Source organism: Marilutibacter chinensis (assembly GCF_021725675.1).
GTDB classification, from domain to species: domain Bacteria; phylum Pseudomonadota; class Gammaproteobacteria; order Xanthomonadales; family Xanthomonadaceae; genus Marilutibacter; species Marilutibacter chinensis.
On record NZ_JAKJPO010000003.1, the window covers coordinates 454,339 to 510,170 of the forward strand.

A 55,832-nucleotide genomic window follows, 5' to 3' on the forward strand; every position below is an offset into this window, starting at 1 on the left:
CCACGATCGGCCGGTAGAGCATGGTCAGGTACAGCTCGTTGACCATGATCTTCTGCGACGACAGCGCGCCGTAGTAGTCGTCGGAGAGCTTCTGGTTGAAGGCCTGGTTGAACTTGCTGTCGGACCGGATCCGGCGCCGGCGCCGGATGTCGTGCACCCAGAACGCCACGTTGACGAAGTCGGGCGCACGCAGTGTCTGCAGCATGCGGTTGAACACGTTGTGACGGTGTTCGATCTCCCACTCGTCGCGGCCCACGAACGGCAGGCCGCCGAGGCTCCAGCTCAGCAGGAAGTCGCCCCCGGTGGTCTTGACCACCGAAGGCGAGACGTGGCTGGAGAGCGGGACGAATTCGCTGACGGGCGTGTCGGGATTAAACATGCGGCGTTTCCTGTCTGCACCCACGGATATCCAGAGTCGGGCGGTCGCGGTACGGATTCGGTGTGCAGACCCACATGCCGTCGTGCTCGCGGATGTTGCGGATGCGGGTCCGCACCTGCAGGCGCAGCCCCAGAAGGCGGAAGATCATCTCGTCGCGCCGGGTCAGCTGGCGCATGATGAAGACGATCACCGGAATCAGGAACAGGACCAGCAGGTTGGTGTACATGGCCAACAGCAGGCACCCGCCCGCTCCGATGAAGAACGGGACGTAGGGCACGCCCAGGAACATGGGCGGACGGGTGCAGCCGCGGAACAGTACGTTCTTCTGCATCAGGCGACGAAGTTCAGGGCCTGCTGCACGATCATCGTCGTGCCGCCGCTGGTGCACTCGCCGTACTCGTCACCGAGGATCCAGCCGGCCAGCTGGCCCGCGCCACCGATCAGCAGGCCGCCGATCAGGATCGGCGCGACTTCGCTGATGCGCTTGTGGGCGAAGGCGATCTGGTAGCCGGCGAAGATGATGGCAATGGTCACCACCGCGATCGAGGCGATGCCGAGCAAGCCGACGATCTGGTCGAGGAAGCCGCAGGTCTGGCCTTCGAAGTCGCGGTCCTGGGCGAACGCCAGATCCGGCACGGCCAGGCAGGCGACGAATGCCACGGCCATGAGTGCGGCCTGTGCCGCCTGCTTGCTCTGATGGGTCATGAGATCCAGTTTCATTTCCTTGCTCCTTACTTTTGTGATGATCAACAGGGGGTGGTGCTCGACGGGCCCGGACAGCGACCCGCTAGAAAACAAACGCCTCGTCCCTGCCTCCTTCCTTGGACGCGGTGGAACCCGAGACAGCGGAACCGGCGGGGGTGGAACTCGCGACAACGGCATCGGCACTTGCAGACCCGGCGGCAGGCGAGGGCGGCAGCGCAGATGCGGAAATGGGTGTGGGAGGGGGCGAGGGCGGTGCACCGACCAGCTGCACCTTGACCGGAGCGGGCTCCGGCATCTGCCCGACCACGGGGCCGGGGCCGGGCGCCTGCGCCGCCAACGTCTGGACCGGCTGCCAGGAGGACGACGGCGTGCCGGCCGTGTCAGGATCGGCAGGGGATGCAGGCGGCGTGGGCGCGGTGACGGGGGGCGGCGCGGCGGCCTCCGGCTGCATGCGCCGCGTCAGCAGCGATGCAGTGGTCGCGACCGCCCGCGATGGACGCGCTCCGCCCGCGGCGCGGGGCGACGCGGCCGCCAGCGAGATCGCCTGGACGCCGGCATTGGTGTCGGTTCCCATCGAGGCCATCACCTTCTGCACGTAGCCGTGCCGGAAGCCGGTGACGAAGTTCCCCGAGTAGTAGCAGCTGAAGGCCTTGCCCCAGTCGCCATCGGCCCGCTGGTGGCACTCGGCGAGGATGCGGGCGCCCGCCTGCAGGTTCGGGCAGGTCTGGAACGCACGTTCGTAGCTGGACAGGCCGTACTTGGCCAGGTTGTAGCGGTTGACCTGGGCCAGACCGACCGAGAAGTTGTAGCCCTTCTCCTCGAGCATGCGCGCGGTCGCGAGCGCCTCGGCCAGGCTCCGCGGCTGACGCACCAGGCGGCCGCCGACGACACCGATCGCATAGGGATTGAACGACGACTCGACCTGGACGACGTGCCGCATGATCTCGCCGGGGACCGCAAGGTCCCAGCATCCCATCATTTCCATGCCTGGCAACACGCCATCACCTCCTTGTTTCCTCGTGCCCACGGCAATGCGCGGGCACCCCCCTGACTCTGGCTGACGTGTCCGGGGCCCGGGTATGGGCAGCGCCTCCATGCGCGCGGACTGGGCGCCAAGGTACCATACGTCGACGTCTTGAAGAATCCCCGTTCGTCGCTCACGGCCCGCCTCCCGTCTCCCCCATCGCCCGGCGGGGGTCGAAATCGATGCCCGTGATATAGCGGCGGCCGGCATGCGCCTTGATGTGGACGACGATGTCGATCGTCATCATCAGCAGCCGCTTGATCACCGCGAACTCCAGCCCCGAGCCCTCGCTGGAAGCCTTGACCATCAGCGCGAGCTGGTCCCAGGCCTGGGTGGTGCTGCCGGCGTGGCAGCTGGTGATCGAGCCGGGGTGGCCGGAGGCGCAATTGCGGATGAAGTAGAACGATTCGTCGCCGCGCAGCTCGGCCAGGATGATCCTGTCCGGCTTCATGCGCAGGCAGGCCTCCATGCAGGTCTTGGCGCTCACGTTGCTGGCGCTCTGCCCGCCCTTGGAATACAGCAGGTGGACGATGTTCGGCTGGCGGATGAACAGCTCGCGCGCGTCCTCGATCGTGACCAGACGCTCGTTGTCAGGAATGTGGTTGACCAGCGACTTCATGAACGTGGTCTTGCCGCTGCCGGTCGCACCGGCGACCACGACGTTCTTGTGATAGACCACGGCCTTGCGGAAGAACTCGGCGTAGTTCTTCGCCTCGCGCAGTTCCAGCAGCTCGCGGTCGTGATCGCTGATCTCCCCGGTGTCCTCGAGGATCTCGCCGAAAAAGCCGTCCCGTTCGTACTGCTCCAGCGACTTGCTGAACTTCGCCGGCAGGCGGATGGTGATCGAGACCTTGCCGGGATCGCAGGCCGGCGGGATCACGAACTGGGCGCGCTGGCCGGTCGGAAAGGTCAACGACACCATCGGGTCGGCATCGGTGATGCGCTGACCCGTATTGCTCTCGTTGACGACCGCGGTGCAGAACTGGCGCGCGCGCTCGAAGGTCAGCGACGGAACTTCGACCCGCTGCCAGCCGGCGCTGACGGTTTCCAGGTACAGCTCACCTGGCTTGTTGATGCATATTTCGGTGACGTCCGCCGAACGCAGGTACTCCCCGATCCCGAGCACCTGGTACTGGTACTCGAGAAAGTCGTTGGAGACCTGGGCCGGAGCGGATCCGCTGTCCATCGGGCATCACTGTTCAGGGCCGCGCGTCAGCGCAGCACGGCCGAGAAGTCGACGTCCTGGGCGACATAGACATTGACGACCTCGCCCTGGTTGATGGTGACCGTCGGAGGACGGGCCATGCTCTTGTCCAGCGCCGCGTTCGCCAGCCGTTCCATCGTCCGCGCGGTGTTGCTCTCGTAAGGGCTCTGCACGACGGTTCCGTTGCTGATGTCGACCTGCTGCGGTCCATGCTTGGCGCCGGCGTACTTGAACGCATCGCTGAGCATGCTGATCAGCAGGGCCGACGTGATCCGCTGCGGCCAATGGGCGTCGTAATGACCCGGATGCCCGGAACTGCCCAGGTTGTCGACGCCCGGACTGCTCATGTTGATGTCGAGGCCGGTCGGCGTGGTGATGCGGTCCCACACGACCGCGACCCGTTCTCCGCCCACCGCGCTGGAACCGTAGGTGCCCAGCACCTTCGACCCCTTGGGCAGGAGCAGACGGCGGCCGTTGATGGAATACACCGGCTCGGTGACGATGCAGGAGGTGAACCCCGGCACGTCGGTGACCACCCGCGTTTCCAGGACGCAGCGGATGTAGGTGCCGCGCACCAGCAGGGTGTCGGGCTTGTACAGCGGCTGCGCGCTGGCCCTGCCCCTGCGCATCTGGCTGGTGGCATCGCCATCTGCGCTCAGGCCATCGGGCATCTGCGGCGGCGTGGTGGTCGCCTCGCTGACTCCGCCACGGTCGGCTCCCTGGATCCGACGCTCCAGGAGGGTGGGCCCTCGCGGTCCGGCCGGCTGCGCGACTGGCTGCGGCGACGGCTCCGGCGGCATCGGAATCTCGGCCAGCGGCACCGGTGCCGGCGCGCTCTCGGGCGGGAGCTGCGGCAGTGTCACGTCCTGCGGTGCGTCGGGGATCACCACGCGCTCTTCCTTCGGCGCCGGCGCACGCTCGGAGTCGCCGCCGCCGAACATGCCGCGTGCAAGCCAGACCGCCGTCAGCACCAGCAAACCGACGATACCGGCCAGGTACATCAGCGCCTTGCGGTTCAGGCGCTGGGCGTCGTCGGCCCGGAGCTGGGGGGCTTCCGCATCGAGGTTGGGCGCGCCTTGCTGCCAGTTGGCCGAGTAGGGATTCGCCTGCGGCTCATGCGCATCGCCGGGAGGATTGTTGGGCGTGTTCTGGCTCACTTTTGCTGCCTCCTGCGCAGGCCGACGACGTTCTTGCCGTGACGGATCACCAGGTAGGGATAGGTGCCGTGGACGACGATGGTGTTGCCCTCGACGGTCGTGTTGATGATGAAGTCGTCGCTATGCTCGCGTTCGCGGCCGAAGACCGCCGGAAAATTGCCGGTCGGGAACTCGGTCAGGTCGCTCATGCGCACATAGGTGAAACGGCCATCGTCGTAGACGGTCGTCGGCACCAGCCATTTCGGCGCCCGCCTGGGCGCCGAGAACTCGTAGTCGAAGTTGTAGCCGCGGTCGGGGTCGATTGCGGTCTCGATCTCGCTCTCCGGCTCCTCGACCGCCGCCGTCGCGGCGGCGAACTCGGTTCCGCTCGGATATACGAACTTGATCTTGTACTGGACGCCGGCGGACTTGGCCTGCTCCAGCGCGCGCCAGTCGGTCGCGACCACCTTGAGTTCGAATATGTACGAGTTGGTCGCCGTGCGCACCATCATGTTGGTGTCGACGTCGACGTTGTTCGGGCGCAGATAGAACACGTTGCCGCGGCGGGTCAGGTCCCAGCCGCTGCTGAAGCCGGTGCTGTAGTCCAGGACTTCCTCGTGCGGACTCAGTTCGATCTGGGTGGTGATGCCCAACCCTGTCCGCACCGGATAGATGCGGTCGGGCCCGTATTCGTATTCCTGGACGGCCTGCGCGGCCGCGGGCGCGGCAGTGCAGGCGAGGGCCAGGAACAGGCCGATACGCAGAAGCAGCTGGCTCGGGTGACTCATCGGGCATTGACTCCATCGGCAGGACCGGCCGCAGCGGATGCATCCGCCGGCAGCGCCCCATCGGGGTTGACGGGCGGCTGACCATCGGGCCCATAGGCCGGCGGCACGTCCGCTCCAGGCATCGTTTCCATTCCGGGCATCATGCCGGCGCCATCCCCGGCGCCCGACGGCGTGCCCTGCAGCTCGCGCTGCTGCTCCGGCGTCGGCGCGGTGAATGCGGGCGGCGGCGGCGCCACCTCGGCGAAGTCGTTCTCGACGCGATAGTTGGACACGCGGAATCCGAGCGGATTCAGCAGGCGGTCCCGCTCGCTGAGCTTCAGGTTGGGCTTGTAGCTGAATTCGAGCGTGGCGATCTTGCCGCTGCTGTCGAGCGGCGTGAAACGGCCGGTGGACTTGTCGTACAGGTTGCGCTGGAAGCGCACCGTCGCGCCGGTGTAAGGCTGGCCGCCCCCGCCACCGAGCAGGTGGATGCTCACGATCCGGACATGCACCGCCTTGGTTGCGCCGTACAGGGCGGAAGGCCTGTTGGGGTTCTTGTTCGAATGGATCTCGGTGTACCCCGGCGCGACCTGCTCACCGGCCATCGAGAGCACGGTGTACCAGTTCTGCTGGCCGATCAGGCCGGAGTCGTAGGACTCGCGCGCCTGCACGAACTGGGCGACGTTGCTCTTGTTGATCGCTTCCTGGGTGGTGACGCTGTTGTTGCCGAAGTTGCCCTGCAGACGCGCGACGGTGGCCGTACCTGTGTAGGGATCGGCCATGACCAGATACGGCACTTTCTCCTTGAGCGGCAGGAACACGAAGTAACCGCCCGCCAGGATCAGCGACATGATGATCGCGCACCAGGCCACCGCCCAGGCACGGCGCTGGCTGCGGCGGGCGATGTCGGCCACGGTCACTTCATAGTTGACCGCCTTGGCCACCGCCTGGTCGATCTGGGGCGATGAGGTCTTCTTTCCGAACATGGCGCGCCCCGGTCAGTTTCCGACTTCGATCGGAGCCGCTGCGGCAGCGGCACGGACGACGATCTGGTTGCTTTCCACCGCGACCACGACGCCCTGCGCCGCATAGGCATCGCTCAGCGCGCTGACCGCCGCCTGCAGGTCGGTGGTGTGGATGTCCGCCACCGGCTCGTACAGGGTGTAGTCGTTGGCATGCAGGTACGACAGGCTCATCTTCCTGTCTCGCGCCCAACGGCTGAGCATGTTCTTGAGGGTGCCGTCGGCCGGCGACGCCTGGAACAGGTAGGTCGGCTGCAGGGGGATCGCTTCGGGCGCTTCTGCAAAACCGTTCACGGGCTTCCAGCGACCGCGGACGCCGGGCGCCTCGGGAGTCGTGCACCCGGCGATGACGGCCACGAGTGCGAATACGGCAAGAATGCGGCGGGGAACAGAGGGATTCACGGCTTCACTCTTCGGCTGAAATGCGGGCAGACAGCATCGGCGCGCGCCCTTCGGCGCACGCAGGCATGTGGAGCAAACGCAGGGTCAGGGCACCGGTGGGCCCTGGAGAAAAACCGGGTGTGTGTACGTCGTGCGAAGAAGACCGCGTCGTCGCGGTGTCAGTTCGATAACGAGGGGCAAAACGCCACGCCATGCGGCGCGTCGCCCGTTCCGTGGCCGCCATGTCCTTCCGTTCCCCCTGTCATCCAACTCCTTCAAACACGCTTCCCGATGGTGGCTTGGAACCAATCACGTCCGGGCACCCCCCGATACGTTCCATCAACGAGCCGATCCATCGAACCTTCGCGGCCTGTTTGCATACTCGTGCGTACAGGCTCTGTGTAAACGGTACCGGCGTTGTCGACGACTCGTCAAGTCCGTCGCATGTCCGTATGCTTGCGCGATCGGTGTCTCGTCACTCAGGAACATTCGATCGACACCATTTAGTGACGAACGTCACATTTGCGACGCTCCAGAACCGAATCAATGATGATGCACGGATGCGTTAGATGCGTTACAGGACATTGCTGCTGTCGGGTCTGATGCTGGCGTCGCCGGCTCAGGCACTGGACATAGAACCGATCACGATCCGCTCCGCGCTGGGCCAGCCGCTGCTGGCCGAGATCCCGATCGAGGCCACCGAGGACGAGTTGCGCGATCTGCGCGCCGGTCTCGCGCCGGCGGTGGTGTTCGCCCGCGTCGGCCTGACCCGGCCGCAAGGAACGGTGGCCGGCCTGCGCTTCGCGGTCGTCGACGCACGCAACGGGCCGTTGATCCGCATCACCACCGACGCACCGGTGAGCGAGACGTTCTTCACCTTCCTGGTCCAGCTCGAATGGAGCTCGGGCAAGATGATCCGCGAGTTCTCGGTGGCCCTGCAGGAACCCGCATCGATGCCGGTGGCACAGCTGCCGGCGATCACGCCACCGCAACAGGCGCCGACCATGCCGGCGTCGACGGGAGCAGGCGCAGCGGAAACCGCCGCAACGCCCCCGCCGGTGGCTGCCGTCGCGCCGATCGCGCCGATCGCGCTGGCGGTGCCGGCGGCCGAGGCCGCGCCGGTCGAACTGAACGTGCCGGTAGCCGAGGTCGCACCGATCGCGCTCGCCGGCCCCGCCGGGGAACCCGCGCCGATCCCGCTGGCTGCGCGGCCGACCGCGCCGTCGCCTGCACCGTCGCGATCCCTGCCCGAGACCACCGCCGCTCCGGTGGCCGCGATTCCGCTGCGGCAATCCCCGCCGGCCGCGCCATCGCCACCGTCATCGCGGCCCATGTCTCGCGCGACATCGAACGCATCGCCTGCCCTGGCATCGGCAGGCGATGGAAAGGCGGCGCCCCGGGCCGAACCGCCCCCGACGACCTCCTCCGCATCGTCGCCGGTTGCCTCGATTCCGGCCGGCGGCCGCCGCTATGGACCGGTGAGGCCGGGCGAGGCGCTGTCCCGGATCGCGGCGCAGGTGGACGAAGCCGGCACCCGGCACGAGCAGGCATTGGCGGCGTTGCTGCTGGCCAATCCCGATGCCTTCATCGGCGGCAACATCAATCGCCTCAAGCGCGGCGCGGTGCTGCGGCTGCCGTCGGCGTCGGAACTCGCGTCCATCCAGGCCGCCCACGCGCAGCGGCTGGTGCACCTGCAGATCCGCGCATGGCACGAAGGCCCGGACGCGGTCGCGGACGCCGAGATGGCGGCGGCACGGGCCGCGGTCGAGGCCGACATGGCCGCCGCCGCGGCGGCGGCAAGGGTCGTGCCGGATTCCGGTCGCCTGGAAATCACTCCGCCGGGGCCAGAAGCCTCGGACGAGTCCACGGCGCAGCCCCGCCCCCCCGACATCGCCATGTCCGCCGCGGCGGCGGACGATGAGGCGATCGCCAGCCGCGAGGCCGAAATCGAGCATCTGCGCCAGCGTGTGGCCGAGCTGGAGGGCTCGAGCGAAGAGATGCAGCGCGTGATCGCGATCCAGGACGAGGCGCTGGCGAAGGCACAGCAACGGCTTGCGCAGCGAGGCGGCGACGGCGGCGGTCTCGTCATCGCACGGTCTTCGTGGCCGTGGGCCGCGGCAGTCGCCCTGCTGCTGGCGGGCGTGGCGGGCGCGTTGAAATATCGGCGTGCAAGACTGGCGGACGGTGGGTCACCCAGCACGGGCAGCCGCTGGCCGCGGTGGCATCGTCCTTGACGCCCGTCGAAGGGGAGTGCTAGACGGTGCTGTTCGTCGCGTCGATAACGGGTGCGGTTGCACCGAACGCTCCACGCAGCCGTCGGGGGACAGGACACCGTGGAGCGGCGGCTGCCCGCAAGCCGTCCTGCCAGGCCGCACCCTCATCGTCATGACGGAAACATCCGGAACCGCACGAGCAACGGAGGCTCCATGATCGACACCCCCCCGCCCGCGACCGTACCTCACGACGTCGCCACGCCTCCCTGGCAGCCATCCCGCGTCCACGCAATGGCGTCATCGCCCGGGTCGCGCCGATCCTCCGAAGGAGCTGCCAACCCCACCGGCGGACCGGCACACTCCAGGAATCGATAGAGACACGCCATGCAAGACGCGAAGTACAACGAGATGATCGACTTCCTGGAAAAGGCGAGCCTGCTCGCCGCGGACCTGGAACGTCGCTGCATCGGCGCTGCCGAGCAGCAGCAGAGCAGCGCCCGCGATCTGCTGCAGACGCTGCAACGGGTCGAAACCAATCTCGACCAGGTCGTCTCTGCGGGCAAGACCGAGCTGGTGCAGCATGCGCAGTCCGCGGTGCGGCAGGCACTGGCGCAGGAGGTCGGGGCGGCGACCAAGGCGATCGGCGAAAGCGCGAGCCAGTTGCGGCAGATGAGCGAACAGCTCAAGCGCGAACAGTCCGCGGTCGGCATGCGGATGCGGGTGATGGGATGGAAGACGATGATCGCGGTCGGCGCGGCGGCGTTCCTGGCCCTGGCCGGTACCGGCTTCGCGCTGTGGCACAACGTCAAGCGCATCCAGCGCACCCAGGTCCAGGCCGAGGTGCTCGACGCGCTCCAGCACGTGACCGTGACCTCGTGCGATGGACGCCCCTGTATGAAGCTGGTCGACGGCCAGCCGCGCTGGAGCAAGAACCCCGACTACGTGCTGGTCGACACCGCCCCGCCCGGCGCCGGGCAGCCGGCCCGCAGCGGTACCGCGCGCTGAGCGGCGCGCCGTTCCGCGGGCACTCCGGCCCATGTTTATCGACAGACCGAACGACAGGTTGAAGCCGTGACCAAACCCAAACTGATCATCGTCCTGATCCTCACCGCGCTTACGCTTCTGGCCGGGCTGTACGCATCCGGCTGGCTTGCGCTGACGTTCATGAAGCTGGACACCGGCTCGTTGAAGTTCAGCACGTGGTGGAGCTACATGCAGCTGCTCGAGCATCCGCGGATGCAGCCGTTCGCCGGCCGGGTCAAGTTCGCGGGCCTGATCGGCTTCGGGCTGCCCCTGCTGTTCTGGATCGGCGCGATCGTGCTGGTCCTGCGCGGCGGCCAGCACAAGGACCTGCATGGCAAGGCGCGATTCGCCCGCCTCGGCGACCTCGCCGGCAAGGGCTTCCTGAAGTCCGCCAGCAACGGCATCGTCGTCGGCAAGATGGGCGGCAAGCTGCTGCGCCTGGCTGGCCAGCAGTTCGTGATCCTCGCCGCCCCCACCCGCTCCGGCAAGGGCGTCGGCGTGGTGATCCCCAACCTGCTCGAGTACGGCGAGTCGGTCGTGGTCCTCGACATCAAGCAGGAGAACTTCGACCTGACGTCGGGCTGGCGCGCCCAGCAGGGCCAGGAGATCTACCTGTTCAACCCGTTCGCCGACGACCGCCGCACCCATCGCTGGAATCCGCTCACCTACGTGTCCAACGATCCCGCCTTCCGGGTCTCGGACCTGATGAGCATCGCCGCGATGCTCTACCCGGATGGCGACGACAAGGACAAGTTCTGGACCAGCCAGTCCCGCAACGCATTCATGGCCTTCACCCTGTACCTGTTCGAGAAGGCCGACCACGAGGGCACGGACACACCCACGCTGGGCGGCGTCTACCGGCTGTCGTCCGACACCGGCGGCCAGGAGCTCAAGCCGTATCTGGAAGGCCTTTCCAAGGCATCCTTCCTCAGTTCGAACGCGCGCACCGCATTCGCCGGGCTGCTGTCGCAGGCCGACGTCACCTTCGCGTCGATCATCGGAAGCTTCAAGGAGCCGCTCAACGCCTGGATCAATCCGGTGCTCGACGCGGCGACCAGCGCCGACGACTTCCGCCTGGACGACGTGCGCAAGCGCAAGATGACGATCTACATCGGCATCCAGCCCAACAAACTGGCCGAAAGCCGGCTGATCGTGAACCTGTTCTTCAGCCAGCTGATCAACGTCAACACCAAGGAACTGCCGCAGAACAATCCCGAACTCAAGCACCAGTGCCTGCTGCTGATGGACGAGTTCACCGCGCTGGGCCGCGTCGACATCATCGCCAAGGCGGTCGCCTACATGGCCGGCTACAACCTGCGCCTGCTGCCGATCATCCAGTCGATGGCGCAGTTGGACGCGGTCTACGGCAAGGAACTGTCGCGGACGATCATCACCAACCACGCGCTGCAGATCCTCTACGCACCGCGCGAGCAGCAGGACGCGAACGACTACTCGGACATGCTCGGCTACACCACCGTGCACCGCAGGAACCGCACCCGCTCGCGCGGCCAGGGCCGCAGCACCTCCTACAGCGAGACGCAGGAGAAGCGCGCGCTGATGCTGCCGCAGGAGCTCAAGGCGATGGGGCCGGACAAGGAGATCTTCCTGTACGAGGGGCTGGCGCATCCGGTGATGTGCGAGAAGATCCGCTACTACCAGGACCGCCACTTCACCCGGCGCCTGCTGCCGAAGGTCGAGGTGCCTTTCATCGCGATGCACGAGGCCGCCAGCCCGGAAGTCCGGATGAACACCGCCTCCGGCGGGAGCGTCGCGCCGGCGTTGCGGACCCCGTGACGAACCGCCGCCCGGCCGTGCGCCTCGGCCGGGCTCAGGCCGTCCGCCGCAGTCGCAGCAGCACGGGCGGCAAGCGCAGCAGGCAGGCGACGACGATCAGCAGGTCGGAGAACATCAGCAGAGCGCGCAACGGAACGCTGGACACCGCCTTGCCGAGCACGGCAAGACGTTCGCCCCGCAGTGCGGTGGCCACCACCAGCGCGATCCATACGGCGGCATCGGCCAGCAGCAGACCTGCCGCCGCGCCGGCCTGGCCGAGCGCGACAAGCGCCAACGCCAGCGCCGGAACCAGCACCTTCTCCAGCGCAGTCGCCGCCTGCGCCCACCCGATCGGCCGGCCCTGTTCGCGGGTCAGGCGCTCGCCGAACGGCTGCCGATAGGCTTCCACCGCGCGGCGCGACTCCACACCGGAACGTGGCCCGTGGCGCTGCCGCGCATGCCAGCGCCGCCACGCGCGCCGCGGCCACTTCAATGGACTGCGGATCAGGGCATCGAACTCGGCGCAGCTTTGCAGGTAGGCCGAGGTCGCTCGGCACTGGCTGGCCGGCAGATCGCCGAGCGACACCGCGGGCGCGTGCGCATGCACGTCGGGCAGCCGTGCGTTGCGATAGCCCTCGTTGTTCAGCGCCATCGCCACGAACAGGTCGGGCTGGCCGGTAATGCCGTCGCCGTAGACCGGCTCGAAGCGGTCGAACACATCCTTCAGATAGCCGCGGCGATAGGCGGTCGCTCGGCCGCAGGCGACCGCAACGCCACCGAACAGCGCCATCTGCCCGCGCTCGAGGAAGTTCTGCTGGAAACGGCCGGCACAGTCGCGGAATGCGGCGCCCAGCCATGCAGCCAGGCGGCGCAGGCGGTCCCCGCACAGGCGCGGATCGATGTACGGGTCGCCGGCGACCCACTGCAGGAACGTGTCGCTCCCGGCCCAGCGGCGGCGATCGCCGGCCGTGCCTGGCCTGCAGATGCCCGCCGCGCTGGCGACGCCGACGCCTTCGTACAGCGCCTGCACGCAGCGACGGATGTAGTCGCGCGACTCGAGCACCACATCGGCGTCGAGCACGAACAGCACGTCGCCGTCCAGCTCCCGCGCCTGGCGCTTCAGGGTCGGCGCCTTGCCGAGCGACCACTTGCGCTCGATGACCTCCAGCTCCAGCGCGTTGGCGAGCGCGAACTCCGAAGCGATCCGTGCGGCATGGTCGCCCTGGACACCGCCGTCATCGATCAGGATCACGCGCCGGAACGGGTGGTCCTGGGTCAGCAGGGAGGCCAGGCAATAGGCGATGTCCGGCTGGTGTCCGTCGGCGTGGATGACGACGTCGACGGTCGCACGCCGCCAGTCTTCGGTCGGGGTCGGGACCGTCCGCTCCGGCCCGCGCAGCAGCCCGAACGCACTGATCAGTGCATTCGGTCCGAGCGCGCACAGGCAGTGGGCGGTCGCAGGCACGACTCAGCCGCCCTGCGCCGCGACGCGACGGGGTAGCGCCGTTCCGGATGCGCGAAGCCTTGGGACCGGTCGCATCGGAGCCTCCTTCGGGACGTTGGGGATCGGGTTTGTTGAGATACCCGTCACAGGAGTGACGCAAAAAACATGCCATTCCGGGCACCTCGGCGCCCGCGGCCGCGCAGCCGGCGACGAACGGCGGGCACGGCGTTGGCGGAAAGGACCGCGGAGCGGTTACACCGTGCCCCGGTTGCGGCCGATCCACGGGCGGTACCAGGTGCGGATGCGGGCCATGTCCGCGGCCGGATCATCGCTGGTCTCGAACACTTCGCCGATCCCGATCACCCGCTCGGGATAGTGGAAATAGGCCGCCAGCACCGGAACGCCGGCTGCGCGGGCGATCTTCAGGAAGCCCGACTTCCATTCCCTGACCGGTTTGCGGGTGCCTTCCGGAGCGATCACGAACCAGATCCGCTCGGCCGCACGGATCATCTCCGCCGCCTGCTCGACCATCCCGCGCGGCGCCCGGCGATCGATCGGAATCGCGCCCAGCCGCCGCAGCAATGGTCCGAGCGGCCACCAGAACAGCTGATGCTTGCCCAGCACCCGCACGTCCAGCCCCAGCGCGATCTTCGCGGCGAAACCCCAGATGCCATCCCAGTTCGACGAGTGCGGCGCCGCGATCACCACCAGCTTGGGAATATCAGGGATGTTGCCGACCACCCGCCAGCCGCCCAGCCGCAGCACCGTGCGGCCGAGCCAGCGGGTGAAACGGTTGGGACGAACCCTCGGCATCGAAGGCGGAATGTGCGGCAACAGCGCGGCTTCGTCGACCAAGCCTCTACTCCCAGTCCTGCGGCGAACGGCCGCGCTTGATGGTACTGCGCTGGCGCTTCTCGCCCAGCCGGCGCTCCCGCGCGGCCCGGCTCGGGCGGGTCGCGATGCGCGGCCTGGGCGCGTGCAGGCCGGCTTCGATGAAGGCGGCCAGACGCTCGCGGGCGTCTTCGCGATTGCGCTCCTGGGTGCGGAAGCGCTGCGCGCTGATCACCAGCACGCCCTCGCCGGTCATGCGTCGATCGCGACGGGCCAGCAGGCGCGCGCGCACCGGCTCGGGCAGTGCGGCCGAACCGGCCACGTCGAAGCGCAGCTCCACCGCGGTCGCGACCTTGTTGACGTTCTGCCCGCCCGGCCCGGCGGCGCGCACGAAGCGCTCGACCAGCTCGGCTTCGGGGATCGAGATGTGGGCGACGTTGATGGTCATCGACGTGGTGCCACGGCAAGGCCGCGGCGACTGGAAAGCGGACGGAAACGGTATCGGATCGGAGCGGATTCTTGGTGAAAGCGCGTGGGCGATTGTAGGGCCTGCCGCAGGATTCACGGCACTTCGCGCGGCCAGCGCATGGCTTGACGGCGATCACACTTGCGCCGAGGATGCCGCTTCGCTCATTGCAATGGAACCGCACGATGACACTTCGCACGACCCTGCGCACCGCCCTGCTGGCCCTGTTGCTGGCCGCCCCGGGCGCCTTCGCCGCGCCGCCCAGCGACGCCCAGGTCGACCGGCTGATGGAGCTGACCCGGGCCCGCGACACCCTGGAGGCGATGTGGCCGCAGCTGGAAGCGATGCAACGGCAGATCGCCGAACAGGCGCTGGCCGGCTCCGGCAAGACCCTGGACAAGGGGCAGCGCGCCGAACTCGACGCAATGCTGGAGCGGCAGCTGCGCACGATGCAGTCGGCGATGAGCTGGGAGCACCTGGAGCCGATCTACCGCGAGATCTACCAGCAGACCTTCGAGTCCGAGGACGTGGACGCGATGATCGCGTTCTACGAGAGCGAGGCCGGCCAGAAGCTGATCGCCAAGACCCCGCAACTGATGCAGAACACGATGCGGGCGACACAGCGCATGATCGCGCCGATGCTGGAGGAGATGCAACGCGACATCCAGGCCGCGGCCGACGCCGCTGGCGGCAAGGACAGCGCCGCCGACTGAGCATTGCCGGAACGACGGCGGGACGATGTGGGCGGCGGTCGCCGCCGCCGTCCGCGCCTCGGTCCCGGGTTACTTCGGCGGCATCTCGGGCGAACGCACGGCCAGATCCGGATCGGCAGGCTGGCCGAACAGGGCCAGTGCCTTCGCCAGGCCTGCGTCCGGCGGCGCGATCGCTTCGATCCGCGCCCCGGTCAGCGGATGCGCGAAGGCCAGCCGCCGCGCGTGAAGCAGCATCCGGTGGATGCCCATCATCCGGAATGCGCGGTTGTGGCGGCCGTCGCCATGGCTGGTGTCACCGATCAGGTGATGGGAGGCGTGCTTGAGGTGGCGGCGGATCTGGCGGAAGCGGCCCGTTTCGAGGGTGGCTTCGAGCAGCGAGTAGCGCGAGGTCGGAAAGCCTGCCGACGGCAGATCCAGTTCCGCCGTCGCCAGACGCCGGAAGCGGGTCAATGCCGGCTTCTTCAGCGGCTTGCCGGGGCCGCCGTCGAGCGGGTGGTCGATCTCGAAGACTTCTTCGGTCCAGCCGCGGCAGATCGCCCAATAGACCTTCTCGACCTCGCGCGACATCAACACCTTGCCCAGCGCGGAAGCGGTGTCGCGGTCGAACGCGAGCAGCAGGCAGCCACTGGTTGCGCGGTCGAGCCGGTGCACGAGGAAGATCGGCCGCGCGAACTGTTCGCGCAGGCGGTCGGCGGCGAAGTCGCTCTCGCCGCGCGCCAGCGCGCTGTCGTGGACCATCAGCCCGGCGGGCTTGTCGACGACGGCGAGGGCCTGGTCCTGGTGGAGGACCGGCAACTCCAGTTCCATCACGTCCCCATCCCGCCGTCGGAGCGGCCGCCGAAGCATCGAAAGCCGCGATGGAGCCCGCACGGGACGGCCCGATCGCGGCTCACGCCGCTCGTACGGTCGATGCCATCGACGTTGCTACGGTCTGCCTCATGAAGACCGTCAGAATGGCGACTCATCACCGCCGTGGCCACGCGGCCAGCAGCGCCCAGACGCCGCCGAGCGCGGCGATCCACGCCGGCGCCGGCACCGACAACCAGCTCGGCCCGCCCGCCTCCAGCGCATACAGCACCGCCGCGACGATCAGCAGGCCGGTGCCGAGCAGGGCGGCGACGGTGCGCCGCTGCAGGTCCTTGACTGCTCGGGTCAGCTCGGCGAGGTCGCGCGAGCGCATCTGCAGACTGTGTTCGCCGTCGACCTGCTGGCGCAGCCACGCATGCAGCAGGCGCGGCATCTCCGGCGCACGGGTGACCAGCTCCGGCAGGCGCTTGCGGAACTCGCCGAGCAGCCTTTGCGGGCTGTAGCGCTCGACCAGGATCTTCGACAGCACCGGCCGCGCCACCGCCCAGATGTCGAGCTTCGGATCGAGCAGGCGGCCGACGCCCTCGATGTTGAGCAGGGTCTTCTGCAGCAGGATCAGCTGCGGCTGCAGGGTCAGCTCGTAGCGCCGGGCGACCCGGAACAGCTTCATCAGCACCTCGGCCAGCGAGATCTCGCTCAGCGGGCGGGTGAAGTACGGCTCGCAGACCGAGCGCGCGGCCGCTTCCAACTCGTCGATGCGGATGTGCGCGGGCATCCAGCCGGCCTGCACGTGCAGCTCGGCGATGCGGCGATAGTCGCGGTTGAAGATCGCCATGAAGTTCTCGGCGAGGTAGTACTGGTCCTCGTCCGAAAGCTGGCCCATGATCCCGAAATCCAGCGCGATGAAGCGCGGGTTGCCGCGCCGGGCCGGATCGGCATCGACCCAGATGTTGCCGGCATGCGCGTCGGCATGGAAGAAGTTGTCGCGGAACACCTGGGTGTAGAACACGCGCACGCCCTTCGCCGCCAGCGCACGGCGGTCGATGCCCGCCGCGTCCAGCGCCTCGACGTCGTCGGACGGGATGCCGTGCACGCGTTCGAGCGTCAGTACGCGCTCGGCGGTGTGGCTCCAGATCACCTCCGGCACGTACAGATCGTCGCTGCAGCGTCCGTCGGGCAGGGTCCAGAACCGGCGCAGCACGCTGGCGTTGGCGCCCTCGCGCTGCAGGTCCAGTTCCGCGGCGAGGGTGTTCTCGACCTCGTCCACGACCTCGCGCGGACGGATCTTGTCGGCGTTGGGATGGGTGCGGTCGACCAGCGCGGCGAGCGCTCCGAGCAGGGCGATGTCGCCGGCGATCTGTTTCTCGATCCCGGGCCGCAGCACCTTCACCACGACCTCGCGCGGCGGCCTGCCATCGATCGCCGGCAGGGTCGCGGCATGCACCTGGGCGATCGACGCCGAGGCCAGCGGCGTGGTATCGAACGAGGTGAACGCTTCGGTGACCGGACGCTCGAGCGCGCCTTCGACGATCGCGCGCGCGAGCTCGCCGTCGAACGGCGCGACCCGGTCCTGCAGCAGCGACAGCTCGTCGGCGACATCCTGCGGAATCAGGTCGCGGCGCGTCGACAGGATCTGTCCGAACTTGACGAAGATGGGCCCCAGGTCCTGCAACGCCATGCGCAGGCGGGCGCCGCGCGATTCGGCGGCGATCGCCTGGGGGGCACCCGGCACGAACGGCCGCGCCAGTTTCAGCCAGCGTTCCGCGGGTGTCCCGTCGAGCAGATCGTCGAGGCGGTAGCGCAGCAGCACGCGGCCGATGCGCCAGGCGCGCAGCGCGGACTTCACGCGCCGCCTCCGTCGTGCCCCGCGGACTGGCGCAGGCGCGCGACGCGCACGGCGAGCCGCTCGGCAGCGTCGTTGAGGGCGTCGACATCGTCGTGGAACGCGTTGAGCTCGTCGCGACCGACCACGTCGCGCGATTCCTCGGTCAGGAACTCGGCGGCGTTGGCCGCGAACGCCGCGCCGGCGCCGCGTGCGTGCCGCAGACCGCTGGCGAGCGCTCCGGCGACCTGCACCCCGAGCACTTCGCCGAACACCGCGACGAACGGCTGCTGCCAGTCTGGATCGAAGCGTTCGGCCAGCCGCTGCAAGCGACGCGCGAGATCGGCGTCGCCCTCGATCCTCAACTGACCGACCGGAGGCGCGCTGTCCTCGCGGCGGCCCCCTCCGATCAGGCCGGGCAGCTGCGAGACCAGCCCGGACAGCGTCGTTCGCACCGACAGATCGGGCGCGTCGGCGACCGGGCCGACCTCCAGGCGCTCACCGGCGACGCGCACCTGCAGCGCCAGCGGCGGCGCGGCCAGATGCATCGACACGCGGCGCCCATCGAGCGCGCGCAGGCTTTCGCGGGTATCCGGATCGAGGGCGAGCGCACGATTGAGCGCGGTTTCGAGCACGCGCCCGGCGGCGGGCTTGAGGCTGTCCAGGGGAGAGCGCGGGAAATTCATCCGCGCATTCTAGGGGCTGCCGACGGATACGGGGCCAGCCGGCCCCGCATTCCCGTTCAACCGGGCCCTGGAGCGGGTCAGGCTCTCCTGCGGAAGAACGAGATGGCCGCCAGCACCAGGAAGACGACGAACAGGATCCAGGCGATGTTGGTCGCCGCGCCGGCGATGCCGGAGAACCCGAGCACGGCGGCAATGATCGCGATGACGAAGAACACGATGGCGTAGTGGAGCATGGCGCACCTCCCGGGCCGGTCCCGCGGTCGTGCCGGATTGGCACGCGACGAGCATCGCCCGCGGGGGCGTTAGCTCCCGGTGACCGACGCGTGTGCGGAGCCGGCAGCCTTCAGCCTCGTGAATCCCTCGTCAATGGACACGCGCGGCACGTAGCCGAAGTCGCGCCTGGCCGGTTCCATCGAGTACCAGTGGGTGGTCGCCAGCTGTTCGGCCAGGAAGCGCGTCATCGGCGGTTCGCCCTTCAGCGGCAGCAGGTTCCAAAGGCCCTCGCAGACCACCCCGGCCGCGTAGGCGACGCCGAACGGCAGCGATCCGTCCACCGTCGGCGCCCCGGCCGCCGCAAGCAGGCCGTTGACGATCTCGCGCAGCGGCCGTGGCTCGCCGTTGCTGATGAAATACGCGCGGCCGGCGCAGGCGCTGCCCGGCGCCAGGTGCTCGAAGGCATCGAGGTGGGCCTGGGCGGCGTTGTCGATGTAGGTGGTGTCGATCAGGTTGTGGCCACCGCCGACCAGCCGCAGCCGTCCCGCCTTCGCGCGTTCGACCAGGCGCGGCAGCAACTGGTTGTCGCCCGGCCCCCATATCAGTCGCGGTCGCAGGGCGACCGTCGCCAGCGTGGCCGAGTTCGCACGCAGCACCGCTTTTTCCGCCAGCAGCTTGGTCGAGGCGTACGGCGCCTTGAGGCCCTCGCCGTACGGCACGCTGTCGGCGGTGCCGCCCTCGACCGGGTGGGTGGCGCGGTGGGTCACGCTGGGCGTGGAGGTGTACACCAGCCGGCCGATCCCGTGCACGCGGCAGGCGGCGATCACGTTGTCGGTGCCGATCACGTTGGCGTCGTAATAGCTTTCGTAGCTGCCCCAGGCGCCGGCCTTGGCCGCGTTGTGGAACACCGCCGCGCAGCCTTGAGCGGCGGCGATCACCGCATCGCGGTCGGCGAGATCACCGCGCACCTGCTCGACGCCGATGCGCTCCAGCGCGTCGTAGTGGCCGCGGTTGTAGCTGACCACGTGATGGCCGCGTTCGCGCAGGCCGCGGCACAGCGCCTGCCCGAGGAAACCACCGCCGCCGGTAACCAGGATTTTCATCTGCTGCCAGCCCCGTACCGCTGTTGCCCTGAATCCGATATCGCTCCGGCCCGCCCCGCGAGCTGCCGGCGCTCCCCTTCGATCCACTCGCGCCTACGCCTGGCGTGCCGCCCAGTCCGCGAGCTTCTCGCGTCCGATTTTCGCATTGTGGCGGATGTCGACCGGGAATCCCGAGTGGCGCAGGAAGCGGTCGATGCCGGCGCAGTGCGGATGGGCCGCGCCGAGCGCACGCAGCTCGCGTTCGATCCGCGGCCATTCGCGCATGGGTACGCCATCGGCCAGCTCCACGCACAGTACCGGCAGCCGGATCCGTCCGCCGTCGACGGCGACCCCGACCAGGGCGGTGCGGCGAACCTGCGGATGGGCGTTGAACACCGGCTCGACCTGCTCGGTGTACAGCGGCCCGGCGGCGGTCTCGACGCGGTGCGACTTGCGCCCGCAGAACCACAGCCTGCCCTGTGCATCGAAGTAACCGACATCGCCCATCCGGTGGACGATGCGGATGCTGCCGTCCGCCAGCGTCTCGCGGATCTTCGCCAGCCGGGTCTGCGTGTCGCGGTTGAAATAGGTGTCGGTCGCGGTCGGCCCGGCGACGGTGATCTCGCCGATCGCGCCGACCGGCAGCACTTCCGCCTGCGGCCAGTCCTCGATCGCGTCGTCGCGGATACGGACGATGCGGACCTCGTTCGGCGGCACCGGGCGGCCGACGCAGGTGCCGGCGCCGGACTCGGTGGCGGTGCGGGTAGCCTCCAGCTCCCGCCCTTCGATCACCGCGACCGGCAGGCACTCGGTCGCACCGTACGGCGTCCAGAACCGCGCATCGGCCGGCAACAGCGTGCGCATCTTCGCCACGACCCCGGCCGGGACCGGCGCTCCGGCCGAGGTGACCCGCCTGAGCGTCGGCAGCGGCGCGCCGAAATCGGCGAGCACCTTCATCAGCGCCGGCGACCCGAACAGCTGGTCGACGCCGAAGCGCGCGATCGCGTCGTGCAGGCGGCGCGGATCGGCCTGCGCGGGCCGGGTCGGGTCCATGTCAGGGATCACCGAGGTCAGCCCCAGCGCCGGGTCGAACAGCGCGAAGGGCGGGAAGGTCGGCAGGTCGACCCCGCCGGGCTGGATTCCGAACGCCTCGCGCATCAGCGCGATCTGGGCGACGAAGTGGCGGTGCCGGTAGACGACGCCCTTCGGCACGCCGGTCGAGCCGCTGGTGAATACGACGGCGGCGACCTCGTCCGGCGCGGTGTCGGCCAGCTGCGGCCCGGCGCCATGCCCGTCCGTCTCGACCCGCGCCAGGGTCGCATCGGCCAGCCAGGCGCGGCGACCCGTGGTGATCCGTACCCGTGCCGATTTCGCCCAACCCAGCAGCACACGTGCGAACTGCGCCAGCGGAATGCCGATGAAGGCCTCGGCCTGCGCCTCGGCCAGGCACTGCTTCAACGCCCGCCTGTCGATGCCTGGATCGACCAGCACGGGCACCGCGCCGGCCTTGAACAGCGCGAACATCAGCAGGAAGAACTCCGGCGACGGCCGCACCATCACCACCGTGCGGGTGCCGCGGCCGACGCCGTGGCGCGCCAGGCCGGCGGCGATCGCGTCGCTGCGGGCGTCCAGGTCGCGGTAGCTCAGCTCCAGGTCGTAACCGGCCAGGCCGTCGCTCCCGCGCCTGCCGGGGCAACGCATCGCCACGCGCTCCGGCGCCTCGGCGGCGAGCCGCGGCAGGCTTGCGGCGATATTGCAGGGTGAGGAGCCGCGCTCAGCCGATGCCCTATCGGCATCGGCTGCGGCTCCGGACACCCGGCCATGGAGGGCCGGGCCGGGCGGTCCGTCAGGGTTTTGGGGTTGCGCCATGGATGGCAGTTGCCAGGTTCATCGAAGCACCCATTGTCGCCGCTCGCGGCGGCACTTGCGCACGGCCGCGGAACTCCCAAAATTCCGCCACCCCCGAACGCATCCGCCCCTGCCGACAACCCGGACCGCGGCCATGAGCCACCCCTGCCTCACCTGCGGCGCCTGCTGCGCCCACTTCCGTGTGTCCTTCCACTGGGCCGAGACCACGCCCACCCTGGGCGGGACCGTTCCGGAGGCGCTGACCGAGCGCTTCGACCATCACCGCGTGGTGATGCGCGGCACATCGTCCAAGACGCCGCGCTGTATCGCCCTGGATGCCGAAATCGGCGTGTATTCGCGCTGTTCGATCCACGAGATCAAGCCCAGCGTCTGCCGCGAGGTCCCGGCGTCGTGGGAGTATGGAGAGCCCAGCCCGCAGTGCGACAAGGCCCGCATCGCCCATGGCATGCCGGTGCTGAGCCCGGCCGACTGGGACTTCCCGACCGAACCCACCGAGCCCCCGACCGAGCCGCCGGCACCTGTCGCGCCACTGGCGGCCTGACCGGCCTTCCGCCGTCACTCCCGGCGCGGCCCGGGATCACGGGCCAGGCAGGCTACAGCGGATGCCGATCCAGGAAACTGCGGATTGCCGGCACCAGCTCGTCGGCCTTGTCCTGCAGCACGTAGTGGTTGGCGTCCTCGAATGCATGCACCTCGGCATCCGGCAGCGCCGCGACGAAACCGTCGAGGAAATGACGGTCGAACACGAAGTCGCGCAGGCCCCAACCGATGAACACCGGGCGGTCGTTGTATCCGGGCAGCACCCGCGCCGACTCGACCAGCAGCGGCCAGGCGCGATCGCCCTCGCCCAGCGGAATGTCCTGCATGAAACGCAGGGTGGCGATCGCGTTGCGCCAGCCGTCGTAGGGTGCCTCGAACGCGCGCCGCACCTCGCGCGGCATGCGCTTCTCCACGCCCAGGCGGGTCGCACCGCGCGCGAACAGGTTGAACGCGCGGATCATGAAACCGCCGACCCGAGAATCGCGACCCAGCGACAACTGCCACGGCATCGGCTTGGCCGCCGGCAGCGGGAACGCCGCGGTGTTGAGGATCACCAACCGCCGCACCCGCTCGCGCCGGGACAACGCCCAGCCGAAGCCGATCATCCCGCCCCAGTCGTGCACCGCCAGCGTTACCGGCCCGGTCACGCCAAGGTGCTGCAGCAGCGCTTCGAGATCGTCGATGCGCGATTGCAGGGTGTATTCGTAGGCATCGTCGCCGGGGCGGTCGGACAGGCCCATGCCGACATGGTCGGGCACGATGCAGCGGTACGCCTTGCCTTGAGCAGGATCCGAAAGCCCGGACACCAGCCGACGCCAGTAGTAGCTCCATGACGGATTGCCGTGCAGCATCACGACCACTTCGGGGGGCGTCACCTCCCCGTCGCGCGGCCCCTCGTCGAGATAGCTCATCGTGACCCCGGGACGGACCTCGAAGCGCTTCGGGGTGAACGGGTACTCGGGGTAGGCGGCTGCGGACATCATGGGCTCGGCGGCGACCCGGGCGGGTCGGGGGGCGCCATTATCCCGTCCCCGCGCCACCGCGCCCAGTTCGGCGGCATTCCGGCTCCAGGCTCCCGGCGCAGACGGCGATCGATGCGCACCATGGCAGATCAGCCCGCGTAGCGCGCCCACAGCGCCTCGAACTGGCCGGCGTAGCAGCGCACCAGGTGGGCGTTGTCGGTGACCGCCAGGTTCTCCTGGTTGTGAACGCTGGCGCTGCGGGTCCAGTTGAAGCTGCCGTTGGCGAGCATCCGGCCGTCGAACAGCGCGAACTTGTGGTGCATGTGATGAGGCGTGTCGTCCAGCCGCACCGGCACTCCGCGTTCGCGCAGCCAGCCGACATCGTTGCCGGTGTCGTACATCTTGTCGTTGTCGCTGATCACCCTCACCCGCACGCCACGCGCGTGCGCGTCGAGGATCGCTGCACGCAGGCGGTCGTCCGAGATGGTGTACACGCAGATGTCGATCGTCGCACGCGCGTCGCGGCACAGCTCACGCAGCTTGCGCAGGCAGCTGTCGCCCGGCGTGAAGCAGGCGGTCGATTCCACCGTCGCCACCGCGGTCGCGGTGTCCAGGGTCTTGACCACCTGTTCCAGCCACTTGAGCAGGGCGAGCGTGTCCTGCGGCTGCGTCTGCAGGCCTTCGCGCACCATCGCGAACGCGCGGTTGCGCAGGTAGCGGACGCGCTCGCGGTCGATCCGTTCGCCGAGCCGGCGAAGCTCGTCGCGTTCGTCGTTGTCGAGACGCTGATCGTCGAGGCTTTCGCGCAACTGGCGGTCGAGCTGGTCGAAATCCATCTCCACCTCAGCGCCGGGTACGGCCGTGCAGGCGGTCGGCGAAATCCTTCAAGGCCTTCTCCAGCTGCACCTGTCGTTCGGTCTCGCTCAGCGCTTGCTCGCGCCCGCCGCCCTGGCCGGTCAGCCGAACCAGTTCTCCGAGCAACAGCGACTGCTGCTCGGCACGTGTCTGCAGGCTCTCCACCAGCGGAGCAAGCGCCGAGAGCAGCGCCGCCGGGTCGTGCGCGGACCCGGCCGGTTCCGGTTCGACGCGTGTTGCCGCTGCGTTCTCGCGGGCGGCGATCCGCTCCAGTGCCGCCAGCAGCGCCGGCCACGGTGCGCCCTCGATCGGCTCGCGCGCATCGGAGGCGGTGGTCGCCAGCGTCTTGACCCCCTCCGATAGATCGGCCAGTTGCGCGACCACGCGCTGGCCGACATCGGCGTCGTCGCCGCCCATCGCCTTGTTGCGCAGGAAGTCGCGCTTGATCTGCGCCCAGCGTTCGCGCTGCGCCTCGTCCATCACCCCGCGCAGTTCGGCCAGCTTCAGCAGGTTCTCCTCGGCGCCGGTGGTCAGCAACTGGGCCTCGCCCAGGTAATGATCGGAGATCAGTCGCTGCAGCTCGTGCTCGTTCATCGCCGGCGACACCTTCTCCGCCAGCTTGTTCATGTTGCGGTAGCTGCCCTGCAGCTTGAACGGCGGTTCGGTGCGGTATCGGTCGGCCTGGGCGGCGCTGGCGATGTACTGCTGGTTGACCCGGTAGACGACATCGCGCAGCTTCAGCAGCCGCTCCAGGGTCGCGGTGATCTCGTTGACCTCGGCGCCGCTGTAGGTATGGCCGAGGGCGTTGGCGGAGAAAGGTCGTCCTTCCGCCTTGTCGACGAAGCGGTACAGGTCGGCGAGATCGCGCGTGGCCAGCGGCGCGAGCACCGGGTTCGAGGTCAGGCTGTTCTCGATGTAGCTGAGCTTGAATGCCTCCTCCATGCCACCGAGCACGTCGCCGAGGTTGTAGATGTCGGCACGGTTGGCAAGCATGTCCGGGATCTTGAACACCTCGCCGGACTCGGTGTACGGATTGCCGGCCATCACCACGCAGAACTTCTTGCCGCGCATGTCGTAGGTGCGGGTGCGTCCCTTCCACACGCCCTCGATGCGGCGCGTACCGTCGCACAGCGAGATGAACTTCTGCAGGAATTCCGGATGGGTGTGCTGGATGTCGTCGACATACAGCATCACGTTGTTGCCCATCTCCAGCGCCAGGTTGAGCTTCTCCAGCTCCTGCCGTGCGGTCGCGTCCGGCGCCTGCGCCGGATCCAGCGAGCGCACCTCGTGGCCGAGCGCCGGGCCGTTGATCTTCATGAAGTTCAGGCCAAGCCGGTGCGCCACGTATTCCATCAGCGTGGTCTTTCCGTAGCCCGGCGGCGAGATCATCATCAGCAGGCCCATCAGATCGCTGCGCCTGGACTCGCCGACCGTGCCCATCTGCTTGGCGAGGTTGTCGCCGATCACCGCCAGATAGACGTCGTTGATCAGCCTGTTGCGCACGAACGAGCTCAGCGGTCGCGGCTTGAACGCGTCCAGTCGCATCGCCTCGCGTTCGCGCTCGGCGATGACCTGGCGCTGCGCCTGATAGCGCCGGACGCCGGGCACGAAACGCTCGCGATGGTCGCGCAGGCGCACGGCGAAGTCGTCCACCGCCAGCCGCATCCGGCCCTGCTCGATCCGCGGGTGCTCGCCGAGCAGTCCGGCGATATCCGCATGCAGATCGGTGGAGGTCGGCTTCAGCGCCAGCGTCTCGCCGAGCAGCAGCAGTCCGACCGCTTCGTCGACATGGCGGACGGTCGACGCGTGGGCAGGATCGGTGCACAACGCGAGCAGCCACTCGCGGGCCAGCGACCAGCGCGCGCCCGGCCGCCGGTCCAGTGCCGCCAAGGCCTGTTCGAAACCGGCCCAGGCCTGCGCCGCGGCCAGGCGTGCGCGCAGCGCGTCGAGCAGGTCGCGGGCGGAAGCACTGACAGGGAACACCGGGTTTGGTGCAGAGAGCTCGCCTACGAGGTAGGACGCGGCCGCCGACGCCAATCCGGGGTCGAACGGCAACGCATCGTCGCGGACGTGCGCCGCGATCGCCTCCGCCATCTCCGCTTCCAGCGTTCCGATGCCGTCGCGGCGCCCGAGAAGACGCGCGATGTCGTGCACGGTGCGGGCGCGTCCGGGCCAGCGCGCGCCGGTCTCGCCGCCGCGCAACGCGGCCCAGGCCGACCATGCCAGCGAACGAGCCTGGGGCGCGTGGATCAGGCTTCCGGCACCGGTCTGCAACGGCAACAGCGCCTGCAGGATCAGCGCAGCGTCGTGGTCGTGGATGCCTTTGTCGTAACCTTCGCGATAGCGCAGCGCGGCGAACTCACGCACCAGACGCGCCATCGTTCCGGGCTGGGCGAGCGCCTGGGCCAGGGTATCCATGTCGAGCCCGTCCGCCTTCGCATGCGCGGCATCGATCATCAGGCCGGCCAGGTATTCGCCGCGGTACAGCTGTGGCGACTCCGACTCCAGCGACACCTGCCAGTAGTCGCGCGATGCGTCCAGGGTTTCGTCGTGCAGCGGCTCGAAGTAGTCGGTGCCGGTCAGATGCAGGGCCAGGCCGTCGCCGCGCGGCATGATGGTCAGGTCCAGCGGCTGGGTGTTGACGCTGAAGCGGTGGCGTGGGCCGAGCCGGATCACGTCGCCGCCGGCCTCGAACAGTTCGCTGCGATCGCGCTGGCCACGCACCGCCTGGTCGCGCACCCCTTTCAGCCGCGCCTCGACATCGTCGGCACGGACGTTGTCGCGCAGTGCGCGCAGCCGCTCGACCAGCTCGCGCAGCTTCAGGATCAGCGGGTCGCCGGCGAAGAACGCATTGAGCTCGTCCGCGCTGTTCAGGCGTTCGGTACGACGCGGCAGGCCGTCGAGAATGCGGGTGGCGGCATCGGCCACGCTTTGCGCCTTGCGCTGGCGGTCGTCGAGCAGCGCCTGCTTGTGGGTCTCGAAGGTCTCCAGCAGTTCCTCGCGCTTGGCGAGGATGTCGGAAAGGAACTGCTCGTGCTCGCCGAACTGGCTCTCCAGCTCCTCCAGTTGCACCATCAGCCGGGACAGTTGCTCGTCGCACTTCTCGGGATCCTGCGCCAACGCCAGCGCGCTGGCGATGCTCTGCCCGAACAGACTGAACTGCGCGCCGAACTGCGCGACGGATTCGGCCGAGCCCAGCTGGCGGCGACGCTGGCCCGCGCGCGCCTTGGCCTGGTTCAGGCGCGCATACAGCGCCGAGATCGACTCGACGATGCGGGTGCGCCGGGTCGCGTCGTCGACCTTCAACGTCGCCATCAGCTCCGACAGCATGTCCAGGTCGGTCGACATCGCCTGCAGCGCCTGCAGCGGTTCGTCGAGCGTGCTGACGCTTTCGGCCGCCTGTGCCTGCGCATCGAGCTGCTGCAGGCGTGTCGCGAGCGGCTGCAGGGCCTGTTCGCCGGCCAGGAACACGCCGGTCGCCTCGCCGATGTGCTGCTGCGCCTCCAGCACCTGCGCCTCCATCGCATCGATGCGGTCGACGTCGACATAGCGCTGCTCGCGCAGGGTCAGCAAATGGCCGCGCTGGCGCGACAGCGCGCCCAACGCTTCCACGAACGGCTGGACGCCGTCCCAGTCGTCCGGGCGCAACCCGCCTATCAGCGCCTTCTGCCGTGCCTCGGCCTCGGCCATGGCCTTCGCCGACTGGCGGCGGATGCCCTCGACCTTCTCGTACTCGTCGAGCACCGATTCTCCGGTGGCGACGACATCGCGCAGTTGCGCGGCGATGCCACCGGCCTGCGGATCGGCGATCCAGTGATGCAGGTCGAACAGGCGGCGCGCCTCGTGGACCAGCTGCTGGTAACGCTGCAGCGACACTTCGGTCGACGCGATCGCGCGCACCAGGCCGTAGACGTCGGAAATGCCGCGCACCAGCTCCGCATTTCCGATCCGGCCGAGAAAGCTGTTGTCGGCCGGCTGCCGTGCGGCGAACTCGTCGCTGGTGAACGGCGTCTGCCAGACCTGCATCGGATGCACCCGGGTCGGCTCGTCGCTCTCCGACGAAAACAGCACCATGCGGCCGTCGGGCAGGCGCGCCATTCCATGACCGAACATCGGCGTCTGCAACCGCCGCTCGATCATGTTGTAGGTGAACAGCGCGGTGCGCCCGGCCTCGGGCTCATAGAACACGTACAGCACGTCCTCGCCGTTGGGCGAGCGCACCGAACGGCTGAAGCGCATTCCGTCCATGGACTGCTCGAACGCCTTGTACTCGCCGTTCTGCAGGTAATAGCCGCCGGGAAACACGATGCCGTGGTCCTCGGGCAACTGGATGCAGGCCAGGCCGATCTCGTCGATGCGGCGAACCTGCCGGGTCAGGGTGTTGTAGACGAGATGGCGCCAGTCGCGCTCGCGGTACGGCAGTATCTTCAGCAGGACCAGGCTGCCCAGCCGCGCGAACGCGATCCTTGCGTCGTCCAGCGACTGGGTCTTGTCCTCCACCGGCTCGCGGTAGATGCCCTCGCCACTCTCGGTGTTGTTCTCGACCTTGATCGTCAGATCGCCGCCCAGGGTTTCCACGAACACGGTGTCGAGGATGTTCAGGTGCGGGTGCCGACCGTTGACCGCCATCTCGCGTGTCGCGTCGGTCCACTCGAAGTCGTACGGCGCCGGTAGCGCGATGTCGCGCTCGCCGCGGTTGTCGATGTAGCGGACCTCGCGGCCCTCGTCCGACAGCGCCCAGCGGAATACGCGCAGGTCGTCGAGCCGTTCGCCGATCTGGAACGCCGCCAGCAGCTTGCCCTCGCGCACCGCCAGCTGCACCAGCCGCGTGTCCTTGTAGTACGCATACAGCTCGCGGAAGTCCTGCACGAAGCTGTCGACGCCCAGGAAGCTGTCGGCCTGCGCAACCGGGGTCACGTCGTAGCCGTCGCCGGTCTGCACCAGCTGGTACAGCGAGAACACGTCCTCGACGCGGGTTTCCTTTTTCAGCCCGAGGAAGACGTTGTAGCCGAACAGCAGGCGGTCGCCGACCTGGACCAGATCGCGGGCGACGCAGTTGTTCTCGGTGCGTACGCGCAGGCGGCCGACGACTTCCATGCGACTGCTGCCGAAGGTCTCCAGCCGTTGCGCGTTGAGCGCCTCGGCCAGCGCACCCAGGCGCTGCCCCTGCTCGGCAAGTCGCCGCTGCAGCACCTCGTAGGCGCCGCCCTCGGCCACCGCCTTGTCCACCGCCGAGTTCGCGCCCACCTGGGCCGCGGCCAATTCCGCCTGAGCGTCCTGTTCCGCCATCCGTCTCCACTCCGCCCCCGCACGGGAGCCGCTTCGTCACGTGCCGCGACCGCGCTGCCATGCGCGTGCCCCGACGACGTCGTGCATGACCGGCCAGCCGGGCCCGACGCCCGGCCGGCCGCGGCAATCACGAGTCCAGCGCGGACCCGTCCCTGCGGTCGCCATGCTCCGTCGGGCCGGATTTCGCCTGTCCCACCTTGATCGAGGCGAGCTTCTCCAGCAGTTCCTGCACGATCGGACTCTTGCCGGCGACGCCTTCGATCGCCTTGCCGACCGACAGCGCCTTGGCGAAGGAATTGAAGAACTCGCCCTCGCCGCCGACGATGTCGATGTTGGCCTTGCCCAGCGCGGTGCCGAGCACCTCGGCCTGCTCGCGGGCGATGTCCTTGTTGGCCTCGATGCCGGCGATCGCCTGCTCGAAGTTCTTCTCCAGCTGCATGCGGAACTCTTCGTGGGCGCGGGCGTTCTCGGACAGCGCCTCCAGCGAGGCGAACTTGTCCTCCAGGCCCTCGGCCTCGGACTTCAGCTTGGTCAGCAGCACCTCGGCCTCGGACAGGCCGACGTCGCGCGTGGCCTTGGCCTTGGCCTCGCCCAGCGACTGCTCGCCGCGTGCCTGCGCCGACAGCTTCTCTTCCAGCACCTTGGCCTCGGACAGGCCCTTCTCCTGGCCGCCACGCGCCTCGGCGGTGAGCTTCTCGGCGATCACCTTCGCTTCTGCCAGACCTTCCTTCTCCATCGCCGCCGCCGCGACCTCGCGGACCCGCGCATCGGCCAGGCCAGGCGCCGCGCGCTCGGCCTCGATGCCCTCGGCCATCTTCTTCTTCGCCTCGGACTGCTTCGCGGCCGCTTCCAGTTCGGCCTGCGCCATCACCGTCACCTCGACGGCCTTGTGGCGCGCCGCGGTCTCCTCCGCCTCGGCCTGCTTGACCTGGCGCACGAGGTCCTGCTCGGCGCGCGCCTGCGCCTCGAGGATGGTGACCTGCTTCTGGCGGTCGGCCTCGGAGACCTCGCGCACTTCCTTGATCCGCTCCTCTTCCTGGGCGACGGTCTTCTCGACCGCAACGCGCTCGCGGATGACGTTGGCGATTTCCTTGCGCTGTTCTTCCAGCGCCTTCTCCTTTTCGATCTTCTGCAGCTCGACCTCGCGCTCGCGGGAGACGATCTCCAGATCCTTCGCGCGGGTGACCTTCTCGATCTCGATCACCACCGCGCGCTGGCGGTTCTGCTGTGCCACCTCGACCTCGCGAAGGCGGTTCTCCTCGCGGATGTCGAGCTGCTCCTGCACCGCGATGCGGGCCTGCTCGGCCTTCAGGCGCTCTTCTTCCTGCACCTTCAGGGTCTCGGCTTCCTCGCGGGCGCGGATCGTCTCGATCTCGCGCTTCTGCCGCGCCTCGGCATCGGCCTGCTGCCGCTCCAGCGCCAGCATCGCCTCGCGGGTCTCGACGTTCTTCTTGGTGATCGCCAGCTCCTCGTTGCGCGAGAGCTCGTTGGTGATCACGTTCTGCGCCGCGGTCAGCTCGGTGATCTTGCGGATACCCTCGGCGTCGAGAATGTTGCTGGGGTCCAGCGATCCCTTGGGCGTCTGCTCCAGGTAGTCGATCGCAACGTCCTCGAGCACATAGCCGTTGAGATCGTTGCCGATCACCTCGATGATGCGGTCGCGGAACTCCTGCCGGTTCTCGAACAGCTTGACGAACTCGATCTGCTTGCCGACCGTCTTCAACGCTTCGGAGAACTTGGCGTTGAACAGCTCGTTGACCGCGCTGCGATCAGAGGCGCGATCGACGCCGATCGCCTTGGCGACCTTCAGCACGTCCTGCTGGGTCTCGTTGACGCGCAGGTAGAACGCGACGGTGATGTCGGCGCGCATGTTGTCCTGGCAGATCAGCCCGTCCTTGCCACGCCGGTCGACCTCCAGCGTGATCAGGGAGATCTTCATGAACTCCTGCTTGTAGATCACCGGCAGGACCATCGCGCCGGTGAAATGCACCTTCGGCGTCGACGACAGATCGTTGACGATCAGCGCGGTGCCCTGCGGCACCTTGACGTAGAAGGCCTTGACGAGTCCGAGCAGGCCCATCAGTGCGACAACGGCTACGCCGATGATCACCAGGGCCGGCAGAATTTGTTCAAGCGTAAGCGTCATTACCGCATCTCCCTAAGTACGGGTTTTCCATCCGCAGGACCGCAATACATGCGTCACGGCCCCCTGAATTCGTCCTCGCCGACCACCCGGTAGGCGTTGTCGGCCTCCAGGTATTCGATCAGCACCACCCGGTCGCCGCGCTTGAAGCGTCCGGCGGCCTCGGTCCTCACCTGCAGCACCAGGCCGGCGCCGCCGTCTTCCACGCCGGCGATGCCCTGGGTCGCATCGACCACCGGGCTGCGCACCACGCCGGCCATACCCAGCAGCGAACGCGGCGGCTCGGGACGCAGCCTGTCGTAGAGCATGCGTACCGGCCGCAGCAGCAGTCCGGTCACCGGCGTCGCGGCGACGAAGGCCGCAACCATCGCGACCGTACCGGTCAGCAGCCGCAGCACACCGCCCGGCAGGTGCCGCAACAGCAGATAGTCGGCGTAATAGCTGAACACCCACGCGGTCAGCACCAGGGCGGTCAGCACGATCATCATCGGCAGACCGGCCAGACCGAACTTCGCCATCATGCCGGCCATGCCGTTGCCGTCTACCGCATCCACCGCATCGGCGATCTGGACGTCGGCACCGAGCCAGCCATCGACCATCTCGAGATCGATCAGGCCCAGCATCGCGACCAGCCAATACACGACCAGCACGGCCAACAGCACGCTGTAGACCACGGTCGGGTACGAAAAAACGATCTGCAGGAATGTCTCCACTGGCGATCTCCCCTGACGCTGGCGCGGCGGCTGCCGCTGGCCGATCCTGCCCTGCCGGCCAAACCGCCGTCAGGTCGCCGGGCCTCCATGCCCGGTCTTGCGCACGACCTCCATGCCGTCACTTGCTGGTCGTCGGTCCGGGTCTGGCCCGACCCGACCGTCCGTTCAGTCGATCCTGACCAGCCGACTCCGATCAGCCGATCGCATTCAACCCGCCTGCTTCTGCTTCAACCGCTCCAGCACCGACTCGGCGCTGGCCGCGTCGGCGATGATCCCGGCGTCCTTCAGCCGCGCATCGACGGCGTCCTGGCCCTCCTCCTTTGCCAGCTCGGCCGCGGCTTCCATTCGTGCGCCGCGCTCGGCCTGCTTGAGCTTGATCCGCTCCAGCGACTCCAGTGCGGTCTGCAGTTTGCTCTGCGAACCGCTGTAGCGGTGCGCGACCGTGGTCTGCGCGCGCTGCACGCTTTCGGTCGCCTTGACCGTGTCAACCTGCTGCTTCAGCCGGCGGATGTTGGTCTCCGCCTGGGTGATCGCACGACGCAGGTCGGCGATGCTGGCGGCGAACTGTTCGACCTGCGCCTGCTCGGTGTCGCGACTGCCTTCCAGCACCGCGATCTTGCCGGCGACCTCGCGGGCCAGCGTCTCGTCGCCGGATTCCAGCGCCTTCAGCGCATAGGCCTCGTACTCGGTCACTTTCTCGCTGGACTTGGCCAGCCGGGCCTCGGCCAGTTTGTGCTTGGCCATGATCTCGGCCAGCGCTTCCTTCGACCGGCGCAGCTCGGCGTCGGAATCGCGGATTTCCTGGTCGAGGATGCGCAGCGCCTGGCCATCGACGATCGACTCACCCACCTCGTTCGCGCCGCCGCGCAGCGCGGTCAACAGCTTGCTCCAGATGTTCATGGTGTCTCTCCGTTGTGTCGGTCGGGCGCCGCTCAGGCGGCGTCGCGCAGGCGCGGCTCGAAGGCCTCGGTGACCTTGATGACGTTGTCGGCCAGGGTGTCGATCTCGAACACCACGTTGGACAGGCTGGAATGGGCGTCCAGCGCGCCGAACATGATGTAGACCGGATCGCCGTCGATGACCTCGATGCCGATCGTCGACAGCGGGAACAGCTTGTGGGTGCGCAGGACCTCCTCGTTGAAGGCGGCCGCGTCCTTCACCTGCGACACCGGCCACAGCAGCGCCTCGACGATGATCTGCTCACCCTCCACCGCCAGGAACACCGGCAGGTCGCCGTAGTCGTGCATCACCAGGTGCAGGCTGGGCGTGGCGCCTTCCAGCACCTCCACCGACACCGCACCGCTGCGGAAGACATCCGTCGCCGACAGCGCCTCGTGCAGCGCGGCCGCGGTCCAGACCTTGGGCTCGTTCATACCGATCTCCTTCTGGGTAGGCACCGAGCCGCGAGGCTGGCGCATGCGTCGCTCGACTGCCGCCAGTTCGTCCGCGAACTCCGGCAGGATCCAAAGCTCCTTCTTCACCAGCCCCATCTCGCGCAGCCGCTCCCGGTGCCGGCGCTGGTAATAGGCAGAGGTCTTGCGTTCCATGGAGCCGACTGTAGACCTCACATGTGACAGTGTCAATACATCACATGTAATTTCTTGCTGAGCTTACATGTGAGCCATGGGCGCAGCCCGGGGCGCGGGAGACCCCAGGGACATCAGCGGATTGGTATCCGGGAGCGACGAAGAAGCAGGGGGTCAGGCCGGAATTCCGTGCCGGCGACGGGCTTCGCCGATGCGCGTCGCGACGTCGGCGGCGACGCCATCCCGCTCGGCGCGGGCGAAGATGTTCGCCAGCACGCGCTTCTCGTCGTCGTCGATGGTCTCGTCCCGCAGCGCCAATTCCAGCAGCCGGTCCAGCTCCTGCAGGTCCATCCGGCCGTCGTCGGTGAAGACCTGTATCGAGGCGAGCGCGATCTCGAGGTGGCTTTGCGGGCGTGCCATGCGCATGTCCTTATGTCGGGTGTCGGAGGACCGGCAGCTTAACCCCATCGCCACCGCATGGGCATTCGACATCGGCTCATCCGGCCGCGCCGGCCAGGGCGACCAGCGCGCGCCCCTGCGCGATCGTGCCCCCGGCGTGCTCGATCCGGAATGCGTACAGCTGGCCGGCGGCTGTATCCGCGATCCGCACGGCCTCGCCGATCAGCGGCTCGGCGAGATCGTCGATGCGGGCGACCTCCAGCTCCACAGCGCGCAGCGCGACCAGCAGGCCCGCGCGCGGTCGCCGGCCGTCGCCGTGGGCGAGCAGGCCGCCATGCACCGCCATCGCCTGGGCCCCGTACTCGCACAGATGCACGGAGGCGAGCCGGCCGCGATGCCGCAGCGGATGGCCGGCGTCGCGATGGCTGTCGGCCTGCAGGCGGATGCGCTGTGCGTCCCAGTCCAGCACCGCATCCCACAGACACATGGCACCCTGATGCGGAACCCTGGCAAGGATGCCGGCGCGGTCGAGCGCCACGCCCGCGCTGTCGGCCCGCACGCTCATGCCTGTGCCGCCGGCCGTCGCGCGATCAACAACGCAAGCAGCACGTTGAACAGCACGCCGAGGGCGACGGTACCGCCAATCGCGCGCAGGACCGGTATCTGGGACAACGCGAGCAGCGCGAACACCAGCAGGGTCGAGATCGCGCAGACGATCACCGCATGCAGAGTGCGGCGCTGCTCCGCGCGACCTTCGCCGGCATGGTCGAAGAACAGCGCGTAGTCCAGGCCGAGCCCGGCCGCCAGCATCAGCGCGACCAGGTGGAACAGGTTCAGCTCGACACCGAGGCCGCGCAGCACCGCCAGCACCAGCGCGGTGGCGAGCAGCATCGGCGCCAGCACCCGAGCGGTCCGGCGCACGTTGCGCAGCATCGCGTAGACCCCGCCGGCAAGCAGCAGCACCGCCAGCGCCAACGCCCACAGCACCCGCGCGCGATACTCGGCGACCAGCGATTCCGACGCCTGCTTGAGATCGAGCAACTGCACGTCGTTCGCCTGCGCGACCTGGGCGACCACGGCCGGGTCGGCAAGCCCGCTGAGCGATACCAGCGCGGTCGCGCGCCCGTCGCCGGCCATCAGCAGCCCGCCGACGGTCGCCTCCAGCGGCGTGCCGGCGAGATCGGCAGGCCGCAGAGGCGCCGCCGCGCGTGCGCGCTGAACGTCGTCGACGAAGCCGTCGAACGCATCGGCGCGGAACGGGCCGCCGGCAAGCGCGGCAGCGAGTTCGGTGCGCAGGGCCGCGCGATCGGGCAGGCGCGCCTGGCGTGCGCGCTGGGTCGCGATGCTCGGCAGGTAGCGCGCAGCCATGTCGTAGCCGGCGAGCACGTGACTGCCGCGCAGCGCGTCGAGCGCGGGGCGCAGCCGCTCGGATCGCTGCAGCACGCTCTCGGCGTCGGCGCCCTGGATCGCGATCAGGTAGCGCACATCGGGTGCGCCCAGCGCCTCGCGCAGTTGCACGTCACGGGCCAACGCATCCTCCGGCACCGGGGTCAGGCGGGCGAGATCGTTCTGCCACAACGCGCCGGGTACGAACACGATCACCGCGACCGCGACCGCGGCGATGCCCAGCACCACCGGCGCCGCCAGCCGCGGCAGGCGTTCGATCGCCGCATGCATGCGCACCACCGAGGACCTTCCGGCGATGTCGTCCCGGGGCGGCGCCAGCAGCGCCGGCAACAGGAAGCGCGTCGTCAGCGCCGCCGTGGCCAGGCCGACGACGGTGAATACCGCAAGCTGGCGCAGTCCGTCGACGCCGGACACGAAGAAGGTCAGGTAGGCCAGGCAGGTCGACGCCACGCCGGTCGCCAGCGTGCGCCATATCAGCCGCGCGCTCTCGCGCGGCGGCACGCCCGGCTGCAGGTGACTGAACAGATGGATCGGGTAGTCGGCAGCGATCCCGATCAGGGTGAAACCGAACGCGAGGGTGATCCCGTGCACGCCATCGGCCGCGAACAGGGCTGCGACCGCAGCCAGCCCGAGCAGACCGGCACTGGCCACCGGCAGCGCGGCCAGCAGCGGCGCCTGCCAGCGGCGATAGGCCAGCAGCAGCATCACCGCGAAACCGGCTCCGCCGAGGCTTCCGAACAGGGTCGCCTCGCGGCGCGTGCGGCCGCCGATCTGCTCGGAGAACGCGCCCGGCCCGGTCACCGTGAGCCGTGCGTCGCCGGCACCGCGGGTGCGCTCGAAGGCGTCGCGGATCGCGGCCAATGCCGCCTGCTGCCCGCTCGGGTCGAATCCGGCGGCATGGGTTTCCAGCAGCATCAGCGCTTCGTGCCCTTCGCGATCGAACCAGACGCCGTGGCGCTTTTGCGGCGCTTCGGCCGGCTGCCAGGCCTCGGCGAGCCTGAGCGTCTCCAGGGTCGGATCACGCCCCAGCAGCGGCTCGACCAGCTCGGCCGCCGGCGAACCCAGGTCCTGCACGCGCTGATCGAGCGCATCGGCGAGGAGGTGACGGTCGAGGTCGTGATCGTCGACGGTGTCCGACAGCAGATAGCGGTACGGACGCAGCCGCTCCGGCACCGCTTCCAGGCCGCCGTCGTCGCCATTGGCGACGATCGCGAACCGGCCGCTGTCGCGCAGCAGCGTCCGCATGCGGGCGGACTGTCGCGCCAGCGTCGCGGGCGTGTCGCCGCTCAGCGCAACCAGCAGCAGGCGTGCACCCGGCCCTTCGCCGAGCTCCTCGATCAGCAGCTTCTGCGCCGGCGTGCGCGCGGTCGGCATGAACCGCCGCAGGTCGCCGCTGAGCTCGAGATGAGCTCCGATCCAGACGGCCGCGCCGACCAGCACGGCCGCCCACAGCGCGGCGAGCAGCAGGCGCGACGCCGGCTTCATCGGCTTCCGCCCCACTCGCCGCGGGACCGGTCGGTTTCTCCGTGGCACAGCGCCTGCAGCGTGGCCGGATCGTCGACACCTTCGGCATCGGCCACCGCACCGGCCAGCAGGCTGCGTTGCTCGCGTCCGTCGACGGGCGCGCTCTCGATGCAGCGCAGCTCGGCGCCACGGCCGTGCAGCGTGACCGCAGCCACACGCCCGGCAAGTGCGGCATCGCGTGGCGTCAGGACCAGGGCCCAGTCGCGGCGGCTGCCGTCGACCTCGATCCGGTAATGCCGCTCCAGCCTCGCGCGATCGCCGGCGAGCAGGGCCCCGAAGCTGGCCTGCAACGCGGCCAGCTCGGGCGCGCGCGACATCGCGAAGCTGCGCGGCGCGCGGCCGGCACGCTCGATCCGGACCATGCCGTTGGCGATCGTGGTGGTCTCCCGATAGGGCGAATTCACCTGTCGGACCAGGCTGTCGCCGGCCTCGCGGCGGTACTCGCCGAGAATCCGCAGCGGTTCCTTCAGCAGCGCGGAGTCGCGCAGCTCGAGGAAAGGCGTCCGTGCCGGCGCCGGCCGCGCGATCCTCGCCAGCACCCAGTCGGCGTCGGCGGGAGCGCCGACGACGTCGCTGCCGTCTCCGCCGCGCTCAGGAGGGGCGGCGTGCAGCGGTGGCGCCGCCAGAGCCGCCAGGATCAGCGCCTGCAGCATCGCGCGGATGGGCATCGCCCTGCGGCGGCCCGGTTCGATTCGCAACGGATCGCGCATCATCGTCCTGCCAGAAGTCATAGAAGTTGAACCAGTTGTACGGGGCGTCGAGCACCCGCGCCTGCAGCCTCCCGGCATAACGCCGTATCCAGGTCGGCAGCACCCTTGCACGCTCGGCGCGCGGCACCGCCGGGGCGTCCTCGAACGCTTCGAACACGAGGTCGTAGCGGTTGCCGCCACGGAACAGCCCGAACGCGAGCACCACCGGCCGGCCCAGCACCGCCGCGATCGCCCAGGGCGCGGTCGGAAACCCGGCCTGACCGCCGAGGAAAGGTGCGTGCCGGACCGGCTCGCCGGGACGCGCACGATCGGCCAGCACCGCGACCAGTGCGTTCTCCTCGAGCGCCTCCCGGATCGCCAGCACGATCGCCGGTCCGTCCTGGCCGGCATCGATCACGCGCCGGGCCAGCTCGGGGTTCAGCGCATCCAGCACCTCGACGATCGCCGGATTGTGGCGCTTGTCCAGCACCACCCGCACCTGCACGTCCGGGCGCGACGCGGCCAGCGCGCGCAGCGCGTCGAAGCTGCCGAGGTGGGCGCCGAACAGCAGTGCGCCCGTCCCGCGTGCCAGATGGCCCTCCAGCACGTCCAGCCCCTCGACCCGGATGTCGTAGCGCTGGCGCTGCCCGCCGAGCAGGAACACCCGGTCCAGGATCGTGCTGGCGAAGGTATGGATGTGCCGGGCCACGTCCCACAGCCGCGCGGGCCGGCCGAGCACGCGGTCGAGATATGCACGCGAGGCGCGCCGCTCCGGTCCGCGCGTGAGCAGGAAATAGAGCGTGATCGGATACAGCAGCGCGCGCGCGGGAGCGCGGCCGCCACGCCGCGCGATCGTGCTGATCAGCCAGAGCGCGAAGCGGCCACCGCCCTCGGGACGCCGGGTCCAGTCGCCGCCGCGCGGGGAGTGGTCCGCGCTCATGCCGCCGACAGCTCGCCGCTGGCCAGCACGACCCCGTCGCGCAGGATCCGGAAACGCCATCCCGGGCGGCCGTCGGGCAGCGGCTGCAGCTCGATCCGTGCCTTGTCGCCCGGCAACAGCGGCTGCAGGAATTTCACCTGCGGCCAGCGCCACCGGGCGTCGGCCGGGCCGCCGGCCGCCTCCACCGCTTCGACCACGTGCTCCAGCAACACCACCCCCGGCACCAGCGGCCGTCCCGGGAAGTGCCCGGACAGGCAGGGATGATCGGCGGCGATGCTGAATTCCATGAGTGCGAAGGATACGGGCTGACGGCGCCGGGCAGGGCCCGCCCGCGCGGGGAAGGGGCCCACCGCGCGGTCAGCGACGGGCGAACAAGCCGCGCCAGAACTCCGGACCGAGCCGGCCCATCATCCCCAGAAAACCGACGAAGCTGCGATACGGACGGCGCGGGAACAGGTGCAGCCGCAGCCGATATTCGGCGATGAAGAACAGTCCGACGAAGCCGTAGTTGAGCAGGTTGGCGAACAGCGACCATTGCGCGCGGGTGACCGTGAACGGCGCCGGCAGGCCCAGTAGCGCCAACGCACCGTCGGGCACCGCGACCAGGGCCAGCACGCCGTTGGCCAGACACAGGCCTGCCAGCACCAGCGCCCAGGCCAGGGTCAGACCACGGGTGTACCGCAGCAGGTCCGGGGCCAGCGCGGCCGGCTTGCGGTCCTCTGCGGGGGAGTCGCCGGACGCGTCCTCCAGGGCGGCGACGATCCGCGAGATCAGCGCGCCGCGCGGGTCGCCCAGACTGCGCGCGAACCACCACGCGACCAGGCCGGTGAACAGCATCGGCGGCGCCAGCAGCAGCACCCGCGGCCATACGCTGCCGTGCAGGACGGCCAGGACGGCGGCGGAACCGGCCAGCGCCAGCCAGGCTGGGAACCGCAACCGCAACAAGCCGTCGATCAGCACCACCAGCACAAGGTCGAGCAGCGCCAGCAGCGCGATTCCATCGCCGCCGCCGTGGCTCGCCCAGTGCGCCAGCCACGGATAGGCCAGCGCCAGCAGCAGGCGCGGCAGCAGACTGCTCATCGCCTCCGGATCCGGTCGCCCGCGATTTCTCAGGCCGCCTTGCGCTGCTCGATGTGCGCGGCCAGCGACCGCAGCGAGGCGAACACGCGGCGGTTCTCGTCGCTGTCCGACCGCAGCTGGACTCCGTAGCGCTTGGAGATCGCCAGCGCCAGCTCCAGCGCGTCGATCGAATCCAGTCCCAGCCCTTCACCGAACAGCGGAGCCTCGGGCGCGATCGAGTCGGCGGCGATGCCTTCGAGATTCAGGCTTTCGACCAGCAGCTCGGCCAGTTCGCGTTCGGCGGCGGTTTGTTCAGACATCGGACGTCCATCGGAGCAGTGAGACAGGGGACGCAACGATCCGCGATCGGGGGGCGCGGCGCAAGCCGCAGCGGCTGCGCCCGCGTTCAGCCAGGCACCGCCGCCGCCCGAGGGCCGGGCCATGCACGACCACGGCGCGGCCGGCCGCTATCATGGCGCGATGACCGACGACGCCACCGCGGACGCCGCCAGCGGCCCGCCGCCCACCTCCGTATCGAGCCCGCAGCGCCCCGCCCATGCCGCGGAACGCTGCGACGTGCTGGTGATCGGCGGCGGACCGGCCGGCAGCACCGCGGCGACCCTGCTGGCCCGCAGCGGCTGGCGGGTCGTCCAGCTGGAGAAGGACGCGCATCCGCGCTTCCACATCGGCGAGTCGCTGCTGCCGATGAACCTGCCGATCCTCGAGCGGCTCGGCGTGCTCGAGCAGGTCCGGGCGATCGCCACCCACAAGCCGGGCGCGGAATTCCCGCTCAGCGGCCGCGGCATCGACGGCACCGAACGCGCGAACGACTACAACACGTTCCGTTTCGCCCGCGCGCTCGACCCGAAGTTCGGCTACGCCTTCCAGGTCCGGCGCGAGGAGTTCGACGCGTTGCTGTTCGCGCATGCCCGCGACAGCGGCGTCGACGCACGCGAACGGGTGCGGGTCGAACGGGTCGAGTTCGGCACCGACGGCCGGCCAGCGCGGGTACATGCGCGCGATGCCAACGGACGCGCACAGGCGTTCGAGCCCCGCTACCTGGTCGATGCCAGCGGCCGCGACACCGTGCTCGGCCGCCAGCTCAAGCTCAAGCGCAAGAACGAGAAGCACCAGTCGGCGGCGATCTTCAGCCATTTCCGCGGCGTCGAGCGCCGGCCTGGCGAGGATGCCGGCAACATCACCGTGCAACGTTTCGAGCACGGCTGGATGTGGCTGATCCCGCTGCCCGGCGAGGTGATGAGCGTCGGCGCCGTGTGCTTCCCCGAGTACCTTAAGCAGCGCCGCGGCGACGCCGGGGCGTTCCTGATGAAGACCCTGATGTCGCAGCCGCAGGTCGCCGCGCGCATGCATGCGGCCAGTCGTGTCGGCGAGGTCCACGTCACCGGCAACTATTCCTATACCTGCGATCGCATGACCGGCCCGGGCTGGGTGATGGTCGGCGACGCCTATGCCTTCGTCGATCCGGTGTTCTCCTCCGGCGTATACCTGGGCATGAACAGCGCCGAGCAGGCGGCCGAGGTCGTCGATGGCAGCCTGCGCGAACCGCTCCGCGAACACGCACTGCAGCGGGCGATGGAGACACGCCTCGGGCGCGGCCTGCGCCACTTCCAGTGGTTCATCTATCGCTTCAATACGCCGGTGATGCGTCATCTGTTCAACCATCCGCGCAACACCTGGCAGGTCGAGCAGGCGGTGATCTCGATGCTGGCCGGCGACGTGTTCGACAACCCGGCCGTGGTCCGGCGCCTGCGGGTGTTCCGCTGGATCTACGCACTGACCGCGCTGCGGCTGGCGCCGGCGGCGCTGCGCGGCTGGCGTCAGCGTCGGCGGCAGGCACAGGTGCGCTACGACGGCGGCGAGACCCTGCACCAGGCCGCACCGCTGGCCGACGACGCGCCGCATGCGTCGCAACCATCACGGCCCCTGGCCACGAGCGAAGCCGAGGCACGGCAGTGAGCGCGCGCCCCGCCTTCGACAACGTGCCGCCACGGCTGACGATCGACTATGTCGACGCACCGCTGGCCCGGCTTCTCGATGAGCCGACCGTGCTGGCGGTGCTCGGTTTCGGTGCAGGAGCGCCGGCCAGCGATGATCCGCGCTACCTGCGCCTGGGCCTGCAACCGCACGGTGCGGCGCCGCTGGAGGTCTGGCGGACGGGCGGAACGGTCACCCACGGGCGCGAGGACGGCATCGGCTGGGCGAAGGACGGCAGCCTGCTGTTCGGCGCGATCGAGATCGAAGAAGCCGCCCTCGCCGACGGCGACACCGACGTGGAGACGGCGGCCGACCGCGCCTACCGGCAACTGGAAACCCTCATCCACGCCCATGGCTATCCGCACCTGCTGCGGACCTGGAACTACATCGCCGACATCACCGACGGCAGCGGCGACGACGAGCGCTACCGGCGCTTCTGCATCGGCCGCGCGCATGGCATCACGGCGAGCGCAGGCGAGATCCGCCCCGGCACCCTGCCCGCCGCGACCGCGATCGGACGCAGCGACGGCGTGCGCCGCCTGCAGGTCTACTGGCTGGCCGCCCGCCGCCCCGGCACTCCGCTGGAGAACCCGCGCCAGGTCAGCGCCTGGCGCTATCCACGCCAGTACGGGCCGCAGCCGCCAAGCTTTGCCCGCGCGATGCTGCCGCCAGCCGGTGCGGCGATGCCGCTGATGCTGTCGGGTACCGCCGCGGTGGTCGGACACCAGACCCGCCATGCCGACTCGGTCGCCGACCAGGTCGCGGAGACACTGGCCAATTTCGACAGCCTGCTCGCGACCGCGCGGACCCACCGGCCGGCACTGCCACCGCGCTTCGGCACCGGCAGCCGGCTCAAGGTCTACGTGCGCGACCACGACGCGATCGCCGAGGTCGAGCGTCTGCTCGCCGAGCGGCTCGGCCCGGACGTGCCACGGATCGTGCTGCACGCTGCGATCTGCCGGCGCGACCTGCGGATGGAGATCGACGGGGTACATGGGTGAGTCCGCGCGCTTGCGAGCCACTGGCTCGCGCGCGGGCGAACGCCCGACCACGGACGGCCAGGCCGGACGATCCGTAACCCCGGCCGTGACGCCAAGGATGGCAATGGTCATCTCCATGCCTGCGGCCACCCGAGGCACCGCCTCGCGCCTCGAACGAACCCCGCACGCAGCACGGGGCCGGCCAGCCGGGCCGGACGGTCCGAAACCCGGGCCGCAACACCATGGATCGCAACGGTCATCATTCACGACCTCGCTGGCCCAGACCAGCGATTCGTGTCTTGACGCGCCCCCCGCGCGCCACCGACCGGGCGACCCGACGTCGGCAACGGTCCGATACGGAGGAGTGCGGGCGGTGTCTCGCGCAGCCGCACCGCTCCAGCCGCCCGGGGGTGACTTTCGAGACGGGCTTGATCGCCCCGTCCGGGCCACCATATCGGACGACAGGGGTGTCCGCCCCGGACCGGAGAACCGCACGATGGGACTGATCAGCCTGCTCTGGGGCATTGTCGCGATGATCTGGATGGTGATCGCGCTGATTCCGCTGCTGGGTTGGGGCAACTGGCTGCTGATTCCGTTCGCCGCGGTCGGTGCGGTGATCGGCGCGATCGGCGTGCTGTTCACCCGCAGCGAACGCAACGGCCGTGCCAAGGCGGGCCTGTTGCTCAACGGCATCGTCATCGTGGTCGGCATCGTCCGCCTGGGCCTCGGCGGCGGGGTGATTTGACTCCACGGATCCATCGCGGCGGTCCGACCCGCCACCCCGCGCACAGCACGAGCGCGTAAAATCCGCGCATGGCCTACCCCGATACCCGCATGCGGCGGATGCGCCGCGACGACTTCTCGCGCCGGCTGATGCGCGAGCACACCCTGACCGCCGACGACCTGATCTACCCGGTGTTCGTGCACGAGCGCGACGGCCGCGAGGCGGTGCCGTCGATGCCCGGCGTCGAACGCCTGTCGATCGACGAACTGCTGCGCGTGGCCGAACAGGCCAGCGAGCTGCGCGTTCCGGCGCTGACCCTGTTCGGCGTGCCGGATACCGCGAAGAAGACCGCCGATGGCGCGGTCGCCTGGGCCGACGACGGCATCGTCCAGCGTGCGGTGCGGGCGCTGAAGCAGCGCTTCCCCGAGCTGGGCGTGATCACCGACGTCGCGCTCGATCCCTACACCACCCACGGCCAGGACGGCCTGCTCGACGGCGACGGCTACATCCTCAACGACGTCACCGTGGAGGCGCTGACCCGGCAGGCGCTGTCGCATGCGCAGGCCGGCGCCGACGTGGTCGCGCCCAGCGACATGATGGACGGCCGCATCGGCGCGATCCGGGTCGCACTGGAGGAGGGCGGGCTCTCCAACACCCGCATCCTCGCCTACAGCGCCAAGTACGCCAGCGCGTTCTATGGCCCGTTCCGCAGCGCGGTCGGCTCGGCCGCGGCGCTGGGCAAGGGCAACAAGTACACCTACCAGATGGACCCCGCCAACTCCGACGAGGCCCTGCGCGAGGTCGGGCTGGACATCGACGAGGGCGCCGACATGGTGATGGTCAAGCCGGGCCTGCCCTATCTCGACATCGTGCGACGGGTGAAGGATGCGTTCGGCGTGCCGACCTTCGTCTACCAGGTCAGCGGCGAGTACGCGATGCTGAAGGCCGCCGCCGCGAACGGCTGGCTCGACGAACGCGCCACGGCGATGGAGGCGCTGCTCGCATTCAAGCGCGCCGGCGCCGACGGCATCCTGACCTACTTCGCGCTCGACGCCGCGCGCTGGCTGCGCGAAGGATAGACGCGTCCGGATTCACCGGCTCTGTCAGGCTCGGCTCGAACAGGGAACGGGTCCCGCGCGGTCATCGCGAACGCGACCGGCCCCGGCAATGATGCATTCATGCCGTCGCGACCGGATGCCCTCACCGGGAGGGCATCCGGCTCCGCAGCGACCGGTTACGGTTCGATGCAGCAGGCGAAACAGTAATTGTCCCCGATGTTCTTGTGACCGCGTCCGGAAGCGCAGTTCAGGCAGGAAGAGCAGTAGAGGCCTTCGCCGGCCGGCCTTGCCGTCACCTGCGAGAAGGCGGAAGCGGCGAGAACCAGGCTCGCCGCAACCAGGACGAACCACTTCTTGTTGCTTGCCTTGACGTTCATGTCGTACTCCTTCACTGGTCTATCTGACGCCCGCGCGGCCTTCCTGGCCATCGTCACGGGCTGGGCTCGGTAGAGGCACGTCCTTGTCTGTCAGCTGTCCATAACGCGCGGTGCGAACGCGCCCGTCCCTGTCGACCATCAACAGCATCGGCACGACGTTGAGGCGGTACAGGCCGATCTCCTTCGAGCCGGGAAGGACCACGGTCGGAATCTTCGAGCCCGTTTCGGAAAGGTACTGACGTGTCTCGTCCTCGCTCATCACCGAGACCGCGTACATCTCCATGTCGCCGTGCGCGCGGATGATGTCGTGGATGCGCTCGACATGCTCCGTCGACGCCCGGCAGAACTGGCAGTCGGGGGAGAAAAAATAGAGGACCTGTCCATCGCGCTCAGGCGCACCGATCTTCGCGATCGATGCGGGCGACTGCAGAACCGGAAGATCGGTGCTCGGAATCCATTCGCCGACACGCGGATGCCCGAGATCGAACGTCGTCTTGACCAGACGCTCCTCGAGTTTCTGGTAGCGGTGAACGGACCATGCCACGAACGTCACCGAAACCAGCAGAAGGGCGTACAGCGCGTGATCCACACTGATGAATCCCGATGACTTCCTGGTCATACGCTCTCCTTGTCTTCCAGACAGGAAGAATCCACGTCCAGCGGCCGCGCTTTCGTGACTGCCCTCCCATTTCCCGCCCCGAACCGGGCTTCGACGCCCGTGGGCGACTTCAGCCTGCCGGCGGCATGCCGAAGCCGCCGCTCGCCGTCACCTTCCTTCGTCCAGGCAACCGGCACGCCCGGCGGCCTTCGGCGAAACGGTGCGGTAGAGATCGGTGCCGCCGGCGCGCGGGGCGCGGGCGGTGCCGGCGACCAGCAGCTCGCCCGGCTTGTGCCCGTCCGGGACCGGCGCGAACGTGCGCGCGTCGGCGGTGTTGAACGACAGCTCCAGCGCTGCATCCCCGGCGTAGGCCGAACCGTCGCAATGGGCGACCCTCACCTGCGATGTCGCGGCATTGCCGCGCGAGAACACCAGGGTCGCGCCATCGGCAAGCCAGGCAGGATCGGTTTCGTCGGCGATGGTATTGACCGTGCCGGGCAACGCGCGCGGTTCGGCGAAGTCGTCGTCGTCCCGGCGGGCAGACAGCAGATCGAGGCCGCCTTCGCCTCCGTGGCCGTCGCTCGCGAACAGCAGCAGATTGCCGTCGGGGCCCGGCATCGGCGCACGCTCGTCGCCACTGGTGTTGAGCGTACCGCCGAGATGCTCGACAACGCCGAAACCGCCGCCGGCGAGCACGCGGGCGCGATAGAGATCGTGCCCGCCGCGGCCACCTTCCCGGTTCGAGCTGAAGTACAGCCAGCGGCCGTCCGGGTCGAATGCGGGATCGGCGTCGTCGGCCGGGCTGTTGATCGCCAGGGGCACCGGATCCTGCCAGCGGCCATCGTGCAGCGTCGCCTGCCACAGGTCGCTGCCGCCGGCGCCGCCTTCGCGCCCCGCCGCCGCCCAGACGATCCGACGGCCATCGGCGCCGACGCTGGCGCGGCCCTCGTCGGCCCGGGTCGAGACCACGCCCATGCCTTCGATTCCGTACTCGGACAGGCCGGACGCGGCGACGGCCGGCAGCCCCTGCGTTGACGTGGCCGCACACAGCGCCGGGAGTAGACTGAATGCGCAGGCGACGATGATCCGCATCGATGATTCCCCGGATTTCCAAGCCGATGTCTTCTTCCCAAGTCTAAGCGAGGCCCCCATGACCGAATCCGTGATCAAGCGCTTTGCCGTGATCGGCCATCCCGTGGCGCATTCCCTGTCGCCACGCATCCACGCGACCTTCGGCAGGCAGCGCGGCATCGCCCTCGAATACACCGCCATCGACACCGGCCCCGAGCAGTTGGAGGCCACCCTGACCGCGTTCGCGGCCGGCGGCGGCACCGGCGTCAACATCACCCTGCCGCACAAGCAGCGTGCGGCCGAGCTGTGCAGTGAGCTGACCGAGCGCGCGCGCCGCTGCGGTGCGGCCAACACCCTGACCCGCACCGCCGACGGCTGGCTCGGCGACAACACCGACGGCCTCGGCCTGGTGCGCGATCTCACCGAACGCCATGGTCAGGACCTGCGCGGGCGCAAGGTGCTGCTGATCGGCGCCGGCGGCGCGGCCCGCGGGGTCGCACCGGCACTGCTGGACGCCGGGATCAAGTCCCTGTTCATCGTCAACCGCACGCCGTCGCGCACCGATGCGCTGGCCGACGCCCTCGGCGAGCCCGGCCGCGTGCACCCGCGCAACTTCGAGGACCTGGGCAACCTCGGCGGCTTCGACCTGATCGTCAATGCGACCTCGGCCGCGCGCGAAGCGGCGCTGCCGTTCCTGCCCAGTTCCCTGGTCGCGCCGCGCGCGGACGCGGTCGACCTCAGCTATGGCGAGGTCGCGATCCCGTTCATGGCGTGGGCGCGTGCCGCCGGCTGCGACATCGTGATCGACGGCCTCGGCATGCTGGTCGAGCAGGCCGCCGAGGCGTTCCTGCGCTGGCATGGCGTGCGTCCGGACACCCGTGCGGTCTACGACGAGCTGCGCGCGTCCTACACGCTGCTGTCGACCGGCGACTGACCGCCGACGACGGCCGGGAGGGGCGATGAACTGTCGTAGCCGCTGCGGGGCGTGCTGCATCGCCCCTTCGATCCACTCCCCCATTCCCGGCATGCCGCACGGCAAGCCGGCCGGCATTCCGTGCGTGCAGCTCGACGAGCACATGCGTTGCCGGATCTTCGGCAGGCCCGAGCGGCCGCCGTTCTGCGTATCGCTGCGTCCGTCCCAGGAGATGTGCGGAAACTCGCGCGAGGACGCGATCACGATGCTCGACAGGCTGGAAGTGCTGACCCGGCCCCAGGGCAGCGCCGGCACCCCGGGAAAGGGCTGAGCCATTCCTTCCTCGATCCGTGGACGCCGCGCCGTCCATCGCACGCGGAGTCCGGATTGCCCCGGAGCTCCGATCACTCGCCGGCGTCGGCGGCTCCACAGCATTTCTTGTACTTGCGTCCGCTGCCGCACGGGCACGGCGCGTTGCGGGCCGGAGCCTCGGCACGGCGGATCGGTTCGTGCGGCGTCAGCGCGTCGATCCGGTGGTGATGCAGATCGGCGAGCATGCCCGGCAGGCTGGCGATGATCTCCAGCCGCTCCCGGTATCCGATCGGAGTCGCCGGCGCCGACGGGTCCTCGCCGATCACCTCGCCGCTGGCGAGCTGGTCGAACAGGCCGAAGATCGCCTCCATCCAGTCGTTGTCGTCGAGCCAGGCATCCCACGCGGCTTCGCGCAGCGAAACCCCGGTGAAGAAGCCCAGCGCCCAGTCGCGTCCGACGTCGAGGTCCTCCTCGGCGACGTCCTCGGGCAGCTCTTCCTCCGGATCCTCCGGCAACCACAGCAGCGGCGCCAGATGGTCGGGCAGATCGTCCTCGCCGTGCCGCACGCGTGCGGCCGCCATGTTGTGGTGGCCCTGCAGCAGCGCCTCGATCTCCTCGCGCTCGGTGTCATCGGACCACCGCGGCGGCTTGCCCCAGACCGGCGGCATCCACTCGGAGGCCGGCACGTCTTCCGGACCGAGCACCAGCGCGGTCAGATAGCCGTCCAGCGCCTCCAGGTTGAACCCCCTGAACGGCACCGCGCGCTGCTCGAGCAGGTCGGCGAGGCGTTCGATCTGGTCGTCGTCGAGGTAGGCGGGAGCTTTCATGCGGGCGGGCCATGCGATCGGGACGCGCATGGTAGTACGAGTCGCGGCCACGCACCGCCAAAGCCGGCGACAATGGCAGCCATGCGCAAGACGCCGTCCTCCTCCGACGCCTGCCCCTGCGACAGCGGCGACCGTTATCCGGACTGCTGCGGTCCGCTCCACGCCGGCACCGCCGCCGCGACCGCCGAGGCGCTGATGCGCTCCCGCTATAGCGCCTATGTCCGCGGCGACGCCGACTATCTGCGCGCCAGCTGGCACCCCGATACCCGCCCGGCCGCGCTGGAGCTGGACCCGCCGGGCGCACTGCGCTGGCTCGGGCTGAGCGTGCTCGACCATCACAGCGAGGGCGATGCGGCGACGGTCGAGTTCATCGCCCGCTATCGCGTCGGCGGTGGCCCGGCTGCGCGCCTGCACGAGATCAGCCGTTTCCGGCGCATCGACGGCCGCTGGTATTACCTCGACGGCCGTTTTCCGGAGCCCGGCGACGCGCGCTGACATCCCCGCCCATCGCGCCCGCAGTGGCGGGAAGGCGCGGCCGGGCGGACGACGTCGGCGTCCCGCGCAAACTCGCGGGCAGGCGCCACCGCAACCGGACCCGCACAAAAAAAGAGGCGCGATTTCCATCGCGCCTTGGCTTGCCCACCCAATAGGGGGGAGAGAGAAGAAGTGTCGCCGCGTGGCGGCCATGGACGGCGGCCACGCAGCCGGATTGGCGTTCCGCCCGTGCGGACTACTTCACCTCGAAATCGCGGGTCTCGACGGTGGCGCCGTCGAGCGTCACCTCCAGCTTGTAGCTGCCCGCCGGCCAGCCGTCGGGCTTGCTGATCTGGAAATTCGTCACGCCCTTGCCGGCGAACGCGATCTCCTTCGATTCCTCGTGCACGACGGTATCGCCGCCGAAGGTCCACCTGGCGCCGAGGGTGCCATTGACGGTCGCAGCCGGATCGCTGGTCGCGGTCGACACCGCGGCGATGATGGTGTCACCCGGCGCGAAGGTGGTCGACGGCGCGGTGACGTTCATGTCGGCGCCGACGGCGGTACCCAGTTCGACGCCGGTGACCGACGCGGTCGCGGCAACCGGCGCGACCGGTGCCGACGGTTCCAGGGCCGGGGACGGCGGCGGTGGCGCGGTGGCCTCCGGAGCCGTCTCCTGCTTCTTGCAGCCGGCAACGGCCAGCGTGGCCACCAGGGCCGCGGCAACGGCATAGGTCGAACGTTGACGCATCATGCGGTTCTCCTTGGATGTGCGTGAGCGGATATGCGGATGGCTGGGACGCGGCGATGGCCGCTCAGGCGTCGGTGCCGTGGTTCCCGGAACCGGCCGGGATGCGCAGCACCTGGCCGGGGAAGATCCGGTCCGGGTCGTCGAGCTGGTCGCGGTTGGCCTCGAAGATCACCGTCCAATCGCTGGCCTTGCCATAGAACTGCCTGGCGATCGCCGACAGCGTGTCGCCCTTCTCGACCGTATAGGCCTGCTCGACCGGATCCGCCTCGATGATTTCCTCGGTCGACTGCACCGACGACTGCACGTTGCTGAAGTCGGGTTTCTCGATGATCTCCTCGGTGCTCTTCACCGCGCCCTGCACATTGGAGAAGTCGGGCTTTTTCTCGGTACTCATCCAGGACGCTCCTCGCCAGTGTGGGTCGTTGCGAGCACACTGGCATGCGCCCTGTTAAGGAATCATTGCGTCCAGGTGAAGATCGTGCCCGGCATCCGGACGCAGTGCGCTATTGCCGTGTGTCGCGTGTCGGATCCGGACGTCGGTGGCCAGGGGTGGCCCGCCACGGGTTGATGTCCAGCCCGCCGCGGCGGGTGTAGCGCGCCTCCACCGACAGCGTCTGCGGCCGGGTCCGGGCGAGCAGGTCGGTGAAGATGCGCTCGACGCACTGCTCGTGGAACTCGGCGTGATCGCGGAACGACACGAGATAACGCAGCAGCGCGGCGCGGTCGAGCCGCGGGCCGCGGTAGCGGATCACCACGGTCGCCCAGTCCGGCTGCCCGGTAACCGGGCAGTTCGATTTGAGCAGGCCGCTGCTCAGCACCTCTTCGGCGAGACTGGCGGGATCGGCGCCGAGCAGCTCGGCGCGCGGCGGACCGTACTCCGCGATCGCCACATCGAGGCCGTCGATCGATTCGCCATCGTCCTCCGCGGTCGCCGGCGGCAGACCGAATGCCACCTGCACCGGCGCGCCGGCGGCGGCGGACAGATCGGTCGCGATCCGTACCCGCACCGTCTCCTCGTCGTCGAACACGGTCGCGTTGAACGAGTTCAGATACAGCTTCAGCGACTTGGATTCGATCAGGAACGGCGAATGCGCCGGCACCTGCAAGGTCGCGGTCGCCATCCGCGGCTTGCCGCGCGAATCCAGCCAGCTCAGCTCGTAGGCATGCCAACGATCGATGCCGATGAACGGCAGTGCCGCATCGTCGACGCCGATCTGGTGGCGGCCGAGCGAGCGGGCGATCGGGAACAGCAGGCCGGCGTCGTAATGGCGCGGATAGTCGACGTGACGGCCCAGCGGCAGGCCGTCGTTGCGGGCGGGATCGTTCATCCGTCCATTTTACGGCGCCGGTACCGCCCGGCGCCTGCGGAGCCGTCCATCATCGGTCCGCCCTTCAGCCGCCGCTTCGGCACGGACCGGGCCCGGGCGGCCGTTTCCCGTCTCCCGCTCAGCTACGTGGCGGGTCGTTCAGATAGTCCAGCGATACCTGCAGCAGCGCGCGCACGCCGATGTCGAGCGCGGACTCGTCCAGGAAGAACTCCGGCGAGTGGTTGCTCGGCGCGGTCTTCGGATCCTGGTCCCGCGGCGTCGCGCCGACGAAGAAGAACAACCCCGGCACCTCGCGCGCATAGAACGAGAAGTCCTCCGCCCCCATCGTCAGGCCGGGATCGACCACGTTGTCGGCGCCGACCACCTTCTGCAGGCTCGGCAGCATGCGTGCGGTCAGCGCGGGGTCGTTGACGGTCACCGGATTGCCCTTGGTGTCGGGCACCTGCGCGACCGCGGTCGCGCCGTGCGCCTGGGCGACCTTCTCGGCAACGTTCTTCAGGTCGGCGAACACGCCCTGCCGCATGTCCTCGTCGAAGGTACGGATGGTGCCGACCATCTCGACCTGGTCGGGGATGATGTTGTAGCGGATGCCGCCGTTGATCGCGCCGAAACTCAGTACCACCGGCTGCTTGGAGATGTCCTGGCGACGGCTGACCACGGTCTGCGCGGTGCCGATCAGGTCGGCGGCGGCGACTACCGGGTCGATCCCGCCCCACGGACGCGAACCGTGGGTCTGGCGGCCCTTGACGACGATGTTGAAGCGGTCCGAAGCGGCCATCGTCGGCCCGGCATGCACGCCGATCCGTCCGGCGCCGAGGGTGCTGAACACGTGCAGGCCGAATACCGCCTCGGGCTTGAAGTCGCTGAAGATGCCCTGTGCGAGCATTTCCTCGGCACCGCCTTCCTCGCCGTCGGGTGGGCCTTCCTCGGCCGGCTGGAAGATGAACATCACCTCGCCCGGCAGCTCGTCCTTCATCGCCACCAGTGCCTCGGCCACGCCCATCAACACGCTGGTGTGGGCGTCGTGGCCGCAGGCGTGCATCACCCCGGTCTGCTGGCCGCGGAAGGTCGTGGTGACCTTCGACGCGAACGGCACGTCGGTGCGCTCGGTCACCGGCAGCGCATCCATGTCGGCGCGCAATGCGATCCGCGGGCCCGGACGGCCGCCCTTGAGCACCGCGGTCACGCCGGTGGTCGCGATCCCCGTCTTCGGCTCCAGCCCCAGCGCGCGCAGGTGGTCGGCGACCAGGGCGGCGGTGCGGGTCTCGCGATTGCCGAGTTCGGGATGGGCGTGGATGTCGCGACGCCATGCCACCACCTTGTCGCCGACCGCCTGCGCGGCGGCGGCGACTTCCGGGCGCTCGCCGGCAGCCTGCTGGGCGTGTGCGGCAGGCGGCGCGGCGAACACGAGTATCGCGGCCATCGCGGCGGACAGGGGCAGAGGGGCAAACGACGCTACGCGCATGACGGGCTCCGGGTTGCGGGTGGTGGGCGAATGCGATGCCGGAACGGTTCGTGCCGGACACCCGATCCTAGCCGCGATGTCCTCCTGTCGCATCCCGACGATGGTGGCGAGGCGTCCTCCGGCACCGGACGGACGATCGGGCGCCTCGCGATGGCTCCATCGCGTGGGTATGCTGCGCGCCGGACCAGAACGCCGGATCAGAACGCCGGACCAGGGCTTGCTGGATCAGGGCTCGCCGATCAGGAGCAGGGGAGAACGACGATGCGGACATCTGCAGGTATCCCGCGCATGGCGCTGGCGGCGGCGCTGCTGGCATGGTTTCCGGCCGCCTCCGCGGAGCCGCCGGCACTCGACGCATTGCTGCGCAAGCCGCAGTACGGATTGATGCTGCTGTCGCCGGCAGGCGACCACATCGCCTCGACGGTACCGCTGGACGACCGCACCGCGCTGGCGGTGATCCGGCTGTCGGACATGGCGGTCACCACCAACGTCAATCCCGGCGAAGATGGTTTCATCGACGATGCGATCTGGGTCGGCGATCGCCGCCTGCTGGCGGAATGGTCCAAGCGCGTCTCCGGCCATTCGCAGCCGTTCAGCGGCTACTCGCTGTATGCCACCGATGTCGACGGCAGCAACCGACGCCACTTCTACGGCTCGATCGTCAACCCGCTGCCCGCCGATCCCGAGCACGTGCAGATCGCGGTGTGCGTGAAGTCCTTCAGCGACGGCTGCGAGACCCGGATCGAACGGGTACGCATCGACGGCAAGGGCAAGGATGTGAAGGTCGTCGACGGTCCCGAGCGGGACGCGCGCTTCATGACCGACCGCATGGGCAATCCGCAGTTCAGCTGGGCGTACGACGACGACGATGTCCAGCGCCTGTACCGCTACCGCGACGGCGCCTGGCAACTGATCAACGACGAAGCGCTAAGCGGCGTGGAATGGCTGCCGATCGGCCTGACCTATGCCGGCGACGCCGGGCTGCTGTGGTCGGAGCGCAAGCAGGGCCCGGATGTGATCGAACGGCTCGACCTGGCCAGCGGCGAACGTCGCGTCGTCGCCAGCGATCCGGTGTTCGATCCGGTCGCCACGGTGCGTTCGTTCGACGGCAGCGAGCCGATCGGTGCCGCGTTCGGCACCGGCGCGCCCGTCGTGCGGTATTTCGACGATGCGCATCCGCACGTAGCGCTGTCGAAGGAGCTGGCGGCATCGTTCCCCGGCGAGTTCGCCCGCGTCACCAGTTCCAGCCGCGATGGCAGCCGCGCGGTGGTGGCGGTGACCAGCGACATCGAGCCCGGCCGCTACTACCTGCTCGACACCCGCAGCGGCGACATCAGACTGCTCGCACGCAGCCGACCGTGGCTGGACCCGGCGACGCTGAGCCCGGCGACGCCATTCGAGATCACGGCGTCGGACGGCACCCCGCTTTCGGGGTACCTGACCCTGCCGCGACATGCCGACGGCAGGCCCGCGCCGCTGGTCGTGCTGCCGCACGGCGGTCCGTACTGGGTGCGCGACCAGTGGTTCTTCGACGAGGAAACCCAGATCCTCGCCGCACATGGCTACGCGGTGTTGCGGGTCAACTTCCGCGGCTCCGGCGGCCGTGGCCGCGCCTATGTCGAGAGCGGCTATCGGGAATGGGGCGCGAAGATGCAGGACGACCTGACCGACGCCACCCGCTGGGCGGCGTCGCAGGCCGGCGTCGACGGCAGCCGCATCTGCGCCTGGGGCGCCAGCTACGGCGGCTACGCCGCGCTGATGGGCGCGGTCCGCGAACCGGCGCTGTACCGCTGCGTGGTCGGCATGGCCGGCCCCTACGACCTGCCGACGATGTACAGGTGGGGCGACACCCAGCGCTCCGACTGGGGCGAGGCCTATCTCGAACGCGTGCTGGGCACCGACATGAAAGTCCTGCTCGAGCGGTCGCCGACACGTCATGCCGGCGAGATCCGTGCAGGCATCCTGCTGGTGCAGGGTGGCCGCGATCGCCGGGTGACGCCGCAGCACCTGCGCGAGATGCGCGCCGCGCTCGACAAGGCCAACGTGCACTACGAAACCTACCTGCCGCACAACGAAGCCCACGGGTTCTTCGCCGACGAATCGCGCAAGGAGTACTACATGCGCGTGCTCGACTTCCTCGATCGCCATCTTTCGAAGTAGTCGGCGACGCGGTTCCACGGTGGTTGCCGGCTGGCGCGTCCGGGCCGGCCGGCAACGGTGCGACCGCTACTCGATCAGGTCGACCTGGGTCGTCGCGGTGTAGCTCAGCAGGCCGAAGTGGCCGAAACCGTTGTAGGTGTAGCTGCCGTCCTCGCCCCAGATCGACGAGGAGTGGATGCCGCCGACCGTGCAGTAGCCGGTGCTGCAGACGACCTGGTCGGTCCAGGACTTGATCGAATACACGCGGTCGGCGAAACGGAAGCCGTACAGGTCGTCGAGGAACGGGCTGGACACCGACAGTCCCCAGCTGCCGCAGGTGCTGTTCCAGACGTTGTACGGATAGGTCCCGCACGACCACAGCCCGCGGAACGCGCCGGCGATCGCGACGTAGCTGTCGACGTACGGCCGCAATCCGACCCTCCGGATCACCCTGGCGCCGAGGGTGCCGCCCATCGAGTGGGTGATCACGTCGACCTTGCCGGTGCAGGAACTTGCGATCGCGTCGATCAGCGCATCCTCGACCGGCGTCTCCTCGCTGCCGTTGTGATCGTTGCAGGCCGCGCAGCTCTTGCTGCCCCAGTCGGGAGCGAAGATCTGCGCGTCGCCGTAGCCGCGCGCATGCAGTTCGTCGACGGTGTTGGCGAAGTCGCCCGGGTCGCCGGTATTGCCGTGGATCAGCACCACGTTGTCGCGGCATTGCGCCGAGGCCAGCGCCGGCACCGCGGCCAGCGCCAGCAACGCGAGCAGTACGGGATATGCGGAAGCCTTCATCACGTTCCTCCTGGAAGCCGATGTCCGCGCCGCGGTCGCGGGCGCGCGGCATCGACGCTAGGCAGGAGCGCGGGTCGGGGCCACTGTACGTTCGGGCAGCGGCGGCGGTGTGGCCGACGAACGGCAGACAGGCCCCGCGGTGGGCTCGCGCGGGGCGGTCGACGACGGCAAGGGAGACCAGGCGCCGCCGTGTCGGACTCAGCCGCGATGCTCGAGCGCGAGGTATTCGGCGCTCTGCATCTCGATCAGGCGCGAGGCGGTGCGTTCGAACGCGTGGGCCAGTCGGTGCCCGCGGTACAGCGCCGACGGGCCGGCGGCGGCGGTGCAGACCAGGTTGACGTGGCGGTCGTAGAGCTCGTCGATCAGGTGCACGAAGCGGCGCGCCGGATCGTCGTTGCCGCCGTCGAAGACCGGTATGTCGC

Annotated in this window: 54 protein-coding genes and 2 pseudogenes (2 of these 56 only partly in view); 13 read left to right on the forward strand and 43 right to left on the reverse strand. The window is 69.2% G+C overall.

Annotated features, from left to right (window positions below; genetic code table 11):
* From L3V18_RS07670 to L3V18_RS07710, 9 genes are all read right to left on the reverse strand, one after another.
* On the reverse strand, nt 1-379 hold the 5' end (the start) of the coding sequence (locus tag L3V18_RS07670) for a VirB4 family type IV secretion/conjugal transfer ATPase (protein WP_237054083.1). 2,087 nt of this gene lie to the left of the window's left edge; only the first 379 of its 2,466 coding nucleotides appear in the window; it begins with the start codon at nt 377-379; its stop codon lies off the left edge, out of view.
* Nucleotides 372-710, reverse strand: coding sequence for a VirB3 family type IV secretion system protein (locus L3V18_RS07675; RefSeq protein WP_237054084.1), 339 nt, complete (start codon nt 708-710; stop codon nt 372-374). Before L3V18_RS07675 ends, L3V18_RS07670 begins: the two co-directional genes overlap by 8 nt.
* A complete protein-coding gene (locus L3V18_RS07680) occupies nt 710-1,099 on the reverse strand; it encodes a TrbC/VirB2 family protein (protein WP_237054085.1) in 390 nt (129 codons plus the stop codon). Before L3V18_RS07680 ends, L3V18_RS07675 begins: the two co-directional genes overlap by 1 nt.
* Nucleotides 1,100-1,166: 67 nt before the next feature.
* Complete coding sequence (locus L3V18_RS19415) at nt 1,167-2,069, reverse strand: lytic transglycosylase domain-containing protein (RefSeq protein WP_425493484.1); 903 nt, start codon at nt 2,067-2,069, stop codon at nt 1,167-1,169.
* A 172-nt stretch (nt 2,070-2,241) separates the two neighbouring features.
* The gene (virB11, locus tag L3V18_RS07690; protein WP_237054086.1) at nt 2,242-3,294 is read right to left on the reverse strand and encodes a P-type DNA transfer ATPase VirB11; all 1,053 of its coding nucleotides are present in this window, start codon (nt 3,292-3,294) and stop codon (nt 2,242-2,244) included.
* A 26-nt stretch (nt 3,295-3,320) separates the two neighbouring features.
* On the reverse strand, nt 3,321-4,469 hold the full coding sequence (locus L3V18_RS19330) for a TrbI/VirB10 family protein (protein WP_237054087.1): 1,149 nt from the start codon (nt 4,467-4,469) through the stop codon (nt 3,321-3,323).
* A complete protein-coding gene (locus L3V18_RS07700; protein WP_237054088.1) occupies nt 4,466-5,236 on the reverse strand; it encodes a TrbG/VirB9 family P-type conjugative transfer protein in 771 nt (256 codons plus the stop codon). The genes L3V18_RS19330 and L3V18_RS07700 overlap by 4 nt, the downstream gene beginning before the upstream one ends.
* Nucleotides 5,233-6,201 (reverse strand): VirB8 family type IV secretion system protein, encoded by a 969-nt coding sequence (locus L3V18_RS07705; protein ID WP_237054089.1) that lies wholly within the window; start codon nt 6,199-6,201, stop codon nt 5,233-5,235. Before L3V18_RS07705 ends, L3V18_RS07700 begins: the two co-directional genes overlap by 4 nt.
* A gap of 12 nt (nt 6,202-6,213) precedes the next feature.
* Entirely contained in the window at nt 6,214-6,531 is a 318-nt protein-coding gene (locus L3V18_RS07710) for a toxin co-regulated pilus biosynthesis Q family protein (protein WP_237054090.1), read from the reverse strand.
* A gap of 656 nt (nt 6,532-7,187) precedes the next feature.
* On the opposite strand from L3V18_RS07710, the gene L3V18_RS07715 reads away from it, so the two are divergent.
* The 3 genes and pseudogenes from L3V18_RS07715 to L3V18_RS07725 form a co-directional block, all read left to right on the forward strand.
* The gene (locus L3V18_RS07715) at nt 7,188-8,852 is read left to right on the forward strand and encodes a FimV/HubP family polar landmark protein (RefSeq protein WP_237054091.1); all 1,665 of its coding nucleotides are present in this window, start codon (nt 7,188-7,190) and stop codon (nt 8,850-8,852) included.
* A gap of 363 nt (nt 8,853-9,215) precedes the next feature.
* Complete coding sequence (locus tag L3V18_RS07720) at nt 9,216-9,836, forward strand: hypothetical protein (protein ID WP_237054092.1); 621 nt, start codon at nt 9,216-9,218, stop codon at nt 9,834-9,836.
* A gap of 66 nt (nt 9,837-9,902) precedes the next feature.
* Nucleotides 9,903-11,576: pseudogene (locus L3V18_RS07725) on the forward strand (type IV secretory system conjugative DNA transfer family protein); the annotation flags it as partial.
* 106 nt (nt 11,577-11,682) lie between these two features.
* On the opposite strand, the gene L3V18_RS07730 reads toward L3V18_RS07725, so the two are convergent.
* From L3V18_RS07730 to arfB, 3 genes are all read right to left on the reverse strand, one after another.
* Nucleotides 11,683-13,092, reverse strand: coding sequence for a glycosyltransferase (locus L3V18_RS07730; RefSeq protein WP_237054093.1), 1,410 nt, complete (start codon nt 13,090-13,092; stop codon nt 11,683-11,685).
* Between the two features lie 231 nt (nt 13,093-13,323).
* Nucleotides 13,324-13,884, reverse strand: coding sequence for a lysophospholipid acyltransferase family protein (locus tag L3V18_RS07735; protein ID WP_237054236.1), 561 nt, complete (start codon nt 13,882-13,884; stop codon nt 13,324-13,326).
* A 46-nt stretch (nt 13,885-13,930) separates the two neighbouring features.
* Complete coding sequence (gene arfB / locus L3V18_RS07740) at nt 13,931-14,350, reverse strand: alternative ribosome rescue aminoacyl-tRNA hydrolase ArfB (RefSeq protein ID WP_237054094.1); 420 nt, start codon at nt 14,348-14,350, stop codon at nt 13,931-13,933.
* Between the two features lie 203 nt (nt 14,351-14,553).
* On the opposite strand from arfB, the gene L3V18_RS07745 reads away from it, so the two are divergent.
* Complete coding sequence (locus tag L3V18_RS07745) at nt 14,554-15,081, forward strand: DUF2059 domain-containing protein (RefSeq protein WP_237054095.1); 528 nt, start codon at nt 14,554-14,556, stop codon at nt 15,079-15,081.
* Between the two features lie 69 nt (nt 15,082-15,150).
* On the opposite strand, the gene L3V18_RS07750 is transcribed toward L3V18_RS07745, so the two are convergent.
* From L3V18_RS07750 to oleC, 6 genes are all read right to left on the reverse strand, one after another.
* Complete coding sequence (locus tag L3V18_RS07750; protein ID WP_237054096.1) at nt 15,151-15,888, reverse strand: pseudouridine synthase; 738 nt, start codon at nt 15,886-15,888, stop codon at nt 15,151-15,153.
* A 157-nt stretch (nt 15,889-16,045) separates the two neighbouring features.
* On the reverse strand, nt 16,046-17,734 hold the full coding sequence (gene ubiB / locus L3V18_RS07755; protein ID WP_237054097.1) for a ubiquinone biosynthesis regulatory protein kinase UbiB: 1,689 nt from the start codon (nt 17,732-17,734) through the stop codon (nt 16,046-16,048).
* Nucleotides 17,731-18,396 (reverse strand): ubiquinone biosynthesis accessory factor UbiJ, encoded by a 666-nt coding sequence (locus L3V18_RS07760; protein ID WP_237054098.1) that lies wholly within the window; start codon nt 18,394-18,396, stop codon nt 17,731-17,733. Before L3V18_RS07760 ends, ubiB begins: the two co-directional genes overlap by 4 nt.
* 77 nt (nt 18,397-18,473) lie before the next feature.
* The gene (locus L3V18_RS07765) at nt 18,474-18,629 is read right to left on the reverse strand and encodes a DUF1328 domain-containing protein (protein ID WP_237054099.1); all 156 of its coding nucleotides are present in this window, start codon (nt 18,627-18,629) and stop codon (nt 18,474-18,476) included.
* A gap of 69 nt (nt 18,630-18,698) precedes the next feature.
* Entirely contained in the window at nt 18,699-19,712 is a 1,014-nt protein-coding gene (gene oleD, locus L3V18_RS07770; RefSeq protein WP_237054100.1) for a 2-alkyl-3-oxoalkanoate reductase, read from the reverse strand.
* 93 nt (nt 19,713-19,805) lie between these two features.
* A complete protein-coding gene (gene oleC, locus L3V18_RS07775; protein WP_237054101.1) occupies nt 19,806-21,506 on the reverse strand; it encodes an olefin beta-lactone synthetase in 1,701 nt (566 codons plus the stop codon).
* A 187-nt stretch (nt 21,507-21,693) separates the two neighbouring features.
* Between oleC and L3V18_RS07780 the strand changes: the two genes are divergently transcribed.
* Nucleotides 21,694-22,101, forward strand: coding sequence for a YkgJ family cysteine cluster protein (locus tag L3V18_RS07780; RefSeq protein WP_237054102.1), 408 nt, complete (start codon nt 21,694-21,696; stop codon nt 22,099-22,101).
* A gap of 52 nt (nt 22,102-22,153) precedes the next feature.
* Here the strand turns inward: L3V18_RS07780 and L3V18_RS07785 are convergent, their stop codons facing one another.
* From L3V18_RS07785 to L3V18_RS07855, 15 genes are all read right to left on the reverse strand, one after another.
* Nucleotides 22,154-23,080 carry an alpha/beta fold hydrolase gene (locus tag L3V18_RS07785; protein ID WP_237054103.1) on the reverse strand — a complete coding sequence of 309 codons (927 nt, stop codon included), beginning with the start codon at nt 23,078-23,080 and terminating at the stop codon, nt 22,154-22,156.
* Between the two features lie 131 nt (nt 23,081-23,211).
* Nucleotides 23,212-23,898, reverse strand: coding sequence for a phospholipase D-like domain-containing protein (locus L3V18_RS07790; RefSeq protein ID WP_237054104.1), 687 nt, complete (start codon nt 23,896-23,898; stop codon nt 23,212-23,214).
* 7 nt (nt 23,899-23,905) lie between these two features.
* Entirely contained in the window at nt 23,906-29,206 is a 5,301-nt protein-coding gene (locus L3V18_RS07795; RefSeq protein ID WP_305068978.1) for a DNA repair ATPase, read from the reverse strand.
* A gap of 127 nt (nt 29,207-29,333) precedes the next feature.
* Nucleotides 29,334-31,352, reverse strand: a complete 2,019-nt coding sequence (locus L3V18_RS07800; RefSeq protein ID WP_237054105.1) for a flotillin family protein — start codon at nt 31,350-31,352, stop codon at nt 29,334-29,336.
* A 53-nt stretch (nt 31,353-31,405) separates the two neighbouring features.
* Nucleotides 31,406-32,062 carry a hypothetical protein gene (locus tag L3V18_RS07805; protein WP_237054106.1) on the reverse strand — a complete coding sequence of 219 codons (657 nt, stop codon included), beginning with the start codon at nt 32,060-32,062 and terminating at the stop codon, nt 31,406-31,408.
* Between the two features lie 207 nt (nt 32,063-32,269).
* Nucleotides 32,270-32,962: a PspA/IM30 family protein gene (locus L3V18_RS07810; protein WP_237054107.1), complete on the reverse strand. Its 693-nt coding sequence runs from the start codon at nt 32,960-32,962 to the stop codon at nt 32,270-32,272.
* A 32-nt stretch (nt 32,963-32,994) separates the two neighbouring features.
* A complete protein-coding gene (bacA, locus tag L3V18_RS07815) occupies nt 32,995-33,609 on the reverse strand; it encodes a biofilm formation regulator BacA (RefSeq protein WP_237054108.1) in 615 nt (204 codons plus the stop codon).
* Between the two features lie 153 nt (nt 33,610-33,762).
* Nucleotides 33,763-34,014: a hypothetical protein gene (locus L3V18_RS07820; RefSeq protein ID WP_237054109.1), complete on the reverse strand. Its 252-nt coding sequence runs from the start codon at nt 34,012-34,014 to the stop codon at nt 33,763-33,765.
* A 70-nt stretch (nt 34,015-34,084) separates the two neighbouring features.
* Complete coding sequence (locus L3V18_RS07825; protein ID WP_237054110.1) at nt 34,085-34,552, reverse strand: ApeP family dehydratase; 468 nt, start codon at nt 34,550-34,552, stop codon at nt 34,085-34,087.
* Nucleotides 34,549-36,879, reverse strand: a complete 2,331-nt coding sequence (locus tag L3V18_RS07830; RefSeq protein WP_237054111.1) for an MMPL family transporter — start codon at nt 36,877-36,879, stop codon at nt 34,549-34,551. The genes L3V18_RS07825 and L3V18_RS07830 overlap by 4 nt, the downstream gene beginning before the upstream one ends.
* Nucleotides 36,876-37,586: a LolA-related protein gene (locus L3V18_RS07835; protein ID WP_237054112.1), complete on the reverse strand. Its 711-nt coding sequence runs from the start codon at nt 37,584-37,586 to the stop codon at nt 36,876-36,878. The genes L3V18_RS07830 and L3V18_RS07835 overlap by 4 nt, the downstream gene beginning before the upstream one ends.
* On the reverse strand, nt 37,510-38,547 hold the full coding sequence (locus L3V18_RS07840) for a lysophospholipid acyltransferase family protein (RefSeq protein WP_237054113.1): 1,038 nt from the start codon (nt 38,545-38,547) through the stop codon (nt 37,510-37,512). The genes L3V18_RS07835 and L3V18_RS07840 overlap by 77 nt, the downstream gene beginning before the upstream one ends.
* Complete coding sequence (locus L3V18_RS07845) at nt 38,544-38,834, reverse strand: ApeI family dehydratase (RefSeq protein WP_237054114.1); 291 nt, start codon at nt 38,832-38,834, stop codon at nt 38,544-38,546. The genes L3V18_RS07840 and L3V18_RS07845 overlap by 4 nt, the downstream gene beginning before the upstream one ends.
* Before the next feature lie 70 nt (nt 38,835-38,904).
* Entirely contained in the window at nt 38,905-39,627 is a 723-nt protein-coding gene (locus L3V18_RS07850) for a COG4648 family protein (protein WP_237054115.1), read from the reverse strand.
* A gap of 29 nt (nt 39,628-39,656) precedes the next feature.
* Nucleotides 39,657-39,926 (reverse strand): phosphopantetheine-binding protein, encoded by a 270-nt coding sequence (locus L3V18_RS07855; RefSeq protein WP_237054116.1) that lies wholly within the window; start codon nt 39,924-39,926, stop codon nt 39,657-39,659.
* A 160-nt stretch (nt 39,927-40,086) separates the two neighbouring features.
* On the opposite strand from L3V18_RS07855, the pseudogene L3V18_RS07860 reads away from it, so the two are divergent.
* From L3V18_RS07860 to hemB, 4 genes and pseudogenes are all read left to right on the forward strand, one after another.
* Nucleotides 40,087-41,481 (forward strand): annotated as a pseudogene (locus L3V18_RS07860) (NAD(P)/FAD-dependent oxidoreductase); the annotation flags it as partial.
* Nucleotides 41,482-41,579: 98 nt separating this feature from the next.
* Complete coding sequence (locus L3V18_RS07865) at nt 41,580-42,602, forward strand: chorismate transformation FkbO/Hyg5 family protein (protein ID WP_237054117.1); 1,023 nt, start codon at nt 41,580-41,582, stop codon at nt 42,600-42,602.
* 475 nt (nt 42,603-43,077) lie between these two features.
* The gene (locus L3V18_RS07870) at nt 43,078-43,326 is read left to right on the forward strand and encodes a hypothetical protein (RefSeq protein ID WP_237054118.1); all 249 of its coding nucleotides are present in this window, start codon (nt 43,078-43,080) and stop codon (nt 43,324-43,326) included.
* Nucleotides 43,327-43,394: 68 nt separating this feature from the next.
* Nucleotides 43,395-44,384, forward strand: coding sequence for a porphobilinogen synthase (gene hemB / locus L3V18_RS07875; RefSeq protein ID WP_237054119.1), 990 nt, complete (start codon nt 43,395-43,397; stop codon nt 44,382-44,384).
* Between the two features lie 155 nt (nt 44,385-44,539).
* Here hemB and L3V18_RS07880 read toward each other — a convergent pair whose 3' ends face one another.
* From L3V18_RS07880 to L3V18_RS07890, 3 genes are all read right to left on the reverse strand, one after another.
* Nucleotides 44,540-44,740 (reverse strand): hypothetical protein, encoded by a 201-nt coding sequence (locus tag L3V18_RS07880; RefSeq protein ID WP_237054120.1) that lies wholly within the window; start codon nt 44,738-44,740, stop codon nt 44,540-44,542.
* A 19-nt stretch (nt 44,741-44,759) separates the two neighbouring features.
* The gene (locus L3V18_RS07885) at nt 44,760-45,359 is read right to left on the reverse strand and encodes a TlpA family protein disulfide reductase (protein ID WP_237054121.1); all 600 of its coding nucleotides are present in this window, start codon (nt 45,357-45,359) and stop codon (nt 44,760-44,762) included.
* Between the two features lie 147 nt (nt 45,360-45,506).
* On the reverse strand, nt 45,507-46,430 hold the full coding sequence (locus L3V18_RS07890) for a TolB-like translocation protein (protein WP_237054122.1): 924 nt from the start codon (nt 46,428-46,430) through the stop codon (nt 45,507-45,509).
* A gap of 58 nt (nt 46,431-46,488) precedes the next feature.
* Between L3V18_RS07890 and aroE the strand changes: the two genes are divergently transcribed.
* Nucleotides 46,489-47,343 carry a shikimate dehydrogenase gene (gene aroE, locus L3V18_RS07895; RefSeq protein ID WP_237054123.1) on the forward strand — a complete coding sequence of 285 codons (855 nt, stop codon included), beginning with the start codon at nt 46,489-46,491 and terminating at the stop codon, nt 47,341-47,343.
* Between the two features lie 25 nt (nt 47,344-47,368).
* Nucleotides 47,369-47,653, forward strand: coding sequence for a YkgJ family cysteine cluster protein (locus tag L3V18_RS07900; protein ID WP_237054124.1), 285 nt, complete (start codon nt 47,369-47,371; stop codon nt 47,651-47,653).
* A gap of 73 nt (nt 47,654-47,726) precedes the next feature.
* Here the strand turns inward: L3V18_RS07900 and L3V18_RS07905 are convergent, their stop codons facing one another.
* Nucleotides 47,727-48,461: a UPF0149 family protein gene (locus tag L3V18_RS07905; protein ID WP_237054125.1), complete on the reverse strand. Its 735-nt coding sequence runs from the start codon at nt 48,459-48,461 to the stop codon at nt 47,727-47,729.
* 81 nt (nt 48,462-48,542) lie between these two features.
* Here L3V18_RS07905 and L3V18_RS07910 point away from each other — a divergent pair, with 81 nt between their 5' ends.
* Complete coding sequence (locus L3V18_RS07910; protein ID WP_237054126.1) at nt 48,543-48,956, forward strand: YchJ family protein; 414 nt, start codon at nt 48,543-48,545, stop codon at nt 48,954-48,956.
* Nucleotides 48,957-49,191: 235 nt separating this feature from the next.
* Here L3V18_RS07910 and L3V18_RS07915 read toward each other — a convergent pair whose 3' ends face one another.
* The 4 genes from L3V18_RS07915 to L3V18_RS07930 form a co-directional block, all read right to left on the reverse strand.
* Complete coding sequence (locus L3V18_RS07915; RefSeq protein ID WP_237054127.1) at nt 49,192-49,689, reverse strand: hypothetical protein; 498 nt, start codon at nt 49,687-49,689, stop codon at nt 49,192-49,194.
* Nucleotides 49,690-49,750: 61 nt separating this feature from the next.
* Nucleotides 49,751-50,080, reverse strand: a complete 330-nt coding sequence (locus L3V18_RS07920; protein WP_237054128.1) for a LysM peptidoglycan-binding domain-containing protein — start codon at nt 50,078-50,080, stop codon at nt 49,751-49,753.
* A 109-nt stretch (nt 50,081-50,189) separates the two neighbouring features.
* Nucleotides 50,190-51,014 carry an NADPH-dependent 7-cyano-7-deazaguanine reductase QueF gene (queF, locus tag L3V18_RS07925; RefSeq protein ID WP_237054129.1) on the reverse strand — a complete coding sequence of 275 codons (825 nt, stop codon included), beginning with the start codon at nt 51,012-51,014 and terminating at the stop codon, nt 50,190-50,192.
* 118 nt (nt 51,015-51,132) lie between these two features.
* Nucleotides 51,133-52,437 (reverse strand): M20 family metallopeptidase, encoded by a 1,305-nt coding sequence (locus L3V18_RS07930; protein WP_237054238.1) that lies wholly within the window; start codon nt 52,435-52,437, stop codon nt 51,133-51,135.
* Between the two features lie 303 nt (nt 52,438-52,740).
* Here L3V18_RS07930 and L3V18_RS07935 point away from each other — a divergent pair, with 303 nt between their 5' ends.
* Nucleotides 52,741-54,639 carry an alpha/beta hydrolase family protein gene (locus tag L3V18_RS07935; protein ID WP_237054130.1) on the forward strand — a complete coding sequence of 633 codons (1,899 nt, stop codon included), beginning with the start codon at nt 52,741-52,743 and terminating at the stop codon, nt 54,637-54,639.
* Nucleotides 54,640-54,705: 66 nt separating this feature from the next.
* On the opposite strand, the gene L3V18_RS07940 is transcribed toward L3V18_RS07935, so the two are convergent.
* Nucleotides 54,706-55,410: an esterase/lipase family protein gene (locus L3V18_RS07940; protein WP_237054131.1), complete on the reverse strand. Its 705-nt coding sequence runs from the start codon at nt 55,408-55,410 to the stop codon at nt 54,706-54,708.
* Between the two features lie 198 nt (nt 55,411-55,608).
* Nucleotides 55,609-55,832, reverse strand: partial view of a cell division protein ZapE gene (gene zapE / locus L3V18_RS07945; RefSeq protein WP_237054132.1) — the 3' portion only. Its footprint extends 898 nt past the window's final position; 224 of the gene's 1,122 nt are visible here — the last part of the coding sequence; the start codon falls outside the window, past its right edge — the gene reads right to left on this strand; its stop codon occupies nt 55,609-55,611.

Excerpts from the sequence above, each read along its gene's own strand:
- L3V18_RS07675 (WP_237054084.1), bottom strand. The coding sequence starts at position 710 with ATGCAGAAGAACGTACTGTTCCGCGGCTGCACCCGTCCGCCCATGTTC.
- L3V18_RS07680 (WP_237054085.1), bottom strand. The coding sequence starts at position 1,099 with ATGAAACTGGATCTCATGACCCATCAGAGCAAGCAGGCGGCACAGGCC.
- L3V18_RS19415 (WP_425493484.1), bottom strand. The coding sequence starts at position 2,069 with ATGGAAATGATGGGATGCTGGGACCTTGCGGTCCCCGGCGAGATCATG.
- virB11 (WP_237054086.1), bottom strand. The coding sequence starts at position 3,294 with ATGGACAGCGGATCCGCTCCGGCCCAGGTCTCCAACGACTTTCTCGAG.
- L3V18_RS07700 (WP_237054088.1), bottom strand. The coding sequence starts at position 5,236 with ATGAGTCACCCGAGCCAGCTGCTTCTGCGTATCGGCCTGTTCCTGGCC.
- L3V18_RS07705 (WP_237054089.1), bottom strand. The coding sequence starts at position 6,201 with ATGTTCGGAAAGAAGACCTCATCGCCCCAGATCGACCAGGCGGTGGCC.
- L3V18_RS07715 (WP_237054091.1), top strand. The coding sequence starts at position 7,188 with ATGCGTTACAGGACATTGCTGCTGTCGGGTCTGATGCTGGCGTCGCCG.
- L3V18_RS07720 (WP_237054092.1), top strand. The coding sequence starts at position 9,216 with ATGCAAGACGCGAAGTACAACGAGATGATCGACTTCCTGGAAAAGGCG.
- L3V18_RS07735 (WP_237054236.1), bottom strand. The coding sequence starts at position 13,884 with ATGCCGAGGGTTCGTCCCAACCGTTTCACCCGCTGGCTCGGCCGCACG.
- arfB (WP_237054094.1), bottom strand. The coding sequence starts at position 14,350 with ATGACCATCAACGTCGCCCACATCTCGATCCCCGAAGCCGAGCTGGTC.
- L3V18_RS07745 (WP_237054095.1), top strand. The coding sequence starts at position 14,554 with ATGACACTTCGCACGACCCTGCGCACCGCCCTGCTGGCCCTGTTGCTG.
- L3V18_RS07750 (WP_237054096.1), bottom strand. The coding sequence starts at position 15,888 with ATGGAACTGGAGTTGCCGGTCCTCCACCAGGACCAGGCCCTCGCCGTC.
- L3V18_RS07760 (WP_237054098.1), bottom strand. The coding sequence starts at position 18,396 with ATGAATTTCCCGCGCTCTCCCCTGGACAGCCTCAAGCCCGCCGCCGGG.
- L3V18_RS07765 (WP_237054099.1), bottom strand. The coding sequence starts at position 18,629 with ATGCTCCACTACGCCATCGTGTTCTTCGTCATCGCGATCATTGCCGCC.
- oleD (WP_237054100.1), bottom strand. The coding sequence starts at position 19,712 with ATGAAAATCCTGGTTACCGGCGGCGGTGGTTTCCTCGGGCAGGCGCTG.
- L3V18_RS07780 (WP_237054102.1), top strand. The coding sequence starts at position 21,694 with ATGAGCCACCCCTGCCTCACCTGCGGCGCCTGCTGCGCCCACTTCCGT.
- L3V18_RS07785 (WP_237054103.1), bottom strand. The coding sequence starts at position 23,080 with ATGTCCGCAGCCGCCTACCCCGAGTACCCGTTCACCCCGAAGCGCTTC.
- L3V18_RS07790 (WP_237054104.1), bottom strand. The coding sequence starts at position 23,898 with ATGGATTTCGACCAGCTCGACCGCCAGTTGCGCGAAAGCCTCGACGAT.
- L3V18_RS07795 (WP_305068978.1), bottom strand. The coding sequence starts at position 29,206 with ATGGCGGAACAGGACGCTCAGGCGGAATTGGCCGCGGCCCAGGTGGGC.
- L3V18_RS07800 (WP_237054105.1), bottom strand. The coding sequence starts at position 31,352 with ATGACGCTTACGCTTGAACAAATTCTGCCGGCCCTGGTGATCATCGGC.
- L3V18_RS07810 (WP_237054107.1), bottom strand. The coding sequence starts at position 32,962 with ATGAACATCTGGAGCAAGCTGTTGACCGCGCTGCGCGGCGGCGCGAAC.
- bacA (WP_237054108.1), bottom strand. The coding sequence starts at position 33,609 with ATGGAACGCAAGACCTCTGCCTATTACCAGCGCCGGCACCGGGAGCGG.
- L3V18_RS07820 (WP_237054109.1), bottom strand. The coding sequence starts at position 34,014 with ATGCGCATGGCACGCCCGCAAAGCCACCTCGAGATCGCGCTCGCCTCG.
- L3V18_RS07825 (WP_237054110.1), bottom strand. The coding sequence starts at position 34,552 with ATGAGCGTGCGGGCCGACAGCGCGGGCGTGGCGCTCGACCGCGCCGGC.
- L3V18_RS07830 (WP_237054111.1), bottom strand. The coding sequence starts at position 36,879 with ATGAAGCCGGCGTCGCGCCTGCTGCTCGCCGCGCTGTGGGCGGCCGTG.
- L3V18_RS07835 (WP_237054112.1), bottom strand. The coding sequence starts at position 37,586 with ATGCCCATCCGCGCGATGCTGCAGGCGCTGATCCTGGCGGCTCTGGCG.
- L3V18_RS07840 (WP_237054113.1), bottom strand. The coding sequence starts at position 38,547 with ATGAGCGCGGACCACTCCCCGCGCGGCGGCGACTGGACCCGGCGTCCC.
- L3V18_RS07845 (WP_237054114.1), bottom strand. The coding sequence starts at position 38,834 with ATGGAATTCAGCATCGCCGCCGATCATCCCTGCCTGTCCGGGCACTTC.
- L3V18_RS07850 (WP_237054115.1), bottom strand. The coding sequence starts at position 39,627 with ATGAGCAGTCTGCTGCCGCGCCTGCTGCTGGCGCTGGCCTATCCGTGG.
- L3V18_RS07855 (WP_237054116.1), bottom strand. The coding sequence starts at position 39,926 with ATGTCTGAACAAACCGCCGCCGAACGCGAACTGGCCGAGCTGCTGGTC.
- L3V18_RS07870 (WP_237054118.1), top strand. The coding sequence starts at position 43,078 with ATGGGACTGATCAGCCTGCTCTGGGGCATTGTCGCGATGATCTGGATG.
- hemB (WP_237054119.1), top strand. The coding sequence starts at position 43,395 with ATGGCCTACCCCGATACCCGCATGCGGCGGATGCGCCGCGACGACTTC.
- L3V18_RS07880 (WP_237054120.1), bottom strand. The coding sequence starts at position 44,740 with ATGAACGTCAAGGCAAGCAACAAGAAGTGGTTCGTCCTGGTTGCGGCG.
- L3V18_RS07885 (WP_237054121.1), bottom strand. The coding sequence starts at position 45,359 with ATGACCAGGAAGTCATCGGGATTCATCAGTGTGGATCACGCGCTGTAC.
- L3V18_RS07890 (WP_237054122.1), bottom strand. The coding sequence starts at position 46,430 with ATGCGGATCATCGTCGCCTGCGCATTCAGTCTACTCCCGGCGCTGTGT.
- aroE (WP_237054123.1), top strand. The coding sequence starts at position 46,489 with ATGACCGAATCCGTGATCAAGCGCTTTGCCGTGATCGGCCATCCCGTG.
- L3V18_RS07900 (WP_237054124.1), top strand. The coding sequence starts at position 47,369 with ATGAACTGTCGTAGCCGCTGCGGGGCGTGCTGCATCGCCCCTTCGATC.
- L3V18_RS07905 (WP_237054125.1), bottom strand. The coding sequence starts at position 48,461 with ATGAAAGCTCCCGCCTACCTCGACGACGACCAGATCGAACGCCTCGCC.
- L3V18_RS07910 (WP_237054126.1), top strand. The coding sequence starts at position 48,543 with ATGCGCAAGACGCCGTCCTCCTCCGACGCCTGCCCCTGCGACAGCGGC.
- L3V18_RS07915 (WP_237054127.1), bottom strand. The coding sequence starts at position 49,689 with ATGATGCGTCAACGTTCGACCTATGCCGTTGCCGCGGCCCTGGTGGCC.
- L3V18_RS07920 (WP_237054128.1), bottom strand. The coding sequence starts at position 50,080 with ATGAGTACCGAGAAAAAGCCCGACTTCTCCAATGTGCAGGGCGCGGTG.
- queF (WP_237054129.1), bottom strand. The coding sequence starts at position 51,014 with ATGAACGATCCCGCCCGCAACGACGGCCTGCCGCTGGGCCGTCACGTC.
- L3V18_RS07930 (WP_237054238.1), bottom strand. The coding sequence starts at position 52,437 with ATGGCCGCGATACTCGTGTTCGCCGCGCCGCCTGCCGCACACGCCCAG.
- L3V18_RS07935 (WP_237054130.1), top strand. The coding sequence starts at position 52,741 with ATGCGGACATCTGCAGGTATCCCGCGCATGGCGCTGGCGGCGGCGCTG.
- L3V18_RS07940 (WP_237054131.1), bottom strand. The coding sequence starts at position 55,410 with ATGAAGGCTTCCGCATATCCCGTACTGCTCGCGTTGCTGGCGCTGGCC.